Source organism: Azospirillum mesophilum (assembly GCF_053470405.2).
On record NZ_JBPXMQ020000023.1, the window covers coordinates 1 to 56,252 of the forward strand.

The following is a 56,252-nucleotide window of genomic DNA, read 5'->3' on the forward strand; positions in this document are numbered from 1 at the left end:
CTTGACAGGGTCGCCTCAAGCGCCCTCACCCAAGCTTTCGAAACTGAAGTCTCTTACTGCTTGACCAGGATGCTCTACAGACGACCCGCGACGCCAATCCCCCAATCCGGGGAACCGGTCCGCGGCCAACGGCACAAAACACCGCCGCCTGCGCATCCCTTCTCACAACACGGTATCCACAATATCCAAGAACCCGCGATCCGAAGACCGCTGCGCCACCGTTCCGGCCCCGTCGTGGGGCGGCGCGGTGAGGCGCCGTTTCTAGAAGCTTCGACTTGCGCTGTCAAGCCTTTGTTTTCACACCGGCCGGACTTTACTGCGTCTTGACTTCCGTTTCCCTTCCGCCGCGCCGTCTTCGTCAGCGGCGCCGCGTCGGGGAGGCGGGTTATAGGCCGGTGAACCGAACCCGGCAAGCGCTTTTTTCAGTGGTCGGAAAGTTTTCTTCGCAGGCGCATCATGGGCCGAGGAGGACCGTCGTCGCCCCCTCGATCAGCCGCCGTGCATTGGCGAACAGGGTGGCCATTTGCAGCGTCAGCAGGAAGCCGACGCCGTAGACGAGTCCCGGCCACGCGTCCTGCATCCGGCCGAACCAGTGGCGCAGCCAGTCGGGCACGGGCACGGTCAGCGCCAGGGCCATGATCGCGACGCCGACCACCCCGCCGGCCAGAATGTCCGTGGGGAAGTGAAGCCCGAGATAGACGCGCGGCAGGCAGATCACCAGCAAGGTCCAGAGGAAGGCCAATCCCCCGATCAGGCGGCTGGTCCACCAGAGCGCCGTCGCCAGCGCGAAGAACAGCACGGCGTGGTCGCTGGGAAAGGAACTCCACCCGTCCACAGCCCAGGCGTTGACGTCGTAGGGGATGATGAAGTTGAGGTCCGGGTCGTGGACGGGGCGCAGGCGCATCGGCAGGAAATTCTGCAGGCCGCGCCCGACCGCGATGGCGACGAGGGCGCCGACGATGGTGCGCACGGAATAGAGGTCGGGGCCGATCAGCGTTCCGTTGCGCCGCGTCCAGCACCACCAGAGCAGCGCCAGCAGCACGCCGCCCTTCAGCAGATCGCTCTGCGCGATCACATAAATGGTTTTGTCCACCGTCATGCTGTGGCGGCTGTAGGCGTTCAGCCAACTGATGATGGCAAGGTCGAAGCCGGTCGTCACGTCGATCTCCCCGCAAGGCACGCCGGTACGCGGCGCCAATTCGGGGGAACAAGCGTGCAAGCAACTTGGCCTGGGGATGAAACGGCTTATCCCCGTGGAATTGCCCCGTTCGCGCTTTGCCTCTGAAGTTTGGTCAGGGACCGTTGAAATGGACGGTGCCCTGGCCGCTCAGGTCATAGCCCTGAAACTCCTCCGCCCGGCGCGCCGCGAGGGGGGAGCGGACGAAGGCCAGCAGCCGTTGCAGGGGCGGTTCGAAATAGTCGCGGCGGCGCATCACGAGGTCGTAGCGCTCCCAATGCAGAGGCACGAAGTCCAGCCGCAGCTGGTGCGCCACCGCCCGGATGGCCAGCCCCGCGTCGGCTTGGCCGTTCAGCACGGCGAGGCCCACATCCGTCTCCACCCGCACCGGACGGTCGAGCGTCACGAGATCGTCCCAGCGCAGCCCCGCGCGGGCGACGAGCTGGTCGAAGAGGACCTGCGCCCCGGCCTCCGGCTGGCGCCGCACCACGCGGGCGCGGGTGGCGGCGAGGTCGGCGACCAAGTGGATTCCCAGCGGGTTGCCGGCGGCCACCACCAATCCCTGCTCCCGCCGCGCCCATTCCAGCACCACCACGTCGCGGTCACCGAGCCGGCGCTGGACGAAGGGCACATTATAAGTGCCGGTGTCAGCGTCCAGGGCGTGCAGGCCGCAGGCGACCGCCGCCCCCTCGGCGAGCCGCTCGATCCCGCTCAAGCTCCCGCCACCCAGCAGCGCCAGCCCGGACCCGGATTCGTCCACGCACCAGCCGAGCAGCGGGTCGTGGCTGCCGGCGACAACCGGGGGAGCGGCGGCGGGCCAGGGCGCGGTGAGCTGGGGCGCGGTGGGCTCGACCTTGCTGGAGGAGCCGTCCTGTGCGGACAGCCAGCGGTCGATCTGGTCCTTGGGGAACAGCCATTTGCCGCCGACGCGGGTGCAGGGAATGTCCCCCCGCTGCACGAGATCGTAGACCTTGCGCTGCTTCAGGCGCAGGTAATCCGCGATCTCACGCGTGTTCAGCAGTTCGACCACGGTCCCCTCCACCGGCACCTTTTCCCGGATTATGGCCCCGGATTATGGCTGGAGTAGGGGGATTTGCAACGGAAGCGGCGGCCCGCCTCTCAGCGCCGCTCGTACACCGCATTGCCGTCGGCACCACCGAACAGCACCACCGTGTAGGGGTCCTTCACGCCGGTCTCCATGCCCGGCGCCCCCTGCGGCATGCCCGGCACGGCGAGCCCCTTGGCCGCGGGACGCTCGCGCAGCAGGCGGGCGACGCTGTCGGCGGGGACGTGGCCTTCCAGCACATAGCCGCCCACGGTGGCGGTGTGGCAGGACTGGAGCGAGGCCGGCACGCCCAGCCGCGCCTTAATGGGGTCGACGTCGTCCACATCCTGCACGACCACGGCATAGCCGGCGGCCCGCATGTGCCGGACCCAGCCTTCGCAGCAGCCGCAGGTCGGCGACTTCCACACGCTGACCTCCGCCGCGGCGGCCGACGCGATGCCTGTGGCGCCGCGCACCGCGACCGCAAGGGCGCCAACCGACAGGCTGCCGCCCATCGCCATGAGAAACGTACGCCGATTCAACACCTTGATCGTTCCTTCCCGGTATTCGTGCCCAACCCCGACGGGCCACTCTGCCGCGCGCGGGCCGGGTGCGCCTTGATCACGCTCAAAGAACACGCTCAAACCGATTGTGCACAAACAGCGATGAGGACGGAAATCGCCCTTCCAGGACAAAGAACCCGTTGCGCAACAATTGTTGCATCATGTACCGCTAAATGATTGTGGTCAGTACCACGTATCCGTGCAGGGGTCGAGGGCGGAGCTTCCCGCCCGGGCATCCCGGCGCGACAAGCCGGCAGACGCGCGTTATGGGCTCCGATTTCCTGTTCGCCGACGAAGACGCCCTCCCGGCCGCGCCTGTGGTCGAGGCGGAACCGTGGACGGTCCTGATCGCCGACGATGACGCGGAGGTGCACGCGGTCACCCGGCTGGCGCTGAGCAAGCTGCGCTACAAGGGGCGCCGGCTGTCGCTGCTGAGCGCCATGTCCGCCGACGAGGCGGCGGCGATCCTGCGCACGGAGACCAACATCGCCATCATCCTGCTGGACGTGGTGATGGAGACGGAGGACGCCGGCCTGCGGCTGGTCCGCCACATCCGCGAGGATCTCCGCAACCACGCGGTCCGCATCATCCTGCGCACCGGCCAGCCCGGCCAGGCGCCGGAAGAGGACGTGATCGTCGCCTACGACATCAACGACTACAAATCGAAGACCGAGCTGACCGCGCAGAAGCTGTTCACCTCGGTCATCGCGGCGTTGCGCGCCTATGCGGACATCGTGGCGCTGGAGACGAACCGGCGCGGGCTGCAGCAGATCATCCAGTCCACCGACCGGTTGTTCGAGCTGCGCTCCATGCAGCAGTTCGCGGCGGGCGTGCTGACCCAGCTGTCCGCCTTCCTGCACGTCAGGCCCGACGCCATCCTGTGCGCCCAGCGCGGCATGCTCGGATCCGATGCGGGCGGCGACGACTCCCTCTATGTGCTGGCGGGGGCGGGCTGCTACGCCGAGGCGGCCGGCCGGTCGGGCGCCGACATCCCGCCGGACCTCGCCAACCGCATCGCCACGGCCTTCCGCGACCGGCAGAGCCACTACGGCCAGAACGAGACCACCCTGTTCATCCGCGTCCCCGACGGGCACGAGGTCGCCGCCTGGATCCACACCGACCGGCCGCTGGACGATGTGGACCGCGGGCTGGTCGAGGTCTTCGCCTCCAAGATCGCCATCAGCTTCGCCAACGTCAGCCTGTACGAGCGGCTGCGCGAAGCGAACGAGACGCTGGAGGCGCGCGTCGCCGAGCGCACCCGCGCGCTGGAAGAGGCCAACGCCAAGCTGGAGGAGCTGGCCACCATCGACCCGCTGACCGGCGTGTGGAACCGTCGCCACTTCCTGGAATTCGCGGCGGCGGAGCTGGGCCGGGCGCGGCGGCACGGGCGCAGGCTCAGTGTCTTCCTGCTTGACCTCGACCATTTCAAGGCCGTGAACGACGGCTACGGGCACGCGGCCGGCGACGAGGTGCTGCGCACCGCCGTGGCCCGCGCGCGCGGGGCGCTGCGCACCTCCGACCAGATCGCCCGGTTCGGCGGGGAGGAGTTCGTGATCCTGCTGCCGGAGACGGACCTTCCCGGCGCCCACATCGTCGCCGAGCGCGTGCGGGCGGCCATTGCCGGCGCGCCCGTTTCCGTGGACGGGCGCCACGTCACGGTCACCGGCAGTCTGGGCGTGGCCGAGTGGAACGGCGCCGAGCCTTCCATCGAGCAGACCCTGCGCCGCGCCGACGCCGCCCTGTACGAGGCCAAGCAGGCCGGCCGCAATTGCGTGTGCGTTGCCGGTGGGTGAAGCGGGGCGAATGAAACACTGCGTCGCGCGTCCGGCAGGATCGTTTCGCCCTTTTGTTCAGAGTGTGCGAAGCGGTTGGTGAGCACACATAGGCGTTGAACGGCCGGGGTTGCTGGATTACCTCTTACGCGCTCGGCATCCCCTGTGGGACCGTCCCAGGCGAATCATCCAGATCAAGACCCATGTGGAACGAGTACGCCCAGGCACTCTTCACGGCCTTTGCGCTGTCCGGCATGGCCTTCGGCATCGGCAAGCTGGTGGTCGTGCTGGGCGAACGCTCCATCGAGCGGCGGTACGGCACCGGCGGCGTGCGCGAGGTGATCGCCCGCCGGGCCAAGCTGGAAACCGGGCTGGAGGCCCGCAAGGGCCAGCGCGACGCCGAGCTGCGCAAGGTCCAGGACGAAATCCGCGACCTGATGCGCCGCCGCCAGGCGCTGGACCGGCAGATCAAGGACGCGCAGCAGTCGGGCGACCAGATCGTCCGGCTGGTGGGGGAGGAGATCGCCGGCACGCCCTGCTACATCGCGCAGGTCGTCAACAAGTATGTCGGCTCCGGCGCGCAGAAGCATCACGCCTTCATCGACGCCTCCTGGGCGCTGCCCCAGACCATGGAGGTGTGGGCGCGCACCATGCCGGTGGCCCGGGCGGAGATCGAGCGGCGCTACCCGCCGGCCTTCGGCTATGTGGTGCTGCGGCTCCAGGATGTCGCGCACGGGCCGGCGGACGACACCAGCGACGCGGCGCATCCCGTCGCCAAGGCGAGCTGAGGGCGCCATGGCCTATGTCTTCGCGGCCTTGGTCGGTCTGGCGTCGCTGGCCTTCGCGCTGGTCCTCGCGACGCGCCAGCTGCGCACGGCGGAGGAGCGGATCGCCAACGCCGTCGCGCGCAAGGACGCGCAGGTGGACCGCCTCCGCCGCGCCGCCCGCGGCACCCTGCACCAAGCGCGCGAGCTGCGCGACATGCGCCGCCGCAAGACCTCCATCGAGTTCGCATGCGAGGATCTGGAGCAGCGCCTGAAGGCGAGCAACGCGGTGGACCGGCGCATCTATGTGCTGGACGACCGGCACACCCCGGCCGACCTGGGCTGGGTGGTGAAGGTGGCGAACCCCGACTACGCCCGGCGCGTGAACGACAAGCTGGACAAGGACGCGCTGGAACGCTGGAAGCGCGGACGCCGTTTCCTGGTGTGGGGCCTGGACGAGAAGAAGGCACGCGAAAAGATCAACGCGCGCCACCCCGAAAGCAAGGGCTTCACCATTCTGTCGGTCCAGCAGCACCTCGATTGAGGCGCCAAAGAACCGATCTTGACGGTTGGAGCTACCACAGCGGCGGGCTTTTGCCCCCCGGACGGTTGTCATCATCTCTTTTCGCTACCATGTGCCTCTTAGTTGGGTCACACTGGTGACGACAAGCGGAGGAGCCGTGATGGATCTCGATCTGGTTGTGCTGGTTGGCGCGATGGCTGCGGCCCTCGCCGGTATCGCCGCGGCCCGTCCGGCCATGAAGCCGGTGCGCATCCGCAGCCGGGACCGTCGTCGCCAGCGCTGATCCCCAGCGCTGGTTCGTGACGGCAACCGTCCCCACGGGCGGTTGCGAGCCTTGATTCCTAACGGCCCCGATTTTAACGGTCGAGGTCGCGGATCGCGCGGTTGAGTTCGAACTCCTTGGAGGCGACGTAGGCTTCCAGGCTTCCCACGCGCTTCTCGAAGTCGCGAAAGCGTTGCGTCAGGCCGGCCAGGGTCCGGTCGGGCTTGATCGTCACGCCGCGCCAGAAGGCCTCCTCGTCCGCGGTGCGGTAGAGCTGCGGCGGCTTCACCGGCAGCGCCAGCACCGCGATCACATAGGCCAGGACCAGCGGCGGCGCGAAGAAGAACAGGCCGATCGCGAAGGCCAGCCGCACCAGCACGGGCTGCACGCCGAAATAGTCGGCGACCCCCGCGCACACCCCAGCCACCACGCCGTTCTGCGGTTCACGGTAGAGCCGGTGCGGGTTGGGCGAGTCGTAAAGCGACGAGCGGTCCATCGGAACCTCTCCTGTCCGGTTAGATCTTGTTGCGCCAGTTCGGGGCCTCGGCGTCGAGCACCCGTTCCAGCGCATGAATGCGGCCTTCCAGCCGGTTGGCGATCTCCCACAGCTCGGCCAGCAGCCGCTCGTCCTGCGCGGACAGCCCGCGCTGCGAGCGCCATTTGGTGATGTAGTGGAAGATGATCCACAGCGGCGCCACCACGGTCATGAACAGCACCGCGAGCACGAAGCCGAAACCGCTCATCAAGGGTCAGCCCTTTTCTTCGTTGAGAGATACCCTCGCCCAGCCCCGCTGGGAGAGGGAGGGGCCCGCGAAGCGGGAGGGTGAGGGCAAGGTTGTTCCTAGAAACCTGAGACTGCATGCCCTGGATTCTCGGGTAAACCTTGCCCTCACCCTTCCCACGCCTTTGGCGTGGGCCCCTTCCCTCTCCCGCCTCTCGCGCAAGCGAAGCTTGCGCTGACGGCGTCAGGCGAATGCCTTCGGCATTCGCTGAGAGCCGGAGGCGGGCGAGGGGATTAGGACGATCCCGCTCAGCCCGCGCGGCGCTGCGCGATGCGGGCCTTCAGGGCGGCCAGTTCGTCCTGGACCTTCTTGTCGGATTCCAGCTCGGCGATCTCCTCGGTCAGCGACTTGGTGCGGCCGATGTCGAAGGACTCCGCGCGGCCTTCCATCTCGTCGAGGTTGCGTTCCACCTGCTCGAAGCGGGCGAAGGCGTCGTTGATGCGCTCGTCGTGCAGGGTGGTGCGGACGCGCACGCGGTTGGCGGCGGTGTTGGTGCGGGCGACCAGGGCCTTTTCGCGGTTCTTCGCGTCGGTCAGCTTGAGCTGAAGGCGCCCGATGTCGTCGTTGGCCTTGGACAGCGCCTCCTCGACCTGGGCGAGCTGCTGCGCCAGGACGTCCGCCTCCTCGGCGGCCCGGGACTTGGCCTTCAGCGCCTCGCGGGCGAGGTCTTCGCGGTTGTGGGTCAGCGCGGTCTCGGCCTTGCGGTCCCAGTCGTCGCGCTCGCGGTTCAGGTTGGCGGCGCGGCGTTCGATCTCCTTCTTCTCGGCGATGATCTTCACCGTGGAGGAGCGGACCTCGACGAGCGTGTCCTCCATCTCCTGGATGATCAGCCGGATCAGCTTCTCCGGGTCTTCCGCGCGGTCGAGCAGCGCGTTGATGTTGGACTGCACGATGTCGGTCAGGCGCGAAAAGATGCTCATGGGGATTGGTCCCTTATTCGTCAGCCAAGGATCGTCGCGACCAGAAGGCCGGCGGCGAAGAATACCCAGCTCTCGGTCGGGCGGGTGCTGAGGTAGGCGCGGACGCGCTCCACGACGGGGCGGGCCTCGCGGTCGTAGCGGTGGCGGTAGTGGCTGTAGCGTTGGCTCATGCTGGTCTCCATGCCTTGCCCCTCCATTGGCAAGGCGCGTGCCAAACCGACGAAAGGCCGCGAAGCTTTGGCATTCCTGGACTTCCGACAGCGTCGCCGCTCTTGGCGGTTCGCTGCTTTCGCGATACCTTCATGAAATCCGCGAACTGTTCGCCGATTACGCCATGACCGCAACCCCGCCCCCGCTGCTGGGCGAGTCTCCCGCCTTCCACGCCGCCCTCGCCCACGTCTCCCGTGTGGCGCCGCTGGAGCGGCCTTTGCTGATCATCGGGGAGCGCGGCACCGGCAAGGAGCTGATCGCCGCCCGCCTGCATTACCTGTCGCGCCGCTGGGACCGGCCCTTCGTCAAAGTGAACTGCGCCGCCCTGCCCGAAACCCTGCTGGATTCGGAGCTGTTCGGCCACGAGGCCGGGGCCTTCACCGGCGCGGTGCGCCGCCAGATCGGCCGCATCGAGCAGGCCGACAGCGGCACCCTGTTCCTGGACGAGATCGCCACCGCCAGCCCCGCCGTGCAGGAAAAGCTGCTGCGCGCCGTGGAGTATGGGGAGATCGAGCGGGTCGGCGGGCGGACGCAGACGGTGGACGTGCGGGTGATCGGCGCCACCAACGCCGACCTGCCGGCGCTGGCCGAGGCCGGCCGCTTCCGCGCTGACCTGCTGGACCGTCTGGCCTTCGACGTGGTGACCCTGCCCCCCTTGCGCGCCCGGCGGGAGGACATCCCCCTGCTGGCCGAGCATTTCGCGCTGGGCATGGTGCGCGAGCTGGGACGCCCCCTGTTCCCCGGCTTCACGCCGCAGGCGCTCGACCAGCTTCTCGGCCACGACTGGCCGGGCAACGTGCGCGAGCTGCGCAACGCGGTGGAGCGCTCCGTCGCCGCCGCCGACCCGGACGGTCCGGTGGAGGAGATCGCGCTGGATCCCTTCGCCTCGTCCTGGCGCCCCGCCGCGCCAGCGCCGCAGCCGGCCTCACCGCCGCCGGTGACGGAAGCGCCCCCGCCGAACGATTTCCAGGAGGCGGTCCGCGTCTTCGAATCGGGCCTGCTGCGCGACGCGCTGGAACGCCACCGCTTCAACCAGCGCCAGACCGCGCAGGCGCTGGGGCTTGGCTACCATCAGCTTCGCGGTTTTCTGAAGAAGCACGGGCTGATCGGCTCTTAAGGCCCGTAGGTTGGGTTAAGGCGCAGCCGCAACCCAACAGGCTCGCCACCCAAGGTGTGTTGGGTTTCGCTGGCGCTCAACCCAACCTACGCGTCCATCAGCCGGTCACTTCTTCTCCAGCATCAGCGTGCCCTGCTGCTGGAGCCGGTCTTTCACCTTGTTCGCCAACAGGCCAAGCGCCCAGGGCAGCTGGACCTCCACGTTGACGCAATCGTCGCGCACGTCGATGTAGCCGGTGACGGTCTGTGCCATCGCCACGACGCGGAAGTCCATCCGGTCGTCGGTCCAGTGGTCGTCCATGCTGGTCGCCACCGCGCTGAGATAGGACTTGGCCTGCCCCATGCCCTCCGACAGGCGCCTCTTCGCCTCGTCGCGGCCAAGCTGGTGGGGGATGGTCACGGTGAGGGGCTTCGACATCGACAGCAACTCCGCTTCGTCAACGCTTATTCAACAGGACAACAGTTCAGGTGCCGTTTTCTTCCACCCCCGTCATCCATCTGCAACGGTTCTAAGACAAATCTTATCCCTTTCGCAGGCGCTCTTTCGGGACAAGGGGCCGCGGGCGTATAGGACGCAACTGAGGATGTCACTGGGCTATCTTTGGGAGTTGGGACCGCGCCGTGAGCAACGATCGACCGGTTGAACTCTTTCCGGGGCCGCGCCCCGTGCAGACGAGCGGCGAGGAGCCGGCCCTGCGTCCCAAGCTGCCGAAGCTCCCCAAGCTGCCCGAACGCGCGCCGAAACCGCCCAAGGCCGCCAAGCCGCCGAAGCCCCCCAAGCCGGCCAAGCCGCCGCGCCAGCCGTCAAACTCCGGTGGGGGGAAATCCGGCGGGGGCCGGTCGATCCTCGGCCGGCTGGTCAACGCGGCGCTGGTGGCCGGCGTGTGGGCCGGCATCGTCGTCGGGCTGGTGCTGGCGTGGTTCGCGCTGGACCTGCCGGACATCTCCAAGGTCGCGCAGTTCGAGCGCCGCGCCTCCGTCACGGTGCTGGCGGCCGACGGCACGGAGTTCGCGCGCTTCGGCGACCTGTACGGCACGACGCTGAGCGTGAAGGACCTGCCGCCCCATCTGGTGAACGCGGTGCTGGCCATCGAGGACCGGCGCTTCTACTCCCACTTCGGCGTCGATCCCATCGGTCTGGCGCGCGCCTTCTACGTGAACTGGCGCAGCGGCCGGGCGGCGCAGGGCGGGTCCACCATCACCCAGCAGCTCGCCAAGAACCTGTTCCTGACGCCCGAGAAGTCGATGAAGCGCAAGGTGCAGGAGGCCATGCTGGCGCTGTGGCTGGAGCACCGCTTCACCAAGGACCAGATCCTCACCGCCTATCTGAACCGCGTCTATCTGGGCGCCGGAACCTTCGGCGTGGACGCGGCGTCCCGCACCTATTTCGGCAAGCCCGCAACCCAGGTGGACCTGCGCGAGGCGGCGATCATCGCCGGCCTGCTGAAGGCGCCGTCGCGCTATTCCCCGACCTCCAACCCCGACGAGTCGGCGGAGCGTGCCCGCGTGGTGCTGGGCGCCATGGCCGACGCCGGCTTCATCACCACGCAGGACCTGGAGGTGGCGCGCAACACCCCGCCCGCCCCGCGCCGCAAGCCGGGCGGCGACGGCCGCTATTTCGCCGACTGGGTGACGGACCTCGTGGCGGGATTCATCGGCCCGGACCACGGCGACGTGGTCGTCCGCACCACGCTGGACCTGAAGCTGCAACGTTCCGCCGAGCAGCGGCTGGAGGAGATCCTGACCGGTCCCGGCGCCGCCGCCAACGTGCGCCAGGGCGCGGTGGTCGCCATGACCCCCGACGGCGCGGTGCGCGCGCTGGTCGGCGGCCGCGACTACGACAACAGCGAGTTCAACCGGGCCACCAAGGCGCTGCGCCAGCCCGGCTCCTCCTTCAAGCCCTTCGTCTATCTGGCGGCGCTGGAGGCCGGCTGGTCCCCCGACAGCCCGGTGGAGGACGCCCCCGTCCGCATCGGCACCTGGAGCCCCGGCAACTACGACGGCAAGTTCCGCGGCACCATCAGCATGGCGACGGCGCTCGCCCATTCCTCCAACACCGCGACCGTCCGCATCATCGAGCGGGTGGGGGTGGAGCGGGTGCGCAAGGTGGCGGCGGACCTCGGCATCGGGTCGCCGCTGGGCAAGGACCTGTCGCTGGCGCTGGGCACCAGCGAGGTGTCGCTGCTGGAGCTGACCCGCGCCTACGCCGGCATCGCCAACCGCGGCGCGCCGGTCTGGCCCTACGCCATCGCCGAGATCCGCGACCGCGACGGCAACGTGCTGTACCGGCGGCAGGCCGGCGGCTCCTCCCCCGTGGTGGACCCGGCCCATGCGGTGCAGCTCGCCCGCATGATGATGGGCGTCATCGAGTACGGCACCGGCAAGTCCGCCAAGCTCGACCGCCCGGCGGCGGCCAAGTCCGGCACGACGCAGGACTACCACGACGCCTGGTTCGTCGGCTTCACCGCCGATCTGGTGGCCGGCGTGTGGCTGGGCAACGACAACAACGACGAGATGAAGAAGGTGACCGGCGGCACCCTGCCGGCCAAACTGTGGCAGGGCTTCATGATGGACGCCCACGCCGGCAAGCCGCCCCGCCCCCTGCCGGGCCTGGAGGGCGCCCCCGCCTACGTCGCCGCCGGCACCCCCACGGCGGAGCCGACCCGCGCCGCCCAAGCCGCTCCGGCGTCCTCGTCGGGCGGCGGCATCGGGTCGCTGATCGAGAAGCTGACCGGCGGCGGCCCCGTCACCGGCAGCGCGCCGAAGGTCCAATACGACTACGGCAACCACATGCGGTGAAAACGATTGTTTCGTCGCTTGAAAAAGAACCGTTAGACTTCAAACGAACGCTCGAGTGGTAACTGCGACAATATTGACCAACCCTAGAGGTTCCATACGACTTTTTCCTCTCCCATATGCTCTGGTTAGCAGCCATCGTGCAGACCAAAGCGGCGGTAGACATGACTCGAATCTCCAGCACTCCACCACAAGGGCCATTTACTGAAGCACCCCGAACTCGCCATCTCCGGCCAAGGGACGATCTTACGCGCGACCAAGCGAGTCATGTCAGAAGACTAGCCAAGCAAGGACATTCTTCAGAGGATATTGCACGCGCTCTTAATCTTAGGCTGAGAAGTGTTGAACTAGCTATGGCAACACTGCGCACAAATGCTCCTAGGCGTACGCGGTTTACGCTCAACGTCGGTAATGCCGCCCATAGGTTTGTAACTTCCGAACAACGAAACGGCGAAACCATTTGGCAAACCGTTGATCGCCTATTTTCGGAGCTACAATCAAGGCGAGAGAGGGCGCGATAGGTTTTCCCAGAGACGAATCACTAAAGATCAAAGGAGGAGACCCGCGTCAGATACCCCAGCACGCCCTTCCCCACCGTCACCCCCATCGCGAAGCAGCCCTGGAGGAGGTAGCCGCCGGTGGGCGCTTCCCAGTCCAGCATCTCGCCGGCGACGAAGGTGCCCGGCAGGCGGGTCAGCATCAGCGCGCCGTCCACCTCGGCGAATCGGATACCGCCGGCGGTGGAGATGGCGCGGTCGATGGGGCGGATGCCGGTCAGCACCATGGACAGGCCCTTGATCTGCCGGGCCAGCGCCGCCGGGTCGTGCAGGTCGGACGCCGGGGCGAATTCGCGCAGCAGGGCGGCGCGGGGGCCGGTCAGGGAGAAGGTCTTCTTCAGGAAGGTGGACAGCGATTCCGACCCGCGCCGGCGCAGGCGCTTCACCACCTCCGCCTCCGGCACATCGGGCAGCAGGTCGATGGTCAGGGTGGCCCAGCCGTCGCGCTCGACGGCGTCGCGCAGGGGGGCGCTGAGGGCGTAGACGGCGCCGCCCTCGATGCCGGTTTCGGTGATGACGAACTCGCCTTTCAGCCGCCGGTCGCCGAAGGCGAGGCCGACGCTCTTGACCGGCTCACCCGCGAAGCGTTCGCGCAGGTGATCGGACCAGGGCACCTCGAAGCCCATGTTGGACGGGCGCAGCGGCGCGATGTCCACGCCGCGCCCGGCCAGCAGCTCCGTCCAGGCGCCGTCGGAGCCGGTGCGCGGCCAGCTCGCCCCGCCCAGCGCCAGCACGGTGGCGCGCGGGGCAACGACCGTTTCCGTGCCGTCGGCTTGGCGGAAGTGCAAGCGCCCCTCCCCATCCCAGCCGAGCCAGCGGTGCCGGCTGTGCAGCGTCACGCCCAGACCGTCCAGCCGGCGGAGCCACGCGCGCACCAGCGTGGACGCCTTCATCTGCACCGGGAAGACGCGCCCGCTGGAGCCGACGAAGGTCTCGATCCCCAGCCCCGCCGCCCAAGCGCGCAGGTCCGCCGGGGAGAAGCCGGCCAGCAGTTCCGCGAAGCGACCGGCCTGTTCGCCATAGCGGGCGGTGAAGGCGTCCAGCGGTTCGGAGTGGGTGAGGTTCAGCCCGCCGCGCCCGGCCAGCAGCAGCTTGCGCGCGGGGGTCGGCATCTGATCGAAGACGGCAACCGAGCGGCCGGCCGCGGCGATCACCTCCGCCGCCATGAGCCCCGCCGGCCCAGCCCCGATCACGGCAACGTCGATGGGCTTGTCCAGGGAGTCGGTCACGGGCGATTGGCTCGGCAACGGCATCGGGTTCACGGATGTCCTGACTTTTCGCGCAAGAACAGAGGGTTGGAAATTAGGCGCTGCGCGATGATCTTAATGGATGACGTGCGCTTTTGTGCGTCTGAGCGCTTTTCTGCCGATGCGGTTAGGATCATCGTAATGACCCTAACCGCATCGGGGTGACCGGTCGCCGGTCAGTCCTGCTCTTCCTCCTGGGCCACCTCGTCGGCGAGGTCGTTCGCCATGTCGGCGAAGTAGCCCGCGTCCACCTCCAGCCCGTTCTCCTCGCAGATGCGCATGAAGATGCGGTAGGCGTGCAGGATCGCGACGTCGAGCACGGCGAGGTCGCCTTCCTCGCTGTGCTTGTCGGTGACGCCCCGCTCCTGGAGCGTTCCAACGATGTCGTGCGAGGCGGCCTGAAGGACCGCGTCCATGGCTTGCTTGTGGAGAGTCGACATCGTGGGGTCCTCTTTCTCAAGTGGTCGTCGGCACCATGGCCCAGGCCCGATCCGCCCGCGCGGCCGGGTTTGGGTCATGGTGAAAGAACCCTCTTAGCAGCTTCAGGTTCACGCCGCAGCGATCATTCAGACAGCGTCGGCGTGCCGTGGCAGAAATCCGCCATGTGACGGCGCAGCCGGTCCGCTGCGGCGATGGCGCCTTCGGCCTGGGCGCGGGACATCAGTTCGAAGGGGGCGATGCCGTTGAAGCAGCTCTGCCCCACGGTGATGGCGATGTCCTCCATCAGCTCCCGCGCGTCGTCGAACAGCCCGTCCGGAACGCTGCCGCCCTCCTCCCGGAAGCGGGCCAGCAGCATCAGCAGGTTCTGCCCGCCCAGCACCGGCCCGCCGCGCAGGACGAGGGCCGCTTTGATGGCCTTGTCCGCCGCCCCGGCCGCCGCGAGGCAGGCCCAATCGTGCATGCCGCCGTCCAGCGCGTAGCGCGCGTGCACGAGATCGTGTTCGGATTGGCGGAGCCAGGCGGCGGCGCGGTCGGGCATGGCGGTTCCTCCATCGGTTCGGAAACAGGGCAATCCCGCCGGGCACGTTTGTCAAGACCGTCACGAAAAGGCGGCGGGTCGTCCCTGTCTGCCCGTATGATGAAGGCTATCTGTCTGAAGCCATGGGTTTCGAGTTGGAAGGAGCTTTCGCCATGTACATCGCCATGAACCGGTTCAAGGTCCGGCCGGACGCGGAGCAGGATTTCGAGGATCTGTGGCTGAACCGCGAGGTCCACCTGAACACGGTTCCGGGATTCATCGAATTCCACATGCTGCGCGGCCCCCGGCGAGACGACCACCGGCTCTATTCCTCCCACACCGTGTGGGCGTCGGAGCAGCATTTCCTGGACTGGACCCGGTCGGAGGCCTTCCGCATGGCCCACCGCGGGGCCGGCGAGCGCAAGCCGCTGTACCTCGGCCCGCCGGAGTTCGAAGGGTTCGAGGTGATCCAGACCGTCGGACGGGAAGGGTAAGGGAAAAGGGCGGCGGCGTGCCCGCCGCCCTCTCATCGGATCACTCCGCAGCCTTGCCGGCCATCGACTGCGCCGAACCGCCGCGCATGCCGCCCAGCACCTCCTGGGCGGTGGCCTTGTGGTTCTTGACGGAGCTGGTCCACTGGCCCCAGACGGTCGGGTCGATCTTGTCGCCGTTCTTGCCCAGGCTCTTCAGCCGGCGCTGGTCCTCGTCGGTCAGCACCTGCTTGGGCAGCGGCTGAAGGTGCTTCACGTCGTCGGCCGTCATGCCCAGCATCCCGGCGACGCGGCTGCCATAATCGTCGTGGACGAGGAACAGGTGCCAGAGCATCCGTTCCTGCACGTCGCGTTCGCATTGCGACAGCAGGGTGCCGAGGTTCAGCACCAGATCGTCGCGTTCCCAATCCATCATCGTGCAGTAGCGGCCACGCGCCTGGACATAGTCGTTGCGGCGCTCGATCACGCTGCGGGTCAGGCGACCGTGGATGTCCGGCGGGTTGTTCGGCTCCTCGCGCGGGTTCTCGCGCAGGCCGTTGTGGATGGACGGTTCGAAGTTGATGTGCGGGTTCTGGCCGGGTGCCAGGTCGCGGCCGAAGGACATCTGCCCGCCGGACAGGTTGGTGGCGACCTTCGCCCCCTTCGCCTGGTTCACGGGCAGTTGCAGGTAGTTCGTCCCCACCCGGTAACGCTGCGTGTCGGAGTAGGAGAAGGTCCGCCCCACCAGCATCTTGTCGTCGGAGAAGTCGAGCCCGTCCACCAGCACGCCGGTGCCCATGGCGATCTGCTCGTTCTCGTTGAAGAAATCCTCGACGTTGCGGTTCAGCGTCATGACGCCGACGTGTCGCAGGGGGAAATCCTTTTCCGGCCAGATCTTGGTGTCGTCCAGCGGGTCCCAGTCGAGTTCGGGGTGATCGTGGTCCTCCATGATCTGGACGTACATGTCCCACTGCGGGTGGTCGCCGCGCTCGATGGCCTCGAAGAGATCCTTGGAAGCGGAGCCGAGATCCTGCCCCTGCACCTTGGCCGCCTCCTCCGCCGTCAGGCTGGCGATGCCACAGCGCGGGTGGAAGTGGTACTTGACCAGCACGGTGCCGCCTTGCGCGTTCACCATCTTGTAGGTGTTCACGCCGAAGCCTTCCATGTGCCGGTAGCTGGCCGGGATCCCGCGCGGGCTGAACAGGTGCGTCAGCATGTGCATGGATTCCGGCGTCTGGCTCATGAAGTCGAAGATGCGGTTCGGCTCCTGCCGGAAGGTGATGGGGTCCGGCTTCAGGCTGTGGATGACGTCCGGGAACTTGATGGCGTCACGGATGAAGAAGACCGCGAGGTTGTTGCCGACCAGATCCCAGTTGCCCTCCTCCGTGTAGAACTTCACCGCGAAGCCGCGCGGGTCGCGCGCCACCTCCGACGAATCGCGGCCGCCGATGACGGTGGAGAAGCGGATGGCGAGCGGCGTCTTCTTCCCCGCCTGCTGGAACAGCTTGGCGCGCGTGTATGTGGAGGCGGGCTCGTCGCCGATCTTCCCGGTCGCCTCCAACTCGCCGTAACAGACGAAGCCGCGGGCGTGCACGACGCGCTCCGGGATGCGCTCGCGGTCGAAGTGGGTGATCTTCTCCAGGAACTGGTAGTTCTCCAGCGTGGCCGGGCCACGGCTGCCGACGGTGCGCTGCGACTGGTTGTTGGTGATCGGGTGGCCCTGGCGGTTGGTCAGAACGCGCTCCGCATCTCCCGATGATGCGCCCTTGCCCGGATTGGGCTGGTTCGGATTCTTAGCCATCGCGTTTTCCCTGAACGGTGATCAGGCCCGCCCCGGCATGGGGAGCGGGCAGCCAACCGTGCTAACCACGCCTCGGCGGAACCATCGCGACCGAGGTGGCGGGCTATTCCGTCAGGGTGGCACGGGAAACGGCGCCTGGAACGCCTCGGCGATCATGCCGGACAACAGGTCCGCCGGCGCGGACAGACGGCCCTTCACCAGCGCATAGGACACGCCGGGCAACGGCGGCAGCATGCCCGCCGGGATCGCGGCGATCCCCTCGCCGCTCAGCGCCGAGGTCCGGCAGGTGACGCCAAGGCCGGCGCGCACCGCCGCCTTCAAGCCGGACAAGCTGGGGGTGGTGACGGCCATGCGCCACGTCCGCCCGGCAGCCTCCAGCGCGGCCAGCCCAGCGTCGCGGAACCGGCAGGGCGGGTCGAGCAGGACCAGCGGCAGCGGGTCGCGCGCTGCCAGGGCCGGATCGCCGAGCCACAGCATCGGCCGGCGGCCGGGGAACGGCTCCCCGTCGGTACCGGTCGCGTCGGGGCTGACCACGAGCGCAAGGTCAAGCCGGCCGCGCGCCACCGCCTCCTCCAGCGCGCGGGATCCGGCCACCTGCACCTCCAGCGTCGCCTGCGGGTGGCTTCGGGCGAAGCGGGCGAGCACACCGGCCAGCAACGTGTCGGCCACGTCCTGGACCACACCGATCCGCACCGGACCGGTCAGCGGTTCCGCCTCCAGCGCCACCACCATCCCGTCGTGGGTGTCGAGCAGGCGGCGCGCGTGCGCCAGGAACAGCTCCCCCGCCGTGGTCAGGCGCAGCAGGCGCCCGTCGCGCTCCAGCAACGGACGGCCGACCAGATCCTGCAAGCGTTGCAGTTGCAGGCTGACAGCCGGCTGCGTGCGGCCGACGCGATCCGCCGCACGGGTGACGGTGCCGGTATCGGCCACCGCGACGAAGGAGCGGATCAGGTCGAGCGGGATTTCACGCCTCACATCCATAATCCACGCATATGGAACGCAGCCAAATTATTAATTTTTCTTCGGGCCGACGCAACGGCAGTCTCTGAGACACCCCTTCAAAACCGGAGACGACACTATGCCCTTCATCCGCATCACGCTTCGCGACGCCGACCTGACGCCGGACACACGGCATGCACTCGCGCTCGGCGCCACGGATCTCATCGCGACGACGCTCGGCAAGCGGCGGGAGGTCACCGCCGTTCTGGTCGAGCGGCCGGACGGGTGTTGGACCATCGGCGGGGCGGCGGTCGAGGCCGCGGCCCAGTTGGAGGCCTTCATCACCGCCGGCACCAACACACCGTCCGAAAAGGCCGCCTTCGTCGAGGGCGCCATGGCGCTGCTGAAGCGCCATCTTCCGGGCCTGCCGGAGGCGACCTACGTCGTGGTGCGCGAGGTGGCGGCGGGCGATTGGGGATACGACGGCCGCACCCAGGCGGCGCGCGCCGCCGCATGAACCCCGCAAAGGAAAAGGGCGGCCCCGAGGGACCGCCCTTTCCGCAAACGTCCTGAGAGACGTGGACTTCGATTAGAAGCCCATGCCGCCCATGTCGTCCATGCCACCCGGCATGCCGGCCGGAGCAGCCTTCTTCTCCGGCTTCTCGGCGATCATCGCCTCGGTGGTGATCAGCAGGCCGGCGATCGAGGCCGCGTCCTGCAGGGCGGTGCGAACCACCTTCACCGGGTCGATGATGCCGGCCTTCACCAGATCGGTGAACTCGCCCTTCTGGGCGTCGTAGCCGAAGTTGGCGTCGGCCTGGTCCAGCAGCTTGCCGACCACGATCGAACCGTCGGTGCCCGCGTTGTAGGCGATCTGACGGACCGGAGCCTGGAGGGCGCGGCGGATGATCTCGATGCCGACGCGCTGCTCGTCGTTCGACGGCTTCAGGGCGTCCAGGGCCTTGGTGGCGTACAGCAGGGCGGTGCCGCCGCCGGCGACGATGCCCTCTTCCACCGCGGCGCGGGTGGCGTGCATGGCGTCGTCAACGCGGTCCTTGCGCTCCTTCACCTCGACTTCGGTGGCGCCACCGACGCGGATGACGGCCACGCCGCCGGCCAGCTTCGCCAGACGCTCCTGCAGCTTCTCGCGGTCGTAGTCCGAGGTGGTCTCCTCGATCTGCGCCTTGATCTGGGCGATGCGGCCCTGGATGTCGTCGGCCGAGCCGGCGCCGTCGACGATCGTGGTGTTCTCCTTGGAGATCACGACCTTCTTGGCGGTGCCCAGCATCTCGATGGTGACGTTCTCGAGCTTGATGCCGAGGTCTTCGCTGATGACCTGGCCGCCGGTCAGGATGGCCATGTCTTCCAGCATCGCCTTGCGGCGGTCACCGAAGCCCGGGGCCTTCACGGCGGCGACCTTCAGGCCGCCACGCAGCTTGTTCACGACCAGGGTCGCCAGGGCCTCGCCCTCGACGTCCTCGGCGATGATCAGCAGCGGACGCGAGGACTGCACGACGGCCTCCAGGACCGGCAGCAGGGCCTGCAGACCCGACAGCTTCTTCTCGTGCAGCAGGATGTACGGGCTGTCCAGCTCCGCGATCATCTTGTCGGCGTTGGTGATGAAGTACGGCGACAGGTAGCCGCGGTCGAACTGCATGCCCTCGACGACGTCCAGCTCGGTCTCCAGGCTCTTGGCCTCTTCAACCGTGATGACGCCCTCGTTGCCGACCTTCTCCATGGCCTGGGCGATCATCTTGCCGATCTCGGCTTCGCCGTTGGCGGAGATGGTGCCGACCTGGGCGATCTCGTCGTTGGTCGTCACCTTCTTGGCGCGGCCGCGGATGTCGTTCACGACGGTCTCGACGGCGAGGTCGATGCCGCGCTTCAGGTCCATCGGGTTCATGCCGGCGGCGACCGACTTCACGCCCTCGCGGACGATGGCCTGGGCCAGAACGGTCGCGGTGGTGGTGCCGTCACCGGCCAGGTCGTTGGTCTTCGAGGCGACCTCGCGGACCATCTGGGCGCCCATGTTCTCGAACTTGTCGGACAGTTCGATTTCCTTGGCGACCGAGACGCCGTCCTTGGTGATGCGCGGAGCGCCGAAGGACTTCTCGATGACGACGTTGCGGCCCTTCGGACCCAGCGTGACCTTCACGGCGTCGGCCAGAATGTCAACGCCGCGCAGCATCTTCTCGCGCGCCGAAGCGGAGAACTTAACTTCCTTGGCAGCCATTGCTCACTTCCTCTGAATTCGGGTTGATCGATTGCGGCGGGCGGAGACTTAGGCCTCGATAACGCCCATGATGTCGGATTCCTTCATGATCAGGAAATCCTCGCCCTCGATCTTCACCTCGGTGCCCGACCACTTGCCGAACAGGATGCGGTCGCCAGCCTTCACGTCGAGCGCAACGACCTTGCCGCTCTCGTCACGGGAACCCGGACCCACCGCGATCACCTGGCCCTCCTGGGGCTTTTCCTTCGCGGTGTCGGGAATGATGATCCCGCCCTTGGTCTTGGTGTCGGACTCCAGACGCTTGACGACGACGCGGTCGTGCAGCGGACGGAACTTCATGGGGATGCCTCCTCGAAAGGCTTATTAAATGGAATGCAGGTCCGGGTTCGGGTGTTAGCACTCTCCCCCGGTGAGTGCCAGACAGCTAATCGAGCTCTCGATACGATTCAAGAGGGTCGTGCGCGCAATCGGCTCAAATGTCTGGCAGCAGTCGGGGGTGATGGCTGCTAATGCATTGAAAGGAAACAATTTTCTTCGTTGCCCGTTGTTGGAATCGCAGGCACACTTTCGCAAAAGAGTCACGAAGGACGCGCGGGAGAGTGCCACCGGTTCCACCGTTATGGAGGCAGCGCATGGCCAATCTGGGTCTTCAGCTTCGCGACTATCGCCTGACCACGGCGGAGATCCTGTACCACATGCCGGATCACCCCAAGCTGCTGCAGAGCTATCTTTGGCAGGACCTGGATCTGGCACCGGACTACCCGGTTCTGCGCCGCTTCCTGACCTTCTGGCAGGCCAACCTGGACGGCAAGCTGCACTCGGTGAAGCTGGCGACGCAAAAGCTGATCACGCCGGGCGAGACGCGCTTCGTCGCCGCCGAGTTCCGCTGGCAGTGAGGCGTCTGACGTTGGGTTGCGCTGGCGCTTAACCCAACCTACGGCCCCCGACTTATGGCCGGATGCGCGTCGCAGTAGGTTGGGTCAAGCGAAGCGCGACCCAACGTCAGGAACGCCTCGCCCCAACCTGCCGCAGGCAGCGGTCGATCCACTGGGCGGTCAGCTTCTCCTGCACGGCGTTCTGCCGCAGGCGCTGGTTCAGGTTGGCGAAGTCCACACGGTCGAGGGTCTGGTCCTGGTTGAAGCAGGAGAAGACCACCGTTTCCTGCCCCGTCACCGGGTCGGTGTGCCGTTGCAGGCACTGGGCGCAGATCTCCTTCATCATGCATTGCATGGGGGAGTTGATGGAGCCGATGGCGACGTGGTCCGGCTTCAGGAACGGCTTCAGCACGCTGTGGCGGGCGGCTCCCACTGCCGCCATCATCCGGTCGGAGCCGATGGCGACGATGCGGTCCACAGCGCTCAAGGGGATGTCCATGGCGCCGAGGTCCCCGGCGGCGTAGGCGCGCATGGCCTCCACGATGTTGCCGACGAACGTCCGGTCGCCGGGGCGGGTGGGGGTGAAGCCGGGGGCCTCGTCGCAGCACCAGATCACGCGGTCGGCGGCGGCCTCGATCTGTTCGGTCTTGTAACGATCCTCGATCCGCTTGTATCCGGCGAAGTAGACGACCCTGGACCCGCGCGCCCGGCAGGCCTGCCCGATGGAGAACAGCACCGCGTTGCCGAGCCCGCCGCCGACGAGGCAGACCGTTTCGCCCTCCGGAATCTCGGTCGGGGTGCCGGTCGGCCCCATGACGACCACCGGGTCGCCCGGCTTCAGGAAGGCGCAGAGGTCGGACGAGCCGCCCATCTCCAGCACGATCATGGACAGCAGCCCGGCGTCCTTGTCCACCCAGGCGCCGGTCAGGGCCAAGCCCTCCATGGCGAGGGTCGTTCCGTCGAAGCGCTGCGCCAGCGTTTCGAAATTCTGCAGGCGGTAGAACTGTCCGGGTTCGAAACGACGTGCGGCGGCCGGGGCTTTTACCACCACCTCCACGATGGTCGGGGTGAGGCGGGCGACCTGATGGACGACGGGGCGCAGATCGGCGTTCAGGCGCCGGACCAGCTCCGCGGCCGGAACGGCGGAGGGGGCGCGGCGGGCCAGCGCGCGGCTGACCACCGGGTAACCCTGCTTCGCCCCGCCCATCGCCTTCACCACGTTGCCGGCGAAGGACGGGTGCAGGTCACCGAAAAAGCTGAGATAGCGGCCGTCCGGCGCCTTCGCCATCAGCACGCGGGCCTGCGACGGTTTGCACAGGCGTTCCGGCGTCACGGGGGTGCCGTCCTCGTCGATGGCGCGGAAGGTCCGGCCGTCCAGTTCGATCCAGTCCGGCTCCTCGCGGGCGAGCACGGTGTTGGGCTGGGTGCCGGCGGCGACCAGGATGGTGCGGGCGGGGATGCGCGCGTCCACGGCGGCGGGTGCCACCACCCCGTCCGGCCCGGCGGGGTTGATGGCGAGGTGGATGGCTTGGGCGGCCCCGGTCTCGTCGATCTCCACGCCGCGCGGGGTGGCGGATTCCAGGAAGCGGATGCCCTCGGCGAGGCCGTGCGCCACCTCCTCGTGGTTCAGGGTGTAGCTGGGGCTGTCGATCAGGCGGCGGCGGTAGGCGATGGTCGATCCGCCCCAGTGTTGCAGAAGCGGAAGGATGCGCGCCTCCCGGCCTTCCTCCGCCGCCGCGGCGCGTTCCGCGCGGATGGCGCGGGCATGGGCCAGGAACTCGTCGGCCAGCGCGGCTTCCTCGGGCGTCCAGCGGGCGCGGGCGGCGGCCTCGCCCTTCTCGACTGAGAGCGCTTCGTACCGGGACAGGAACTTTTCGACCTGCACGGGGTAGTAGGCCAGCGCCTCCGTTGCCGTGTCGATGGCGGTCAGGCCGCCGCCGATGACGACGATGGGCAGCCGCACCTGAAGGTTCGCGATGCTGTCCGCCTTGGCCGCCCCCGTCAGCTGCAAGGCCATCAGGAAGTCTGACGCCTGCCGCACCCCGCGCGCCAGCCCGTTCGCCATGGGGATGACGGTCGGCTTGCCCGCCCCCATGCACAGGGCGATGTGGTCGAAGCCCATCGCCAGCGCGTCGTCGATGGTCAGCGTGCCACCGAAACGAACCCCGCCGATGATGGACATCGACGCGCGGCGCTCCAGCAGCAGGCGGATGACCTTCAGGAAGTTCTTGTTCCAGCGCACGGTGATGCCGTACTCGGCCACGCCGCCGAATCCGGCCATGACGCGCTCGTCCAGCCGGTCGTAAAGGTCGTGCACGTCGCGGATCGGCCGGAAGGGCACGCGCGTGCCGCTGGGCAGCACGCCTGAGAGATCGGCTGGCAGCGGTTCGATCTTCAGCCCGTCGATGCCGACCACCGTGTGCCCGTCGTTCATCAGATGGTGCGCCAGCGTGAAGCCCGCCGGCCCCAGCCCGACCACCAGCACCTTGTATCCGCTGTCCGGCCGCACCAGCGGGCGCCGCAGGTTCAGCGGGTTCCAGCGCGTCAGCAGGCTGTAAATCTCGAAGCCCCAGGGAAGCTCCAGCACGTCCTTCAGCGTCCGGGTTTCCGACTGCGGGATGTCGACGGGTTCCTGCTTCTGATAGATGCAGGCCTTCATGCAGTCGTTGCAGATGCGGTGGCCGGTGCCGGCGCACATGGGATTGTCCACCACCACCATGGCCAGCGCGCCGATGGGCACGCCCTCCGCTTTCAGGCTGTGCATCTCCGAGATTTTTTCGTCCAGCGGGCAGCCGTTCAGCGTGACACCCAGCGGGCTTTTCTGGAACTCGCCGGTCTTGCGGTCGCGCAGGCCTTTGGAACAGCTGTCCTTGCCCTGGTTGTGGCACCAGATGCAGTAGTTGGCCTCGTCCAGCGCGCCGGTCAGGTCGGTGCCGGGGTCGGTCAGATGAAAACCGTGCCGTTCCCGCTGGGCTTCCTCCGGCAGGCGCATCATGGTGACGCCGTGCATCTCCACCGTCTCGATGGGGACGAGGTGCTGCGGGTCGGTCTTGTGCGGCACCTGGAACAGCACGCCGTCGCCGTGCCGGGCGCGCCCGGCCTCGGTCAGGACGGCCCAGGCAGCGTATTGGGCGGCGGTGTCCAGCTGGGCGGCGTGAGCGGTCTCCTCCTCCATCCAGGCGAGCACCTGGCGGGCGAAGCCGATCTCGGTCAGCGGTGCGCCGAGCCAGTCCTCCAGCCTTGCGGCCAGCTCGGCGCCGTCGAGGTCGGCGACGGCCTCCGGCTTCACCGCCTTGGCGGCGCGGCGCTGCACGAACAGGCGCTTGGCGGTGTAGAGCGGCGCCAGTTCCGTGTGGCGGGCGCGCAGTTCGTCCAGTTCGGCCCGGATGCCGAAGAGGGCGGCGAGGAAGTCGTCCAGATGCGGCCCCAGCGCGATCAGCAGGTCGCTTTCCGCCTTGCCGTCCGGCGGTTCGGCGCGGGCGGCGAGCAGGCGGTTCGTCAAGGGCTGGTCCGCCGCCGCCAACCAATCGAGGAACGCGCGGTCGAGGCGCGCCAGCCCGTCCTGCACGTACAGATCCTGGAACGCAAGGCCGAAGCCGAGGGAAAGATCCGCCATCGCCGCCCCGGTCCCGAAGCTGTTGGATAGACTGACATTTGTAGCACCGCGCCGGGTGTCCTTCATCCGAAACCCGAACCGCGCACCGGGTGGTAATCCGTGTCCGTTTGACGCAGCCCGAAGCGGTCCCCACTTGATCCCCAAGGCACCTGAGCCTTGGCCCGCCCTTTTTCCGGGATACGCCGACCGTGACCGCCATCACCGCCGCAACGGACGACATCCGCTCCCCCGCCTCCACCCGGCCCATCGCCTGCTGGCTGCTGGTCTGCTGCGCCATGGTGCTCGCCATGGCGGTGATCGGCGCCATCACGCGGCTGACCGAATCCGGCCTGTCGATGGTCGAATGGAAGCCGCTGATCGGCATCCTGCCGCCCCTGTCGGAGGCGGAATGGAACCGCGTCTTCGACCTGTACAAGGCCACGCCGGAATACCGTGTCTTCAACCACGGCATGTCGCTGGAGGCCTTCCAGCACATCTTCTGGTGGGAGTGGTTCCACCGGCTGTGGGGCCAGCTGATCGGCTTCGTCTTCCTGATTCCCTTCCTGCGCTTCTGGGCGCAGGGGCGCATCCCCAAGGATCTGTGGCCGAAGCTGGCCGGGCTGTTCCTGCTGGGCGGGCTTCAGGGCGTGATCGGCTGGTACATGGTCAGGAGCGGCCTCGTCGACAGCCCGGAGGTCAGCCACTACCGCCTCGCGCTGCACCTCGGCACGGCGATCGTGATCTACGGGCTGCTGCTGCGGACGGCGCTGGGTATCCTCGACCCGCTGCCGCTGGCCGGCTGGGCGACCGAAGCAAGGCGCCTGCGCAAGCACGCCCGCTGGGCGCTGGGGCTGGCCGGGGCGGCCATCGTCTGGGGCGCCTTCGTGGCCGGGACCGACGCGGGGCTGGCCTACAACACCTTCCCGCTGATGAACGGCCACTGGATCCCGACGGAGGTCGGCAACCTGTCGCCCTGGTGGATCAACCCGCTGGAGAACACGGCGGCGATCCAGTTGACACACCGCACGCTTGCCATCGTCACGGGGGTGGTCGTGCTGGCGCTGGCCCTGCGGGTGTGGTTGGCCCGGCTGCCGGGGCGAGCGACGCGGGCGGCGCTGCTGACCGGAGGGATGGTGCTGGTGCAGATCGGCCTGGGCATCACCACGCTGCTGAGCGTGGTGTGGATCCCCGTCGCCGCCGCCCACCAAGCCGGCGCGATCCTGGTCGTGTCGGGGCTGGTGTGGCTGCTGCACGAGATGCGCCCGGTGACGGCGCGGACGCGGTTCGCGCCAAGGGCGTAGGCTGGGGGTGGGCCGGGAGCAAACAACAGATTTTCCACGGATTTCACGGATTTTGGCACGGATGACACGGATTTTTTGGGCTTGCTCAGCGTTGGCTTCTCGAAAAGCTGGCGCTGAGCAAGTCTTACAAAATCCGTGTCATCCGTGTTTAAATCCGCGAAATCCGTGGAAAATCTGTTGCCCGCGACGGATCGACCATTCCAACCGGATCAGTCGTGCTTGCGGATGAACTCCCGCACGGCCGGCATGATGCTTTCGCGCCAGCGGCGGCCGTTGAAGATGCCGTAGTGGCCGACGCCGTTCTGGTAGTGGCGGCCGCGCATCTCCTCCGGCAGGGAGGAGCAGAGGCGGTGGGCCGCTTCGGTCTGGCCGGGGGCGGAGATGTCGTCCAGCTCGCCTTCCACGGTCATCAGCGCGGTCTTGCGGATGGCCGCCGGCTCGACCGGGCGACCGCGCGATTCCATGGTGCCGTTGGCGAGCGCGTGTTTCTGGAACACCGTCTCGATGGTCTGCAGGTAGAACTCCGCCGACAGGTCCATGACCGACAGGTACTCGTCGTAGAAGCGGCGGTGCTGCTCGGCCGAATCGCCGTCGCCCTGGACGAGGTGGCGGAACAGGCCCAGATGCTCCCCGATGTGGCGGTCCAGATGCATGGACATGAAGCCGGAAAGCTGGATGAAGCCCGGATAGACGCGGCGGAAGCCGCCCGGATAGTAAGCGGGCACCGTGGTGATGACGTTGCGCTCGAACCACTTCAGCGGGCGCGTGGCGGCCAGCTTCACCGGCACGGTCGGGTTCGCCATCGGGTCGATCGGGCCGCCCATCAGCGTCATGGAGCGCGGCTGGATCGCCTCGTCCGCCGCCGCCATCAGCGACACTGCGGCCAGCACCGGCACCGCCGGCTGGCACACCGCGATGACGTGGGTCTGCGGACCCAGGAAGCGGATCATCTCCGCGACCGTCTCGATGTAGTCGTCCAGGTCGAACGGCCCGCGCGCCAGCGGCACCAGACGGGCGTCCACCCAGTCGGTGACGTAGACGTCGTGGTCGGCCAGCAGCGCCTCCACCGTGCCGCGCAGCAGCGTGGCGTGGTGGCCCGACATCGGGGCGACCAGCAGGACGCGCGGCTGGGCCGGCGTGCCTTCGGGCTTGCTGAAGTGCAGCAGGTTGCAGAAGGGCTTCTGGAACGCAAAGCGTTCGGTGATCGCCACGGTCTCGCCGTTGACCTTCGTGGTCTTCAGACCGAAGGCCGGCTTGGGGAAGCGCCGCGTCGTGCGCTCCACCAGCTCGGCGCTGGCCGCCATGGCGCGCCCGAGCTTGGTGTAGGACACCGGGACGAAGGGGTTCTGGAAGGTGTGCTGGGCCGCCTCGGCCAGCAGGCGCATGGGACGCAGGGCCGCGTGCTGCAGGTCGTAGAGATGGTAAAGCAACAGATCCTCGCTAAGGCGGTTGATCCCAGCCCGATGGGGTAGGGTCCTGTCATTGGTCGTATGACCAATAAACAGTTTGGCCAAGCTTTGCCCAAAAGGTCAATAGCCTGACGACCCGGCTCGGGCATGAATTTGCATTAGAAACAAACGGGCGCGGCAAATGGGCAACGCAGCGCTGCGATGCGGAAGAATCATTGCCCTGCGCCAAAGGCGCGCACCGAATGGTGCGCGCGCGTGGCGAAGGTGAAAGAGTCGAACCTTAGAAGGATGGTGGGTTAAGCAGGCAGGACGCATTTTGCCCCCTCCCCAACCCTCCCCCGCTTTCAGCGGTGGAGGGGGCTGCCGCCGCGTCGCCCAAGCCCCCTCCACCTCGAAGAGGGGGAGGGTTGGGGAGGGGGCGTTGGAAGCTTATGACCCCGCTTACGGAACCGCGACGGTCGCGCGCACCGGCAGGTGGTCGGAGGCGCGGCGGGTCAGGACCGTGCGCACCACCTCGTAGGCCGGGATGGTCAGCCCGCCGTTCGCGTAGATGCGGTCGAGCCGCAGGGTGGGCATGCGCGCGTGGAAGCTGCGCGGGTTGGCGCAGTCGGGGAAGGCCTGGGCCAGCCGCTTCAGCCGGGGCGAGCTGGGCGTCCATTCGTTCAGGTCGCCCATGAACAGCGTCGGCAGGCCCGGCTGTTCGGCCACGAGGTCGACGACGGCGCCGACCTGCTTGGCCCGCTCCCACGGGTCGAGGCCGAGATGGGCGACGATGACGCGCACCGGCCGCCCCTGCACCTCCACGATGGCGTCGATGCCGCCGCGCGGCTCCCGCCGGCCGACGCTGAGGTCGATGGAGGAGCATTTCAGCACCGGCAGCCGCGTCAGGATGGCGTTGCCGTAATGGGCGTGGGCGTTGTGCTTGGTCGGGCCGGCGTGGGCCTTCAGGCCGGTGGCCTTTTCCAGGAAGGCGAACTGGTCCAGGCCGGATTCGCCCCGGTGGTGCCAGCCGACCTCCTGAAGCCCGACCAGATCGACGTCCAGCTCCTTGATGACCTCGGCGATGCGGTCGGGGGCGAAGCGCGCGTCCAGCCCGACGCAGCTGTGAATGTTCCAGGTGGCGATGCGCAGCGCCGCCATACCGTTCGGGACCGTACCGAAGCGCCCGTCGGGGCGGCGGCGCGGACGGCGGGCACGCGCGGCGCGTAGCGCGGCGGCGATCCGCTCGACGCGCTCATGGCTGAATCGGATCACCGTCCCTCGTCCCCCTTCTTCTTCGTCTTCCGAACCAGCGCGTGGCCCGCCCAGCCGAGCCCCAGCGCGACCAGGGCCACCAGCGCCAGCAGGATCATGTCCGCCGTGGTCGGCTCCTTCACCGTCCGTTCCAGCTGGTGGCCCAGCAGGTTGAAGGTCAGGATGCCCGGCGCGGTTCCCAGTATCGTCCCGATCAGATAGTCGGGGAAGCGGATCCGGGAAGCCCCCGCGACAAGGTTCACCACCGTGAAGGGCGCCACCGGCACCACCCGCACCGCGGCCATGGCCAGCACGCCGCTGTCGCCCAGCCGTTCGCTGACCCGCCGCACCACCGGCCCGCCGTAGCGTTCCAGCGGGCGCTGCCCGGCCCAGCGGCCGACCCAGAACAGCGCGCTGGCGGACGCCAGAACCCCGGCCATCGCCGTGGGAAAGCCCAGCCACGGTCCCAGCGCGATGGCGGTGGCGGCGACCAGCAGCAGCACCGGCACCATCACGAAGCCGCCCGCCACATAGAGCAGCACCAGCCAGAGCGGCCCCAGCGTCATGTCGCGCAGGTGCTGGATCGCGCCCAGCACGCCGTCCAGCGTCGCCCAATCGCGCAAGGGGGTGTAGTGCCACAGCGCCCACATCCCGCCGGCCACCAGCAGGATCGCCGCCAGCGCCAACCAGTGGTGCCGCGCGGGAATGGCGGAGGGCAGGACGCGCCGCGCGATCTCCACAGCACCAACCGGCCGTTCGGGGTCGAAGACCTTGGCGTCGGCGACGGCGGCGGCCAGCGCGCCGGGGTCGGCGTCCTCCAGCGGTTCCAGCGTGCGCCCGTCGGGCCGGCGCAGCCGCTCGATGCTGCGGACCAGGGAGCCGGTGCGGCGCAGCTCCGCCGCCACGCTTTCCGGGGCGACGCCCAGATGCTCCGCGATCAGGCTGTTGCGCACGTTGGCGATGGCGTGGCGGGCCTGCCGCCCTTCCACACGGCCCGATGGTGCCTCCAGCGCCAAGTCGCATTCGGTGTCCAGCCCCATGGAGCGGTTGTTCAGGTTGGCCGAGCCGATGCGCAGCATCCGGTCGTCCACCACCATCACCTTGGCGTGCACGGTGATGCAGGCTCCGCCGTCGGTCAGCGCGACGTAGAGGCGGAAGCGGCCGTGCCGGTCGGCCTCCCGCAGTTCCTTCACCAGCTGGGCGCGGGCGCCGAGCATGACGGTGTTCTCCAGCCAGCTCGTCGCGCGGGCGGGGTTGACCACCACCACCTCCGGCCCGTCCGGCTCGGCCAGCCGCGCCTTCAGCGCCTCCGCCACCGCCGTCGAGGCGAAATACTGGCTTTCCAGATAGATGGTGTGGCGCGCCGCCGCGATGGCCTCGACATAGAGCGCCTCCACCTCCCGCACCTCGTCGCGGCCGTTGCAGGCGGGGTCGGTTCGGGCAATGCCCACGGGCATGTCGCGCAGCAGCGGGGCCAGCGTCGGCGGCCAGGGGTCGAAGCCGTTGGACAGAAGCCGGTTGCGGCGGGGCGGCTTGGGCGAGGGCGGGCTCAGCGCGCAGCCGGTGGCGCGCTGCCAGCGCTCCCGGAACAGGTCGGCCAGCGCACGGGCGGCGTCGCCGTCCACCGCCATCATCACGTCATGGAAGGGCTCGTAGGGGTTTCCGTCGGGCTGCCGGCGCAGCGGCTCGTGCGCGCGGTGGGCGCGGGTGTCCCAGCGGTTGGCGGTGATGTCCAGCCCGCCGCAGAAGGCCACGCTGTCGTCGATGACCAGCATCTTCTGGTGATGGCAGGCGCCCGCGGGGTGGTCGCCGTCCAGCCGGTAGTGCAGGCGCGGGTGGCTCAGCATGTTGCGGAGGAACAGCGGCTGCGACCAGCGCGCCAGATCGAACAGCTCCGCATAGTCCCACTTCAGCACATGGATGGTCAGGTCGGGACGGGTAGCGGCCAGCCAGTTCAGCAGGTTGCCCAGCCGGTCCGGGCGGCGCGGGTGGCGCATCTGGGGCGTCAGCCGGATGCGCGCGTCGAAGTCCCAGGCGGTCAGGTAGATGCTGCGCCGCGCCCGCCGCATCGCCGTCTTGGCGAGCGCGAAGTAATCCTCCGCGTCGATGATGACGCCGACCCGCGACGCCCGCTCCACCCGCCAGCAGGTGCGGCCCGGCACCAGCAGGGAGTCGTGTGGGGCCGGCTCCGGTCCAAGGCCGGGACGGTGGGGATCGGGGACGGGGGCGAGCATGCGGTCGGGCGGATTCCGGTGGTCGGGTGTGAGGGAAACAACGCTGAAGGCATAACAATGGGCACGGCCAACCCTCCCCCGAACCCGCCGAGTGGCGAAATTTCGTTGCCCGACCGGCACCAACCTGCGTACCGTCGGAGCCACCCCTTTCGTGGCTGCCCGTGGCTTTCCCTCAGAGTTTGTGAGTTTATGGGGACCTTGCAGAGAGAGGCTCGAAGTTCGGGACGCGACACGTTGGAACACACAATGCACGCTTCTCGACCGTCATCCCCGCGAAGGCGGGGATCCAGCCCGTGCAAGCACTTGTGTGCGAAGTTTTCTGGATCCCCGCCTTCGCGGGGATGACGAGCGGAATTTCTCGCCCATAAACTCACAGGCTCTCACCCCATGCTGCCCCCGCCGCACCGCCGATGCTGAGCTTCGCCGTACGCCGGCTTGCCGCCGCGGTGCCCGCCCTTCTTGCGTTCGCGCTGATCGCCGCCGCCGTCAAAGGGTTGGGCAACGGGCTGGGCGTCGTCCTCGCGGCGCTGCCGGTGACCGTCGCGCTGACCCTGCCGGCGCTGGCGCTGGGCAGCGGGTTGGGCGCGCTGTTCGGATTGACCGCCAGCCTGCGCCCGCGCTCCCCCGCCGGGTGGGCGGGCCATCTGCTGGGCTGGGCCGGCCCGGCGCTGCCGGCCTTCCTGCTGGCCGCCCTGTTCGTCACCGCCTTTAAGGACACGCCTGCACCTGTCGCTTTCGCCGCGATGGCGCTCGCCCTGCCGCCGGCCGCGCAGGCGGCGCGGCTGGCGCGCGGGGCTTTCGATGACGCGCTGGACAGCGGGGCGGTGCTGGCGGCGCGAGCCCGGGGGTTGGACGACCGCGCGGTGCTGTGGCGCCACGCCGTGCCGATGGGGCTCGCCCCGGTGGCGGGCGGCCTGCGGAGCGCCGCCGTCGCGACGGTGACCGGGGCGGTGGCGGTCGAAAGCCTGTTCGGCCTGCCCGGCACCGGCCGCCTGTTCCTGGACGCCGTCCGGACCGGCGACGCAGGCGCCTCTCTGGCGGCGCTGGCCGGGCTGTGCGGGCTGGCCGTCCTGCTGAGCGCGCTCGGAGCCGTGCTGCACGGCTGGCTCGACCCGCGCCTGCGGTCGGCGTGAGGAGCGGCGGCGTGAGGATCGCTCCCAGGACCAACAACGTCCCGGCCGGCGCCCCGGCCGCCGGGATCGCCGTGCTGGCGGCGCTGACGCTCGCCGTTCCCACCGCGCCGCTGCTGGGGAACGGGCCGCTGGAGCGGGCGCTGGTCGCCGGTCAGGGCAGTCTTTCCTTCGCGGTGTTCGCCGGGCTGGTCGGTGGCGCGGCCGGGCTTCTGTGGGGGGTGGCGGCTGTGGCGCTGGGCCAGCGGGCCGAGCGGGTGCTGATGTCCCTGGCGAACCGGCTGATGGGGCTGCCGCTGGCGCTGGGCGTTCCGCTCGCCGCCGGGCTGGGCGGGCGCGAGCTGTGGACCCTGGCGCTGTCCGCCGCGCTGACCGGCGCCCCGGCGGTGGCCGTGCTGACCCAGGGGGCGTTGCGCGCCCTGCTCCGCCGCGAGTTCCTGGTTGCCGCGCAGGCGGCGGGCCTGCCGCCGGGGCGCGTCCTGCGCCGCCACTTGCTGCCGAACGCCGCGCTGCCGCTGGCCGCCGCGGCCTGGACGGCGCTGCCCCGCGCCCTGGCGGCGGAGAGCTTCGCCGGCCTGTTCGGCCTCGGCCTGCCGGAGCGGGTGCCGAGCTGGGGCGCCCTGCTGGCCGGCGCCGTGCAGCGCGGCGACCCGCTGGCGCTGGCGGCACCGGCCCTGCTGCTGGCGCTGAGCCTGTGGGCGCTGCACGCCGTCGCCGACGGCCTGCACGCCGCCGCGACCGGAGCCCGCCCGTGAGCGCGCCGATTCTGCGCATGGAGGGCGTGTCGGTCGGCGCCGCGGAGGTGGTGGCGATCACCGGAGCCCCCGGTGCGGGCAAGAGCCTGCTGCTGCGCACGCTCGCCGGCCTACCGGTGCCCGACAAGGGCGGCGCCAACACGGGCGGCGCGGTCCAGATCCAGGGGCGCCGGCTGCTGGTGACCCAGGACGGCGCGCTGACCCCGCACCGGACGCTGGGGGCGCACTTCACTGAACTGCTCGGCCACCATCTCGGTCTGGACGAGCGCGCCGCCCTGCACCGCGCCGTCACGGCGCTGGAGCGCATGCGGGTCCCCGCCGCCGCGCGCCGTCTGCCCCTGTACCCCCACGAACTGTCGGAGGCGATGCGCTGGCGCGCCGTGCTCGCCCTGGCCCTGGCGGCGGAGCCGGCGGTGCTGCTGGCCGACGCGCCGGCCGCGTCGCTCGACCCCACCCAGCGGGCACGGCTGCTCGACGATCTGGCGGGCTGGGCGCGGGAGGCTGGGATAGCCCTGGTCCTCGCCGGGCGTCCGGAGGACGGCGTGACCGCCCCGGCGACCCGCGTGCTGACGCTGGAGGCCGGACGCCTGCGCGCCGCCCTGCCCCCGCCGGCCTTGCCCATCGACGATTCGCCCGCCCCCGCCGGCCCGCCCGCCCTGTCGGTGCGCGACCTGCGCGTCGCCTTCCCGCTGGGCCGGACGTGGCGCGGCGAGGAACGCCGACTGACGGTGGTGGACGGCGTCACCTTCGACCTTGCCGAGGGCGAGTCGCTGGCCCTGCTGGGCGAAACGGGCAGCGGCAAGTCGGTGCTGGCCCGCGCGCTGCTGCGGCTGGTGCCGCCAACCGGCGGGCGCGTCGCCTGGATGGGGCTGGACGTCACCGCCGCCCCGCCGGACGCCATGCGCCGGGCGCGCTGCGACTTGCAAATCCTCTTCCCCGACCCGGCCGCCGCGCTCGACCCTGCCCTGACCGTCGGCACCCAGCTGGCGGAGGTGCTGGAGACGCAGCGCCCCGACCTGCCCGCCGCCGAGCGCCCCGCCCGGATCGCCGACGCGCTGCGCGAGGTCGGCCTGCCGGAAGGCGTCGGGCTGCTCCGCCCCGGAAGCCTCCGCCCGGCCGAGGCGGCGCGCGTGGGGCTCGCCCGCGCCCTGCTGCCGGAGCCGCGCCTGCTGGTCTGCGACGAACCGGCGGCGACGCTGAGCGGGGCGGAGCGGGAGGACTTCCTGGCCCTGCTGCTGGAGGCGCGGCGGACGCGGCGGCTCGCCCTGCTCTACGCCACCCGCGATGCCGGCGAGGGCTTGCGGGTCTGCCAGCGCGCGCTGGTGCTGCTGCTCGGCCGCGTCGTGGAGGCGGCGGACGGCGCCACGCTCGCCACCACCCCCTGTCATCCCTACAGCCGGGGGCTGGTGCAGAATGCGCCGGTCCTGTTCGGGGATCCGCCGTCGGCCCTGCGCCCGCCGTCCGGCTGCCCGCTGCGCCTGCGCTGCCCGAGGGCGCGGGACTATTGCGGCCAAGCCATCCCGCCGCTGGAAGAGGTGGCAACCGGCCACCGCGTCGCCTGCCACTATTGGGACGCGGAGGATGGCGGGAGTGAGGATGGGGGTGCGTCATAGACGCGCAGATCCTGTCCGCACAACATCATAGACTTTGCATAAAATTTAAACACAATCCGCCTACGAACCAAACGCCGCACCGTTGCACGCCTCCCGTGCCGCGCCGGCGCCGTCCTTTCGTGAGGTGAGCCATGATGACCCTGCTGTCACGCCTGTCCGTGCGCGTTCAGATCATGACGATCGCGGCGCTGGGCATCGTGGGGCTGCTGGTCGTCCTGGGGGTGTACTGGAGCAGCTGGTCGGTGCAGGCGCGGCTCGCCGCGGAAGACCAGACGGCCACCGCCGCCTCGGAATCGGCCACGCGGGCGGGCGTCCATCTGAACGCGGCGCGCATCCTGACGAACATCTTCCTCGATTCGCGCGACGCCGCCATTCCCGACCGGCGCGCCCGCGAGACGGCCGCAGCACTGGCCGAGATGGACCGGCTGGCCGGCCTGCTGTCCGACCCCGGCGCCCGTTCCGACGCCACCCGCCTGCAAGCCGCCATCACCGGCTGGGACGCCGATTTCCGGACTCTGCTGGACACGCTTCAGAAGATCGGCCTGACCGAGAAGGACGGCCTGCAAGGCACCTTGCGCAAGGCCGTCCATGAGGTCGAGCAGCGGTTGGACGGGCTGTACAAGCGCGCGCCGGACGAGGCGGCGGTCGTCCGCCTTCAGGTGCTGATGCTGCAGATGCGCCGGCACGAGAAGGATCTGATGCTGCGCGCGGAGGCCGGCTATCGCGACAGCATGGCCCAGCGCCAGAAGGAGTTCGCGCAGCAGCTTGCCGCCGCGCCGATCGAGGAGGCGGAGCGCACGGCCATCGCCGCCCTGATGGCGGAATACCAGCGCGCCTTCGCCGGCTTCGCCGACGCCTTCCTGTCGCTGGTCCCGCAAAAGGACAAGCTGCGCGCCGCCGGGGCCGCGACCGTGCAGCCGCTGGACGCGCTGCTGGCGCGCCTGTCCACCGACGAGGAGACGGCGCGCGCCCACATGGCGGCGAACCGCGACGACACCTTCGCCATGGTGGCCTGGACCATCGCCGCCACGGTGCTGCTGGCCGGGGCGGCCAGCGTCCTGCTGGGCCAGGGCATCGTCGGGCCGCTCGGCCGCATCACGGCGGCCATGCAGGCCATCGCCGGCAACGACCTGTCCACCGCCGTGCCCGCGCTGGATCGCCGGGACGAGATCGGCCGCATGGCCCGCACGCTGGAGGTGTTCAAGGCCGGTGCGGCCGAGAACGCCCGCCTGCGCGCCGACCAGGAGCGCAGCCGCGCCGCCGCCGAACAGGAAAAGCGCCGCATGTTGACGCAACTGGCCGACGACTTCGAGACCAGCGTCAACGCCATCGTGCAGGGCGTCGTCGCCGCCGCCTCGCAGACGCGCAGCTCGGCCGAGCAGATGACCGCCATCGCCGTCAGCGCCAGCGAGCGCGCGGCCACCGTCTCCGCCGCGTCGGCCCAGGCGACCGGCAACGTCCAGACCGTGGCGAGTGCCGCGGAGGAGCTGAGCTCCTCCATCCACGGCATCGCCCAGCAGGTCGCCACCTCCGCCGGCATCGCCCAGCAGGCGGAGCGGGAGGCCGACCGCGTCTCCTCCACCATCCGCGATCTGGCGGAGGCCGCCGGACGCATCGGGGAGGTGGTGCAGCTCATCAACGCCATCGCCGCGCAGACCAACCTGCTGGCGCTGAACGCGACCATCGAGGCCGCCCGCGCCGGGGAGGCCGGGAAGGGCTTCGCCGTCGTCGCCAACGAGGTGAAGAGCCTCGCCAACCAGACCGCCAAGGCCACCGACGACATCGCGACCCAGGTGGGCTCCGTCCAGGCGGCGACGGAGGCGGCGGTCGGGGCCATCGACGGCATCGCCGGCATCATCGCGCGCATCAACGGCATCGCCACCGACATCAGCGGCGCGGTGGAGGAGCAGGGTGCGGCCACGCGGGAGATCGCCCGCAACGTGCAGGAGGCCGCGACCGGCACCCAGGAGGTGTCCACCAACATCGTCCGCGTGCAGGACGCCGCCGGCGAGACCGGCCGCACGGCCGAACTGGTCCTGTCCGCCGCCGACGACCTGATGCGCCAATCCCAGACCCTGCGCGACCGGGTCGACGGCTTCCTGGGCACCGTCCGCGCGGCGTGAGGCGAAAAGCGGGGCGACCCTGTTCACAGGCCGCTTGCGTCTGATAGATTATCGGGCATGTCCGTGACCACACGCCCCCGCCGATGACCGCCGCCCCGCTCGCCGAAGCGGAGCTTGCCGGGCTGGAATTCCTGGAAGGGCTTGCCACGCCGTTGTGGCTTGTTCGTTCTGATGGCGGAACGGTCTGGCTGAACGCCTCCGCCCGCGCGGTGCTGGAGCTTTCGCCCGATGCGCCGGCCTCTCTGGTCCGGCTGGACGAGTCGGCGGAGTCGCGCCGCGCGCTGGAGGCTGCGGCGGCCGGCCAGCGCACCGCCGCCCGGATCGGCCTGGTGTGCGACCACATCCAGGGCAGCACGCCGGTCATGGAACTGGACGCCCTGCTGTCCCCCGCCCCCCGCCTCTCGGGTCTCGTGCTGATCGAGGCGCCGGCCGACAGCGGCGCACGGCACGAGGCGATGCGGCTGAACGAGCAGCTGGTCGCCCTGTCCTATGCCTATCCCGACATCCGGTTCGAGTTGCGGCGCGACGGCACCATCCTGGACTTCGCCGCCGCCAGCCCCGGCGACCTGAACGTTCCGGCGGAGCGCTTCCTGAGCCAGCGCGTGCAGGACGTGCTGCCCGAACCGGCGGCCGGCCTCGTGGCGGAGGCTCTGTGCCGGCTGAACGCGGGCGAAGCGGTCGCCGGCCTGGACTTCACCCTGCCCGCCCTGTCCGGCAACCCCGGCCAAGGAGCAAAGTCCTTCGAGGCGCGGCTTGTCCCGCTGATGGATGGGGAGCGCGTCCTCTGCAACATCCGCAACGTCACCGAACGGGTGCGGGCGGAGGGTCAGGCGCGGCGCGCCCACGACCTGCTGGTGGACGCCATCGAGTGCATCACCGAAGGCTTCGTCCTGTACGACGCCGAGGATCGGCTGGTCCTGTGCAATTCCCGCTACCGCGAGCTGTTTTCCGCCAACGCCGACCTGACCGCCCCCGGCACGCCCTTCGAGACGGTGCTGCGCGAGGGCGTGGCGCGCGGCCTGTATCGCGTTCCGCCCGAGTCGCTGGAAGGCTGGGTCGCCCAGCGCATCGTCCAGCACCGCACCGCCGGCCCGCCGCTGGAGGTGCATCTGACCAACGGGCGCTGGATCCGCATCGAGGAATGGCGCACGCACGAGGGCGGCATCGTCGGCATCCGCGCCGACATCACCGACCTGAAGGCCCGCGAGGTCGAGCTGCGGGCCGCCCGCGACGAGGCGGAACGGGCCAACCGGCGCAAGTCCGACTACGTCCATCACCTGAGCCACGAGCTGCGCACCCCGCTGAACGCCGTGCTGGGCTTCGCGCAGATCATCCGCGACGAGATGATGGGGCGGGGCAGCCCGCGCTATCCCGAATACGCCGGCCAGATCGCGGCGGCCGGCACCTACATGCTGGAGCTGATCAACAACCTGCTCGACCTCGCCAAGATCGAGGCCGGGCGCATGGACCTGCACGAAGAGGCCTGCAACCTCTCCCTGCTGGTGGACCTGACCTTCGGCATGATGCAGCCGCGCGCCGGGGAATCGGCGGTCGCCCTGTGCATGGACATCCCCGACGACCTGCCGGGCGTGCGCGGCGACGCCTCGCTGATCCGGCAGATGCTGACCAACCTCATCAGCAACGCCATAAAGTTCTCCCCGCCGGAAACGGGCCGCGTAGTCGTCCGCGCCGAGCGGACAGCGGACGGCGGCATCGCGCTCAGCGTCGCCGACAACGGCGTCGGCATGCGGCCGGAGCAGATCCCCAAGGCGCTCGACGCCTTCGGCCAAGTGCACGAGCGCGACATGACGACGGAACGCGGCTCCGGCCTCGGCCTGCCGCTGACCCGCGCGCTGATCGCGCTGCACGGCGGCACCTTCCGGATCGACAGCGCGGTCGGGCTGGGCACCACCGTGTTCCTCACCTTCCCGCCGTCGCGGGTGGACGAGGGGCCGTGATCCCCGAGGGGAAGAACTGATTCTTCACGGATTTCACGGATTGAGGCACGGATTACACGGAACAGAATAAAAAATCCGTGGAATCCGCGTCCAAATCCGTGAAATCCGTGAAGATTTGGTACCTCGCGAAAACGCAAAACGGCCGCGCGCACCCTTGGTGCGGCGGCCGTTCACCCGCAGGAAAGACGGGTTTCCTCTTAAGAGGCGCGGTCCGGTCAGGCGGCCTTGCGGACGGCGGCAGCCTCGGAGAAGACCTTCACGACCTGCTCGACGAACTCGGCCAGTTGATCATGGCCCAGCGCGGTGATCGTGACGTTGTCCACCACCAGCGGCTCGTCGCTGGTCTGGCCGCCGGCGGCTTCCAACTCGGCCCGGACGGCCTCGGGAGCGGCCAGCGTGCGGTTCTTCAGCTTGCCGGGAATGGCGAGCAGCTGGATGCCCTGGTCGATCGCGGCGATCGGCTTGCCGGCGTCCAGGAAGTGGCCGACGATGCGGCGGGTGTGCGCGGACTGCTGGAGCTTGGCGACGCTGCGCTCGCCACCCGGCAGCAGCAGCATGTCGTAGTCGGCCCCCAGAACCTCGCCGACCTGCTTGTCCACCGGGAAATAGTGCCCCCAGGACTTGCCATGCCAGCCGTTCACCAGACCCTGTTCGGGAGAAATCGTACGCAGAGTGGCGCCGGTCTTGAGGAGAGCCCGCTGCGGCTCCGTCATCTCCAGTTCCTCAAAGCCGTTGGCCACGAGAATGGCAATGCTCTTTCCTGCGAGGGGTTGATCCATACTGTCTTGTCCTTTCATCGTTCAACCAAAGAGCGCGGGTTTCCGTCGCGAACGCCGTACAGATAAGAAACGGCGCTTGCCGCGCAAAGGCTTGCGCGGCGACGGATCCCGCAGCCGGTCCCCGATTACGGGAAATCCGGCGCTGGGGCGATCACGCCCCTGATCGGTTTGTTGTGAGCATGGAACACAAGTGGCCCCAAAGAGGTCCCAAGTCAATGCCTTATTCCGCAGCGCAACGCGGGGCCGGACGGCTCCGCCCAAGCCGGCCGGAGCGGCGCTTTCGCGATTGCGACCAACACTTAAGAGCCGATTCGCGGACGTGAACGGGCCAGCCGCGCAGGTCAGCCATGCTGTCGTGTCGCAGCTTTGTCATGGACGGAGAGGCCAGTGACAAAAAAGCGGCCGGGGGAAAGCCCCCGGCCGTTCGAAGTCGTATAGCGTCAGCCGTTCGAAGAGATCCGGCTCGCACACCGGATCAGCGAAACCACCGGTCCCCGCGGCGGGCGGGCGGGGCCACCCGCCAGGGGACCGGTTCAACCGATCATTCACTCTGATCGGTACAACCGATCATCTGATTTGATCGGTACAACCGATCAATGGAACTGATCGGCCTCCGTGGAGTCCTTGTAGGCGGTGGTGGAGGACTGGCCGCCCGAGATCGCCGTGGCGACCATGTCGAAGTAGCCGGTGCCGACCTCGCGCTGGTGCTTCGTCGCGGTGTAGCCCTCGGCCTCCGCCGCGAACTCCGCCTGCTGCAGCTCCGAGTAGGCGGCCATGCCGCGGGCGGCGTAGCCCTTGGCCAGCTTGAAGGCCGAGTAGTTCAGGCTGTGGAAGCCGGCCAGCGTGACGAACTGGAACTTGTAGCCCATGGCGCCCAGCTCGCGCTGGTAGTTCGCGATGGTCGCGTCGTCCAGGTTGGCCTTCCAGTTGAAGGACGGCGAGCAGTTGTAGGCCAGCAGCTTGTTCGGGAACTCCTTGCGGATGGCCTCGGCGAACTTGCGGGCGTCGTCGAGGTTCGGCTTGGAGGTCTCCCACCACAGCAGGTCGGAGTACGGCGCGTAGGACAGGCCGCGGGCGATGCAATGCTCGACGCCCATGCCCTTCTTCAGGCGGTAGAAGCCTTCCGAGGTGCGGCCGGCATCGTAGTCGATGAACGGATGATCGCGCTCGTCGATGTCCGAGGTGATGAGCTGCGCCGACTCGGCGTCGGTGCGGGCGATCACCAGGGTCGAGGTGCCGCAGACGTCGGCGCCCATGCGGGCGGCGTTCAGGGTGCGGATGTGCTGCTGGGTCGGGATCAGCACCTTGCCGCCGAGGTGGCCGCACTTCTTTTCAGAAGCGAGCTGGTCTTCCCAGTGCACGCCGGCGGCGCCGGCCTTGATCATGGCCTTCATCAGCTCGAAGGCGTTCAGCGGGCCACCGAAGCCGGCCTCGGCGTCGGCGATGATCGGCGCGAACCAGTAGGTGTCGCCCTTGCCCTCGGCGGTCTGGATCTCGTCGGCGCGCTTGAAGGTGTTGTTGATGCGCTCAACGACGGCCGGGACCGAGTTGGCCGGATACAGCGACTGGTCCGGATACATCTGGCCGGCCAGGTTGGCGTCGCCGGCGACCTGCCAGCCCGACAGGTAGATGGCCTTCAGGCCGGCCTTGACCGCCTGCATGGCCTGGTTGCCGGTGAGCGCACCCAGGGTGTTGATGTACGGCTCGGTGTTCAGCAGCTCCCACAGGCGCTGGGCGCCCAGCTCGGCCAGCGTGTACTCGATCTTGACCGAGCCGCTGAGACGCTTGACGTCGTCCATGGTGTAGTCGCGCTTGATGCCTTCGTAGCGCGAAGCGCGGAGGGCGGCCTTGGTCTTTTCGTCGAGCGACATCGTCGGTTTCCTTCTTGTCGTCACCGGCGCTGCTTTTCAGCGCGTCCATGGCTTGACAGTTAAAACGACGGTCGCCGGGTTGCAATAAGCCCTTGTTTGTAAAAGGGTCCGTTTGTAAACTGCCGTCCGCAAAAAGCTGTAAATCAGTAAATGTTGTAAAGCCGCATTCGTCGACGGTGGAGCGAAGGCCATGGACAAGAAGGCAATGCTGGGGCCGAAGGTGCGGCGCCTGCGCCGCGACCACGGTCTGACCCAGGCCCAGATGGCGGAGCAGCTGGGCATCTCGCCCAGCTATCTGAACCTGATCGAGCACAACCAGCGCCCGGTCACCGTGCCGCTGCTGCTGAAGCTGGGGCAGAATTTCGGCGTGGACCTCCAGGCCTTCGCGGAGGACGAGGAAAGCCGGCTCGTCGCCGGCCTGCGCGAGGTGTTCGCTGATCCGCTGTTCGACGGGTCCGACATCAAGAACCAGGACTTTCGCGAGCTTGCCGCCGTCGCCCCGACGCTGGGGCAGGCCGTGGTGTCGCTCTACCGCGCCTTCCGCACCAGCCGCGACGACGTGCAGGCGCTGGCCGAGAAGATGGCCGACCGCGAGAAACTGCACCTCGTCCAGAACAGTTCCTTCCCGCAGGAGGAGGTGCGCGACCTGTTCCAGGCCAGCTCCAACCACTTCGCCGAGCTGGAGGCCGCCGCCGAGGAGCTGTGGCAGGAGGGCAAGCTGGAGAAGGGCGACCTGTACCGGGGTCTCGCCGACTATCTCCAGAACAACCACAGCGTCCGGGTGCGGCTGCTGCCATCGGACGTGATGGGCTACGCGGTGCGCCGCTTCGACCGGCACAGCCGGCGCATCCTGCTGTCGGAGATGCTGGCCCCGTCCGGGCGCAACTTCCAGCTGGCCTGCCAGATCGCGCTGCTGCGCCACCGGGAGCTGCTGAACCGCATCGTCGAGGGCTCCAGCCTGTCGAACGACGAATCGCGGCGGCTGGCGCGCATCGGGCTCGCCAATTATTTCGCGGCGGCCGTCCTGATGCCCTACGACCGCTTCCTGGACGCGGCCACGCAGGTTCGTTACGACATCGAAATTTTGCGGCGCCGCTTCGACGCCTCCTTCGAGCAGGTGTGCCAGCGCCTGACCACCCTGCAGCGGACCGGCGCGCGCGGCGTGCCCTTCTTCCTGATGCGGGTCGACAGCGCCGGCAACGTGTCGAAGCGCTTTTCCGGCGCCGGCTTCCACCTCGCCCGGTTCGGCGGCGGCTGCCCGCGCTGGATTGTCTACGAGGCGTTCCGCACGCCCGGAAAAATCCACAGCCAGCTTTCGCAAATGCCGGACGGCACCGTCTACTTCTCCATCGCCCGGACGGTGGTGAAGGCCGGCAATGGCTTCCGCAGCCCACCGCAGCAGTTCGCCATCGCGCTGGGCTGCGATGTGCAGCACGCGGCACAAATCACCTACTCCGATGGTTTTGATCTCGAAAACACCGAGGCAGCGACGCCCATCGGCGTGAACTGCCGGCTCTGCCCGCGGCTGGACTGCTCGCAGCGCGCCTTCCCGCCGCTGAACCACCGGCTGATCGTGGACGAGAATCTGCGCGGCCTGTCGCCCTATCTGTTCGCTCCACCGAGCGTGGATGGGCGGTAAACATTTTGCGATAGCGCTTTGTGGTACCGTATAGCCACACCAAAATTGTAGGTATAAATTAGTGGCTTGTTGACTATTTCCTTGTTAATGAGTTCTGCCGCAACGCGGCATGACCAGGCTACGACCAGGCTTCTGCCCCGGCACTCGAAACGGCTCCATCGAAACGGACCTGCGGATCCCATGAGCAATCTGATTCAGGAACGCGTGCTGCGCGTTCACCACTGGACCGACACGCTGTTCAGCTTCACCACCACGCGCGATCCCTCGTTCCGTTTCGATCCCGGACAGTTCACGATGATCGGCCTGGAGGTCAACGGCCGGCCCTTGCTGCGCGCCTACAGCATGGCCAGCGCCGCCTATGAGGAGACGCTGGAGTTCTTCTCCATCAAGGTGCAGGACGGCCCGCTGACCTCGCGCCTGCAGCACCTGAAGGAAGGCGACACGCTGCTGGTCAACCGCAAGGCCACCGGCACGCTGGTCACCGACAACCTGCTTCCGGGCCGCAACCTGTATCTGCTGAGCACCGGCACGGGCCTCGCCCCGTTCCTCAGCATCATCAAGGACCCGGAGATGTACGCCCGCTTCGACAAGGTGGTGCTGACCCACACCACCCGCACGGTGGGCGAGCTGGCCTACGCCGACATCATCTCCAACGTCCTGCCGGAGAACGAGTATTTCGGCGAGGACGTGAAGCAGAAGCTGATCTATTACCCGTCCGTGACGCGCGAGCCCTTCCGCAACCAGGGCCGCATCACCGACCTGATCCGCAACGGCAAGCTGTTCAGCGACATCGGCCTGACGCCGTTCGACCGCGAGGTCGACCGCGTGATGATCTGCGGCAGCCCGGCCATGCTGGACGAGACCAGCGCGATCATGGACGGCATGGACTTCAAGATGGGCCACAACGGCGAGCCCGGTCATTACGTGATCGAAAAGGCCTTCGTGGAGCGGTGATCGTTCCCATAGAGGTGTGATTCCTCTCACCTTTCTATCGTCATCCCCGCGAAGGCGGGGATCCAGGGCACTTCAGGCGCTTGTGTGCGAAGTTTTCTGGATCCCCGCCTTCGCGGGGATGACGTCTAAGAAAAGTGCTCTCGACGACCCACGGTCAGGATGGGCGGAATAATCTCAGTCCGGATTGCGTTGATGGCTGCGTGACGATGGCACGTCATCAAACTTCAGGCCGGCCTTGACCGGACCTTGACGGGCGCGCCTTCCACCGGAGGCGCGCCCGATTTCGTTCCATCACAGGCTTGTTCCGGCACACTCTTGTTTCGGCCCATGCTTGTTGCTGCCCACGCTGTTCCGCCACGCCCGCATTTCGTGTAGACATCCCGCCCATGCGCATTTTCAAGATCCTCGCCGTGCTGCTGCTGGCCGGCCTCGCGAACCTCGCCGTCTGGTCGCTTCCCAACCAGCCGGTGCCGCTTGAACCCCCGCCCGGCGGCAAGCTGAAGAGCGTGTCCTTCGCGCCCTTCCGCGACGGGCAGAGCCCCCTGACCCAGACCTTCCCCACGGCCGAACAGATCGAGGAGGATCTGGTGGCGCTGGCCCCGCAGGTGGCCGGCGTGCGCACCTACACCTCGCTGGAAGGGCTGGAGGTCGTGCCGGAACTGGCCCGCAAGCACGGCCTTCAGGTCACCATGGGCGCCTGGCTGTCGTCCAAGCCGGACAAGAACGAGAAGGAGGTCGCCTCCCTCATCGACCTTGCCAACCGCTATCCGGACGTCATCACCCGCGTGATCGTCGGCAACGAGGTGCTGCTGCGCCGCGAGCTGACGGCGGAGCAGGTCGCCGGCTACATCGACCGCGTGAAGGCGGCGGTGAAGCAGCCCGTGTCCTACGCCGACGTGTGGGAATGGTGGCTGAAGTACCCGCAGATCGCCGACCATGTCGACTACCTGACCATCCATCTGCTGCCCTATTGGGAGGACGTGCCGACCGACGTCGCCGGCGCGCAGGAGCGCATCCGCGCCTCCTACCGCACCATCGCGCAGCGCTTCCCCGGCAAGCCGATCCTGGTCGGCGAGACGGGCTGGCCGACCGCCGGCCGGTCGCGCGGCGCGGCCGTCACGGGCCTCGTGAACAAGGCCAAGTTCGTCAACGGCTTCGTCCGCCTCGCCCAGCAGGAGGGCTTCGACTACAACGTGATCGAGGCCTTCGACCAGGGCTGGAAGGCCAAGCTGGAGGGCACCGTCGGCGGCCACTGGGGCCTCTACAGCGCCGACCGGGAGGCGAAGTTCTCGCTGGCCGGGCCGGTGGTGGAGAACAAGCGCTGGCCGGTGCTGTTCGGCATCTCCTCGGGCCTCGCGCTGCTGCTGGTCGCCGGGCTGACGCTGCGCGGACGCCCGCTGACCGCCGGGGCCTTCGCCGCGCTGGCCGTCCTGGCGCAGGGGCTGTCCAGCCTGTACGTCCACGCCGCCTACGCGGCGATCCACGGCAAGCATTACTGGCAGGACGTGACGCTGGCCGGCGGCATGCTGGCGCTGACCGGCGTGCTGGCCGTGGCCGTGCTGCTGGCCGCGCGCCGGGCGCTCGGCACCGGGGAGCTGGCGCTGGAGCCGCTGGCACCCCTGCGCGGCCGTCCCGCCCTGTCGCGCATGGAATGTGTCGGCCGCGCCGCCACCGTGGCGCTGTCCGTCGCGGCGCTGGTCTGGTCCTTCCTGATCGTGTTCGACGGCCGTTACCGCGACTTCCCCAACCCCTACCTCGCCATGCCGGCCTTCGGCCTGCTGGTGCTGGGGGCCGCCCGCGCGGCGCGCCGTCCGCTGGGCACGGGGGCGATGGCCGCCTTCGGCGTCGGCGCGCTGTTCCGCCCGGCCGTACCGGTCGCCGACATCCCGGCGCGGACCCTGTGCGGCGCCGTCCGCCGCCTGCCGCTGGAAGCCACATTGGCCGGCCTGCTGGTCCTGGGCGCGGTGCTGACCGTGGTGGCGGAGGGCTTCGTGCCGCTCGAATCGCTGATCTACGGCCAGCTTCCCTTTGTGGAGGCCCTGCACGAGGTGGACTGGTCGAAGCCGAACCTGGAAGCGCTGGCCTGGGCCGGCCTGCAAATCCTGCTGGCGGTCCCCTACGGCGCCGCCGTCCTGGCCGCCCGCGTCCGTGAACCGGCCCGCGCCGGCCAGTGGGTGCGCGTGGCCGGGGAGTGACGGTGTAAAACCCTCTCCCAGCGTGGCTGGGAGAGGGGGCACCCGTCCTCAGGCCACCTTGTGGCCCTTCTTCTTGTCGTGATGCTCCGCGGTCCAGCGCTTGGGATCGTGGAGGAAGGCGTGGATCTCGCCCTGGGCCTGGCCGTCCAGGTAGTGGCCCTGGTTCACCACCTCCAGCACGTCCCACCAGGTCGCCAGCGCGTGCATGGTGATGCCGAGCGGGGCGAGATGCTCGTGGATCTCGTCGAAGATCCCGTACTGGAACAGCACGAACAGGTCGCGCAGGTCGCAGCCCGCCTCCTTCAGCGGCAGGGCGAAGCGGGTCTTGCGGTGGCCGTCGGTGGCCAACTGTTCGACCAGCAGCACGCGCCAGCCGGGCTCGACCCGGCCTTCGATGCGGTGCTTGTACTCCTGCTGCCCTTCCGGCGCCTCCTTGCGCACGAAGACGAAGGGCAGGTCGAGCCGGTCGGCGATCAGCGTCGCCCAGGGCACGCCGGCCCCCTCGCCCGCCGCGATGGCGTCCAACTCGCCGGCGCCGACCTCCTGCTCGATCATGCGCACGGCGAAGTCCACGATGTCGTTGCGCGCCGTCGGGTACGACAGAAGGCGCCGGCCTTCCAGATGGATCGGGCTGACCAGACCCGAGCCGTGGCGGCACAGATGGTCGGGGTCATACCGGACGCAGCCGGTTTCGATCAGATGACGGGCCACACCCAAGGCCCGCTCGCGCAGTTCGATGTCCCAGGCATCCGGTATCATGGCATCCCCCCTTGTTCCGCCCTCGACGCCCTCGATTGACTCGCCAATGGACAAATGCCGCAACCCTCCCACCCGCGCCGGACAGCGGGCTTTGGCGGTACCCCGAAGGGAGAGTCCGGTGTTGCGGAAAGTGCTTTCCCGTTGAGCATCCTACGTGTCGCACCCCGGCACGGTTGACAAGGCATGCTTAGCAAGCGGAAAAATGGCCTCGACGCGAATTTATTCATTCTTAACGCGGTTTTGCGGGAGCGGCAGCGATGGTGGGAAGCCATGAGGACGGCGACGACGACGATCTGCTGTTCGCCGACGAAGATCCCACGGACGCTGCGGCCGGCGAATCGGCGACTCCGGCCACGCCCTGGAAAATCCTGATCGTCGACGACGACGACGAGGTGCACGCGATCACCCGCGTGGTGCTGGGCGACGTCACCTTCGACGACCGCCCCCTGCAATTCCTGTCCGCCCATTCCGGGGCGGAGGCGCGGTCGGTCCTGCAGGCCAACCCGGACATCGCCGCCGTCCTGCTGGACGTGGTGATGGAGACCGACGACGCCGGCCTCCAGCTCGTCCATTTCATCCGGGAGGAGCTGGGCAACCGCCAGGTGCGCATCATCCTGCGCACGGGCCAGCCCGGCCAGGCGCCGGAGCGGCAGGTCATCGTCAGCTACGACATCAACGACTACAAGGCGAAGAGCGAGCTGACCGCGCAGAAGCTGTTCACCACCACGGTGGCGGCGCTGCGCTCCTACCAGCACATCTCGACCATCGAGCAGAGCCGGCACGGGCTGGAAAAGATCGTGGACGCCGCGGCGGCCCTGTTCGAGCAGCGCTCGCTCCAGCGCTTCGTCGAGGGCGTGGTGATGCAGATGGGCTCGCTGCTGTCCAGCGCCCACGGGTCCTTCCTGTGCAGCGTGCGCGGGGAGGACGGGGCCGAACCGGAGGTGCTGGCCGGGTCCGGCCCCTACCGGGAGGCCGCCGGCCGGCCCGTGAGCGCGGTCGTCGCCCCCGCCGTGCAGGCCGACATCGAGGCGGCCCTGCGCGAGCGCCGGAGCGTCTACCGCGACGAGCACAGCGTCGTGGTCTTCCGCTCGCGCAACCACGCGGCCAGCGTCATCTGCATCAGCGGCCACGGCCCGCTGTCGGACATCGACCGGCGGCTGGTCGAGATCTTCTGCAGCAAGGTCGCCGTCGGTTTCGACAACGTGTTCCTGTACGAACAGATCCGTCTCGCCCAGGCGGCGACCGTCCAGGCGCTCGGCAAGCTGGCCGAGTACAAGGACGAGGTCACCGGCGACCACGTCAAGCGCGTCGCCCACTGGGCCACGGCCATCGCGCGGGAACTGCAGGCGCGCGGCACCTACGACGGCATCGTGGACGAGCAGTTCTGCGAGTTGATCGGCATGGCCAGCATGCTGCACGACGTGGGCAAGGTCGGCATCCCCGACCATGTGCTGCGCAAGCCCGGCAAGCTGGACGACGACGAGATGCGCCAGATGCGCGAGCACGCCGGCATCGGCGGGCGCATCCTGCGCGAGGCGTCCGGCACCGTCCTCGGGCGCAGCTACCTGACGCTGGGCGCGGAGATCGCGGAGACCCACCACGAGAAGTTCGACGGCACCGGCTATCCCAACCGGCTGTCCAGCGACGCCATCCCGCTGTCCGGCCGCATCGTCGCCGTCGCCGACGTGTACGACGCGCTGCTGCACCGCCGCCCCTACAAGGAGGCGTGGGAGCTGGACGCGGTGGTGGACCTGATCCGGAACGAGTCCGGCAAGCATTTCGACCCCCGCGTGGTCGACGCCTTCATCGCCGCGCTGGGCCGGGAAGGGGTGCTGAAAGCCGGGTGAGCCAGCTTTGCGCCCCCTGTTCCCTTTCCGTCATCCCCGCGAAGACGCTACGGTATGCACGGATGTTGCGTTACGGGAACTCGCCAGACATGCGAAAAGCCCTTCTCCCCTTGGGGGAGAAGGGTTGGGATGAGGGGTCGTTACCGCCGGTAGGCGGGAAGAAGTCCGGCCAGCCTTCGGCCGGCGCCACCCTCACCCCACCCCCTCTCCCCTCAAGGGAGAGGGGCTTTTGAGCGCTCGATCAGCTACTTACCGTGCTTGCGAGATCTGTGAATACCGTAGCGTCTTCGCGGGGATGACGGTGGGAAAGCGCTTGGACGCTTGATCCAACCTTCTGCCCGTCACGATCGGGCGTTTTCGCGGGCCGGTTCGGGTTTGGCCGGCTTGCGCAGGCCGCGTTCGTCGAACTCTTCCTCCACTTCGCGTTCGATCTTGCGGTCGATCTCGCTTTCCAGGCAGTCGGCGGTCTTGGCGGCGATCTTCTCGAAGCCGTTCTTGACCTTTTCCAGCTCCTGCTCGGACTTTTCCTCCAGATTGATCAAGCCGTTGCGCGCCGCGTGGGTGGCGCGGATCAGCTCGTCCAGCTTGAGCTGAACGGCTTGCGTGTCGCGGTTCTGGGCATTCTGGATCAGGAAGACCATCAGGAAGGTGACGATGGTCGTGCCGGTGTTGATGACCAGCTGCCACGTGTCGGAGAAGTTGAAGATGGGACCGGTCACCGCCCAAACGATGACCGTCCCCAACGCCAGCACGAACGCGCCCGGCTTTCCGGTCTGACGCTCCGTCCAGCGGGCGAAGCGGTAGAAAAGGTCGCTGAGCATCCGGCGATGCCTCCGGTGTGTGTCTCACACTGGAAACGTCCGCCGTGGGAGAAAGTCTCCATTAAATTTTTTCAATATCGAGTCCGGATCACGACCCCTGGCTCAGCACCTCGGCCAGCGCGCGGTCGGGCTGGTTGCCGCCGACGATCAGCTGCATGGAGCCGGTCGGCACCTCCACCCCCACCTCGTCAAAGCGCTTCTTCATGCGCCGGTTGAACTCGCGCGAGACGCCCCACTGCTTGGTCGGGCGGGTCTTGAAGCGCGCCGTGATCTGCTGGGTGCTGTCGGGCTGGAACTTGTCCAGGCCCATCACCTCCAGCGGCGCCAGGATGTCGGGCGCGAACTGGGTGTCGGACTGGAGCCCCTGGCCGATCTCCTTCAGCAGGGCGATGACGCGGTCCGGATCCTCGCGGTAGGCGATGCGCACCTCGAACAGGGCGTAGGAGAAGTCCTTCGACATGTTCTTGACGGTGGTGACGGAGTTGAAGGGCACCGAATGCACAGCACCCGAGGCATCGCGCAGCCGGATGGAGCGGATCGACAGCGCCTCCACCGTGCCGGAATGGCCGCCGCCGACGTCCACCACGTCGCCGATGCTGATGCTGTCCTCGAACAGGATGAACAGGCCGGTGATGATGTCCTTGACCAGCGTCTGGGAGCCGAAACCGACCGCCAGACCGACCACACCGGCACCGGCCAGCAGCGGGGCGATGTTGACGCCCAGCTCCGACAGGGTGATCAGCGACACCATGGTCACCAGCACGATCAGGAAGGCGTTCCTCAGTAAGGGCAGCAGGGTGCGCACCCGCGCGCTGCGTTCGATGCGCGTGCCGTTGCGGTCGGTGGAGGCCAGGAAGCGCTCGATCATCGCGCTGACGATCTCCCACGCCGCGACGGAGCCGACCAGCAGAAGGCCGATGGTCACGGTGCTGCGCACGATGCGCTGGCCCAGCGGCGACTCGGTCCAGGCCAGCGTGTCGATGCCCCAGCCGTAGAAGATGATCATCAGCGCGACGATCCAGATCACCGTCTTGGCGACGCGGTAGAGGACCGGGACGTAGAGGTTCGCGCGCTCCTGCAGCTGCGGCAGGGCCTCGCGCGTTTCGGCCTTCATGCGCAGGCCGCGGCGCAGCGTGCGGTTGGTGACGTTGACCAGCAGCCGGGCCAGCGCGGCCACCAGAATGGTGATGCCGGTGGCGCGGGCCAGATACTCGAACCCGCCGTAGACGTTCAGCACCCAGACGCCGAAGGTCACCACGACGTAGACGATGGCCAGGACATGCCAGATGTCGGCGAAGCGGCGGCGGGCGGAGCGCAGGACCGCCCCCTGCCCCTCCGCCTCGCGCGCGGCGGTGGAGGCCGGGTCGCCGTCGCCCGACAGCGGGTTGCCGTGCATCCACTCCGCCACCGTGCGGCGGTTCTGCAGGATCAGCGCGATCAGCATGCCGGCCAGCGCGAGCCCCAGCAGCTTCAGCATCGCGCCGTAGGCGCCGAGCGGCAGGCCCAGCACATAGGCGCCCTCGGCCATGAAATAGCCGTAGATGCCGACGGCGGCGAGGCGGCGGATCCACACGTAGAGCCGAACCGTGTTGGCGTCGCCCATCTGGACCAGCCGCAGGTTCGGGGCGTGAGGCGCGATGACGATGCGGACGGCGACCATCACCACCTGGAGGATGACCGTCGCGTTGATGATGGCCAGCGCCACCAGACGCACGCGCGGCGCCGGCTCGCTGACCGACAGGATGCCGTAGCCGATCACCACGAAGGCGGCGATGGGCGCCAGCTCCAGTAATGCCCGGCCGAACAGCAGCGGCACCCGCACCAGCGTCGTGGTTCCCCGGCGGGCGGCCAGCGCGGCGCGCGGCCGGGCCAGCAGCCAGCCAACGAACTTGCCGATCACCCCGCCCGCGACGAGGATCATGCTGAGCTGGATGCCGATCTGCGCCCAGCGGTCGCGGGCCGACTGCTCGTTGATCTGGCGACGGACCCAGTCGGCGGCCCCCGGCAGATCCTTGAACACGTTGGCGACCTGGACGAGCTGGTGGCTCAGCACATCCATGCGCTGCGCCAGGAAGGACAGGGCGGTGGCGCCGATGGTCTCCGGCAGGGTGTTGGCCGGCGTCTCCGCCGCCTTGGCCTGATCGAGCCCCTTCTGCGCCGCGACCAGCGCCTTCAGCTGCTCCACCAGCCGCGCGCGCGCCGCCGGGTCCTCCAGCGTCACGACCATGGCCTGCAGCTGCTCGGGCGTCGGTTCGGCCGACGCGGCCGGGGCGGCGCCCCCCGAAGCCGCGGGAGCCGCGGCGGTGGGCATGGCCGCGCCCGGCGCTGGGCCGGCGGCGAAGGCCGGCAGAGCGAGGCTGATGACCAGGAGGCCCGTGACCAGGAGAAGGAGAGCGGCAAACCCGCCCGTCCACCGGGTGCATGCGCGAAGCATCCCTGTCCTATCCATTCTTTTGATATTCGCGAGGAGGGGAAGTTAGCCCGCCCCTTCCCGCTTGCCAACCCAAGGCATTTCAAACCTTTTTGGGACGGACCCGCCCATGCATAATCCGTGTCCCCCACAGTTTCCGGCAGCGCGGAGGACCGATCATGACCGACCAGGACGAGAACGACATCGAGAAGGATGGCCAGATCCGCGAGAAGCTCGTCGCCACCAAGGAAAAGTGGGCGCAGGAGGGACGGGGGCTGACCGGGCAGACCGCCGACCCGGCGCGCGACCGGCTGCCGCCCGGCCAGCGGCTGGTGGAGGACTGGCCGGTGCTCGACCTCGGCATCGTGCCGCGCGTGACGACGGAGAACTGGACGCTGGCCGTGGACGGGCTGGTCGAGAATCCGGTCACCTGGCGCTGGGCGGATTTCCAGGCGCAGCCGCAGGAACATTTCGTCAGCGACATCCACTGCGTCACCACATGGTCGCGCTACAACAACCAGTGGGAGGGGGTCGGCACCCGACGCCTTCTGGAGATCGTGCGGCCGAAGCCGGAGGCGCGCTTCGTCGTCTGCCATTCGTCGGACGGCTACACCACCAACCTGCCGCTCGACGCCTTCGCGGCGGAGGACGCGCTGCTGGCGACCAACTGGGAGGGCCAGCCGATCAGCCGCGACCACGGCGGCCCCGTCCGAGTCGTCGTGCCGAAACTGTATTTCTGGAAAAGCGCCAAGTGGGTGAAGCGACTCGAACTGGTCGCGGAGGACCGCCGGGGTTACTGGGAAGTGCGCGGCTACCACAACGACGCCGATCCCTGGAAGGAAGAGCGCTACACGGAGTAGCAGCGGGACATTCCGGGAAAAGAACAATCCGTGTCGTCGCTGGTTGACCGGCGATTTACGATTGGTAACACCAATCATCGGCAACCGCTTGGAAAATTTGCCGTCGGCGCGAGTATTTGCGCCAGATCATTCCCTTGTTCCGACTGGATGACGTAGCCGTAGCAGCGTCGGGCGACTCACATTCGGACGCAAGGGATTAACCATATGACAGTGGACTCGGTCACGATTGCCCTGGTGGGCAGCGGTGGCGCCGGCGCGATGACCGCCGGACAGATGCTGCTGGATGCCGCCGCCAACGTGGGATGGTACGGTTTGATGTCGCGGTCCACCGGCCCGCAGATCCGTGGTGGTGAAGCCGCCGCCCTCGTTCGCCTGTCGCCGACACCCGTTCATGGTCCGGGGGACCGTTTCGACCTGATCATCGCCTTCGACTGGCAGAATGTGGAACGGTTCGCCGCCGAACTTCCCCTGTCGGATAAGAGCGTCATCATCACCGACCCGTCGCAGGGCGAGGTGCCGGCGGTCCTGGCCGCCAGCGGCGCCAAGCAGGTTGAGCTGCCGATCAAGGAGCTGGCCGGCAAGATCCCCGGCGGCCGCGTCAACATGGTTGGCCTGGGCGCCGTCGCGGCGATCATCGGCCTGCCGCGCGCGGGCATCGACGCGGTGATCCAGAAGGCGCTGGGCAAGAAGGGCGACGCCGCCATCCAGGCGTCCAACGCCGGCATCGACGCCGGTTCGAAGGAAGTCGCCGGCTGGGGCCTGGGCCTTGAGCTGGCCGCGCCGAGCCGCAAGGACGGCGAGGTCCGCTGGAACATCTCCGGCAACGAGGCCGCCGGCCTGGGCGCGCTGAAGGGCGGGGTGAAGTTCTGCGCCGCCTACCCGATCACGCCCGCGACCGAAATCCTGGAGTGGCTGGCCCCCAACCTCGCCAAGACCGGCGGCAAGCTGGTGCAGGCTGAGGACGAGCTGGCCTCCATCGCCATGTGCCTGGGCGCCTCCTTCAGCGGCGTTCCGTCGATCACCGCCACCGCCGGCCCCGGCCTGTCGCTGATGACCGAGTGCATCGGCCTGGGCGTGGCGTCCGAAACCCCGGTGGTCATCGTCGACGTGCAGCGCGGCGGCCCGTCCACGGGCATCCCGACCAAGTCCGAGCAGTCGGACCTGAACATCGCCGTCTACGGCCTGCACGGCGACGCCCCGCATCTGGTGGTCGGCCCGACCTCCATCGGCGACTGCCTGTTCACCACCCAGTGGGCGGTGCATCTGGCCGAAGCGCTGCAGACCCCGGCGATCGTGCTGTCCGATCAGGCCATGGGCCAGTCGCGCGCCGTCATCGACAAGCCGGCCGAGGCCCCCTACACGGCCAAGCGCCTGCTGGCGACGGATCTCGGCGGCGAGGCGAAGTACCTGCGCTACGCCAACACCGAGTCGGGCATCTCCCCGGCGGCGATCCCCGGCATGCCGGGCGGCGAGCACACCGCCGACGGCCTGGAGCATGCGGAAAGCGCCCTGCCGTCCTCGCAGGCGTCCGATCACCAGAAGCAGCTCGACAAGCGCCTGCGCAAGCTGACGAGCTATGATTTCGGCGATGCCTGGGCGGACATCGAGGGCGAGGGCGAAATCGCCGTCGTCACCTGGGGGTCCGCCACCGGCCCGTCGCGCGAGGCCGTGCAGCGTCTGGCCGCCAGCGGCACCAAGGCCCGTCTGGTCGCCATCCGCCTGATCTCCCCGGTCCAGCCGGAAAAGCTGGCCGAGGCGCTGAAGGGCGTCACGAAGGTCCTGGTCGTCGAGCAGACGCACGGCGCCCAGTTCCACAAGTTCCTGCGTGGGCATTACGACCTGCCGGGCGAGGTGTCGGTGTTCAGCCGCCCCGGCCCGCTGCCGGTCCGCGCCCGCGAGGTGCTTGAGACGCTTCTTTCCCTGATCTGACCGGCCGGAGCACGAAAACTATGGATACGCATCTGACCGAGGACGTCACGGGCCCGCTGCCCCACGACTACAAGTCCGACGTTAAGCCCATCTGGTGCCCCGGCTGCGGCGACTACTCCGTGCTGGCCGGCATCACCCGCGCCATGGCCAACATGGGGCTGAAGCGCGAGAACACCGTCGTGGTGTCGGGCATCGGCTGCTCGTCGCGCATTCCCGCCTACACCAGCGTCTACGGCTACCACACCGTGCACGGCCGATCGCTGCCCGTGGCAGCGGGCGTGAAGCTGGCGCGGCCGGAACTGGACGTCCTGATCTTCGGCGGCGACGGCGACGGCTTCTCCATCGGCGGCGGCCACTTCCTGCACGCCTGCCGGCGCAACGTGGACATGACCTACATCGTCATGGACAACCAGGTGTACGGCATGACCAAGGGTCAGGCCTCGCCGACCACCGAGTCCGACTGGTGCGAGTCGAAGCTGACGCCGGAAGGCCCGGGCGTGAACCCGATCCAGCCGGTGGCATTGGCGCTGGCCTGCGGTGCGAACTTCGTCGCCCGCGGCTTCTCCAACGACCCGAACGAGGTGGCCCGCCTGATCGTCGAGGGTGTGAAGCACCCCGGCTTCTCGGTGATCCACATCCTCAGCCCGTGCGTGACCTTCCGTCCGGAACAGCGCAACTGGAAGAGCACCGTCCACCCCTACGGCCGCGAGCCGACGGACGATCCGAACGAGGCGATGCGCGCCGTCCTGGAGGACGACGGCTTCGGTCTCGGCATCTTCCTGGCCGGCAACCGCCGTCCGTTCCAGCCGGTGTCGCAGGACAGCCACAGCATCGCCCAGATCGAAGAGAGGTTCGCGGTATGAAGACGAAAGTTGCCAATGGCGCGACCAACGTGGGCTTCTTCCTGGCCCATGCGCTGGAACTGGAGATCGAGGCGGCCGACCGCTACGACGAGCTGGCCGACAGCATGGAGGCCCACAACAACGTGGAAGTCGCCAAGCTGTTCCGCGACCTCGCCACCTACTCGAAGAAGCACGCCGAGGAGGTGAAGGGGCTGGCCCAGGAATACGGCTCGCTGCCGAAGGTCGCCCCCTGGGAGTTCCAGTGGGACGCCACCAACGAGTCGCCGGAGGCCGCGGCCTTCGAGAACGCCCACTATCTGATGAAGCCGCATCACGCGCTGAAGATGGCTCTCGTCAGCGAGAACCAGGGCGCCAAGTACTACGAGTCCGTCGCCGCCGAGACGAAGGACCCGGAGGTCGCCCGCCTCGCCCGTGAGTTCGCGGACGAGGAAGCCGGCCATGTCGCGCTGGTCCGCCAGTGGCTGGAGCGCTTCCCGGCCCCCAAGGCCGGTTGGGACGACGATCCCGATCCGCCGAACATTTCGGATTGAGCGTGATCCGGGGCTGATGGTAAGGACGGGACGGCTTCGGCCGTCCCGTTTCCTTTTGGCCTCCGGAATGACCGTTCAAACCGAAGAGCTTCCCGTTCCGTCCCCCTGCATCAGCGTTTGCAAGCTGACCTCCGACCGCTCCCACTGCACCGGTTGTCTGAGGACGCTCGGCGAGATCCGGGCCTGGAAAAACATGCAGCCCGACGAAAAGCGCGCCCTGCTGGCGGAGCTTGAGGAGCGAAGGGCGACGGCGGGGCTGTAGTCCTCACACCGCGCGCGTGACGGTCAGGCCCAGCCCCTTCAGGCTGGCGGCCAAATCCTGGAATTTGCGGACGTAACGGCCCTTGTAGGTCTCGAAATCGGCGGCGATGGCGGCGTCGGCGTTGCCGCTCTTGCCGAATTCGGCGACCCGGTGCGGATTTTCGGCCTGATAC

The 56,252-nt window shown here is 68.5% G+C and carries 49 protein-coding genes (1 of these 49 running past the window's edge); 24 read left to right on the forward strand and 25 right to left on the reverse strand.

The window, feature by feature from the left end; translation table 11 throughout:
• Window positions 1-454: 454 nt before the first annotated feature.
• The 3 genes from ACSVC7_RS20735 to ACSVC7_RS20745 form a co-directional block, all read right to left on the reverse strand.
• Complete coding sequence (locus ACSVC7_RS20735) at window positions 455-1,159, reverse strand: phosphatase PAP2 family protein (protein ID WP_448206378.1); 705 nt, start codon at window positions 1,157-1,159, stop codon at window positions 455-457.
• Between the two features lie 133 nt (window positions 1,160-1,292).
• Complete coding sequence (locus ACSVC7_RS20740; RefSeq protein WP_448206379.1) at window positions 1,293-2,207, reverse strand: substrate-binding domain-containing protein; 915 nt, start codon at window positions 2,205-2,207, stop codon at window positions 1,293-1,295.
• A gap of 89 nt (window positions 2,208-2,296) precedes the next feature.
• Window positions 2,297-2,764 carry a DUF411 domain-containing protein gene (locus tag ACSVC7_RS20745; protein WP_448206380.1) on the reverse strand — a complete coding sequence of 156 codons (468 nt, stop codon included), beginning with the start codon at window positions 2,762-2,764 and terminating at the stop codon, window positions 2,297-2,299.
• Between the two features lie 287 nt (window positions 2,765-3,051).
• Between ACSVC7_RS20745 and ACSVC7_RS20750 the strand changes: the two genes are divergently transcribed.
• The 4 genes from ACSVC7_RS20750 to ACSVC7_RS20765 all read left to right on the forward strand — a co-directional run bounded on the left by ACSVC7_RS20750 (window position 3,052) and on the right by ACSVC7_RS20765 (window position 6,127).
• The gene (locus ACSVC7_RS20750; RefSeq protein ID WP_448206381.1) at window positions 3,052-4,578 is read left to right on the forward strand and encodes a diguanylate cyclase; all 1,527 of its coding nucleotides are present in this window, start codon (window positions 3,052-3,054) and stop codon (window positions 4,576-4,578) included.
• Window positions 4,579-4,760: 182 nt separating this feature from the next.
• Window positions 4,761-5,345, forward strand: coding sequence for a hypothetical protein (locus ACSVC7_RS20755; RefSeq protein WP_448206382.1), 585 nt, complete (start codon window positions 4,761-4,763; stop codon window positions 5,343-5,345).
• Between the two features lie 7 nt (window positions 5,346-5,352).
• On the forward strand, window positions 5,353-5,865 hold the full coding sequence (locus ACSVC7_RS20760; RefSeq protein ID WP_448206383.1) for a hypothetical protein: 513 nt from the start codon (window positions 5,353-5,355) through the stop codon (window positions 5,863-5,865).
• A gap of 139 nt (window positions 5,866-6,004) precedes the next feature.
• Window positions 6,005-6,127: a hypothetical protein gene (locus tag ACSVC7_RS20765; RefSeq protein WP_448206384.1), complete on the forward strand. Its 123-nt coding sequence runs from the start codon at window positions 6,005-6,007 to the stop codon at window positions 6,125-6,127.
• 73 nt (window positions 6,128-6,200) lie between these two features.
• Here the strand turns inward: ACSVC7_RS20765 and pspC are convergent, their stop codons facing one another.
• From pspC to ACSVC7_RS20785, 4 genes are all read right to left on the reverse strand, one after another.
• The gene (gene pspC, locus ACSVC7_RS20770; RefSeq protein ID WP_448206385.1) at window positions 6,201-6,602 is read right to left on the reverse strand and encodes an envelope stress response membrane protein PspC; all 402 of its coding nucleotides are present in this window, start codon (window positions 6,600-6,602) and stop codon (window positions 6,201-6,203) included.
• 19 nt (window positions 6,603-6,621) lie between these two features.
• On the reverse strand, window positions 6,622-6,849 hold the full coding sequence (gene pspB, locus ACSVC7_RS20775) for an envelope stress response membrane protein PspB (protein ID WP_264654362.1): 228 nt from the start codon (window positions 6,847-6,849) through the stop codon (window positions 6,622-6,624).
• A gap of 287 nt (window positions 6,850-7,136) precedes the next feature.
• The gene (pspA, locus tag ACSVC7_RS20780) at window positions 7,137-7,808 is read right to left on the reverse strand and encodes a phage shock protein PspA (RefSeq protein ID WP_448206386.1); all 672 of its coding nucleotides are present in this window, start codon (window positions 7,806-7,808) and stop codon (window positions 7,137-7,139) included.
• Window positions 7,809-7,828: 20 nt separating this feature from the next.
• Window positions 7,829-7,990, reverse strand: coding sequence for a hypothetical protein (locus tag ACSVC7_RS20785; protein ID WP_448206387.1), 162 nt, complete (start codon window positions 7,988-7,990; stop codon window positions 7,829-7,831).
• A 152-nt stretch (window positions 7,991-8,142) separates the two neighbouring features.
• Here ACSVC7_RS20785 and pspF point away from each other — a divergent pair, with 152 nt between their 5' ends.
• A complete protein-coding gene (pspF, locus tag ACSVC7_RS20790) occupies window positions 8,143-9,135 on the forward strand; it encodes a phage shock protein operon transcriptional activator (protein WP_448206388.1) in 993 nt (330 codons plus the stop codon).
• 105 nt (window positions 9,136-9,240) lie between these two features.
• Here the strand turns inward: pspF and ACSVC7_RS20795 are convergent, their stop codons facing one another.
• Complete coding sequence (locus ACSVC7_RS20795; protein WP_448206389.1) at window positions 9,241-9,552, reverse strand: polyhydroxyalkanoic acid system family protein; 312 nt, start codon at window positions 9,550-9,552, stop codon at window positions 9,241-9,243.
• 203 nt (window positions 9,553-9,755) lie between these two features.
• Here ACSVC7_RS20795 and ACSVC7_RS20800 point away from each other — a divergent pair, with 203 nt between their 5' ends.
• The gene (locus ACSVC7_RS20800) at window positions 9,756-11,933 is read left to right on the forward strand and encodes a transglycosylase domain-containing protein (protein WP_448206390.1); all 2,178 of its coding nucleotides are present in this window, start codon (window positions 9,756-9,758) and stop codon (window positions 11,931-11,933) included.
• A 538-nt stretch (window positions 11,934-12,471) separates the two neighbouring features.
• On the opposite strand, the gene ACSVC7_RS20805 is transcribed toward ACSVC7_RS20800, so the two are convergent.
• The 3 genes from ACSVC7_RS20805 to ACSVC7_RS20815 all read right to left on the reverse strand — a co-directional run bounded on the left by ACSVC7_RS20805 (window position 12,472) and on the right by ACSVC7_RS20815 (window position 14,713).
• Window positions 12,472-13,740 carry a BaiN/RdsA family NAD(P)/FAD-dependent oxidoreductase gene (locus ACSVC7_RS20805; RefSeq protein WP_448206391.1) on the reverse strand — a complete coding sequence of 423 codons (1,269 nt, stop codon included), beginning with the start codon at window positions 13,738-13,740 and terminating at the stop codon, window positions 12,472-12,474.
• A 170-nt stretch (window positions 13,741-13,910) separates the two neighbouring features.
• Window positions 13,911-14,174, reverse strand: coding sequence for a hypothetical protein (locus ACSVC7_RS20810; RefSeq protein WP_448206392.1), 264 nt, complete (start codon window positions 14,172-14,174; stop codon window positions 13,911-13,913).
• A gap of 122 nt (window positions 14,175-14,296) precedes the next feature.
• Window positions 14,297-14,713 carry a HEPN domain-containing protein gene (locus ACSVC7_RS20815; RefSeq protein ID WP_448206393.1) on the reverse strand — a complete coding sequence of 139 codons (417 nt, stop codon included), beginning with the start codon at window positions 14,711-14,713 and terminating at the stop codon, window positions 14,297-14,299.
• A gap of 152 nt (window positions 14,714-14,865) precedes the next feature.
• On the opposite strand from ACSVC7_RS20815, the gene hmuQ reads away from it, so the two are divergent.
• The gene (gene hmuQ / locus ACSVC7_RS20820; RefSeq protein ID WP_448206394.1) at window positions 14,866-15,186 is read left to right on the forward strand and encodes a heme-degrading protein HmuQ; all 321 of its coding nucleotides are present in this window, start codon (window positions 14,866-14,868) and stop codon (window positions 15,184-15,186) included.
• A gap of 40 nt (window positions 15,187-15,226) precedes the next feature.
• On the opposite strand, the gene ACSVC7_RS20825 is transcribed toward hmuQ, so the two are convergent.
• Window positions 15,227-16,963, reverse strand: a complete 1,737-nt coding sequence (locus ACSVC7_RS20825; protein ID WP_448206395.1) for a catalase — start codon at window positions 16,961-16,963, stop codon at window positions 15,227-15,229.
• 111 nt (window positions 16,964-17,074) lie between these two features.
• Entirely contained in the window at window positions 17,075-17,938 is an 864-nt protein-coding gene (locus tag ACSVC7_RS20830; protein ID WP_448206396.1) for a LysR substrate-binding domain-containing protein, read from the reverse strand.
• Between the two features lie 103 nt (window positions 17,939-18,041).
• Between ACSVC7_RS20830 and ACSVC7_RS20835 the strand changes: the two genes are divergently transcribed.
• Entirely contained in the window at window positions 18,042-18,419 is a 378-nt protein-coding gene (locus ACSVC7_RS20835) for a tautomerase family protein (RefSeq protein ID WP_448206397.1), read from the forward strand.
• Window positions 18,420-18,491: 72 nt separating this feature from the next.
• Here the strand turns inward: ACSVC7_RS20835 and groL are convergent, their stop codons facing one another.
• Together groL and groES are read right to left on the reverse strand one after the other, a co-directional pair.
• Window positions 18,492-20,135: a chaperonin GroEL gene (groL, locus tag ACSVC7_RS20840; protein ID WP_448206398.1), complete on the reverse strand. Its 1,644-nt coding sequence runs from the start codon at window positions 20,133-20,135 to the stop codon at window positions 18,492-18,494.
• A gap of 48 nt (window positions 20,136-20,183) precedes the next feature.
• Complete coding sequence (groES, locus tag ACSVC7_RS20845; RefSeq protein WP_448206399.1) at window positions 20,184-20,474, reverse strand: co-chaperone GroES; 291 nt, start codon at window positions 20,472-20,474, stop codon at window positions 20,184-20,186.
• Window positions 20,475-20,767: 293 nt separating this feature from the next.
• On the opposite strand from groES, the gene ACSVC7_RS20850 reads away from it, so the two are divergent.
• Window positions 20,768-21,031, forward strand: coding sequence for an usg protein (locus ACSVC7_RS20850; protein WP_448206400.1), 264 nt, complete (start codon window positions 20,768-20,770; stop codon window positions 21,029-21,031).
• Window positions 21,032-21,137: 106 nt separating this feature from the next.
• On the opposite strand, the gene ACSVC7_RS20855 is transcribed toward ACSVC7_RS20850, so the two are convergent.
• The gene (locus ACSVC7_RS20855) at window positions 21,138-24,626 is read right to left on the reverse strand and encodes an FAD-dependent oxidoreductase (RefSeq protein ID WP_448206401.1); all 3,489 of its coding nucleotides are present in this window, start codon (window positions 24,624-24,626) and stop codon (window positions 21,138-21,140) included.
• A gap of 188 nt (window positions 24,627-24,814) precedes the next feature.
• Between ACSVC7_RS20855 and ACSVC7_RS20860 the strand changes: the two genes are divergently transcribed.
• Complete coding sequence (locus ACSVC7_RS20860; RefSeq protein WP_448206402.1) at window positions 24,815-25,906, forward strand: COX15/CtaA family protein; 1,092 nt, start codon at window positions 24,815-24,817, stop codon at window positions 25,904-25,906.
• 209 nt (window positions 25,907-26,115) lie between these two features.
• On the opposite strand, the gene ACSVC7_RS20865 is transcribed toward ACSVC7_RS20860, so the two are convergent.
• The 3 genes from ACSVC7_RS20865 to ACSVC7_RS20875 form a co-directional block, all read right to left on the reverse strand.
• The gene (locus ACSVC7_RS20865; protein WP_448206403.1) at window positions 26,116-27,336 is read right to left on the reverse strand and encodes a polyhydroxyalkanoate depolymerase; all 1,221 of its coding nucleotides are present in this window, start codon (window positions 27,334-27,336) and stop codon (window positions 26,116-26,118) included.
• A 420-nt stretch (window positions 27,337-27,756) separates the two neighbouring features.
• Entirely contained in the window at window positions 27,757-28,569 is an 813-nt protein-coding gene (locus ACSVC7_RS20870) for an endonuclease/exonuclease/phosphatase family protein (RefSeq protein ID WP_448206404.1), read from the reverse strand.
• Window positions 28,566-30,782: a VTT domain-containing protein gene (locus tag ACSVC7_RS20875; RefSeq protein WP_448206405.1), complete on the reverse strand. Its 2,217-nt coding sequence runs from the start codon at window positions 30,780-30,782 to the stop codon at window positions 28,566-28,568. Before ACSVC7_RS20875 ends, ACSVC7_RS20870 begins: the two co-directional genes overlap by 4 nt.
• A 410-nt stretch (window positions 30,783-31,192) precedes the next feature.
• Between ACSVC7_RS20875 and ACSVC7_RS20880 the strand changes: the two genes are divergently transcribed.
• The 5 genes from ACSVC7_RS20880 (at window position 31,193) to ACSVC7_RS20900 (ending at window position 38,361) form a co-directional block, all read left to right on the forward strand.
• Window positions 31,193-31,915: an ABC transporter permease subunit gene (locus ACSVC7_RS20880; protein ID WP_448206406.1), complete on the forward strand. Its 723-nt coding sequence runs from the start codon at window positions 31,193-31,195 to the stop codon at window positions 31,913-31,915.
• An 11-nt stretch (window positions 31,916-31,926) separates the two neighbouring features.
• A complete protein-coding gene (locus ACSVC7_RS20885) occupies window positions 31,927-32,667 on the forward strand; it encodes an ABC transporter permease subunit (RefSeq protein WP_448206407.1) in 741 nt (246 codons plus the stop codon).
• Window positions 32,664-34,280, forward strand: coding sequence for an oligopeptide/dipeptide ABC transporter ATP-binding protein (locus ACSVC7_RS20890; protein ID WP_448206408.1), 1,617 nt, complete (start codon window positions 32,664-32,666; stop codon window positions 34,278-34,280). The genes ACSVC7_RS20885 and ACSVC7_RS20890 overlap by 4 nt, the downstream gene beginning before the upstream one ends.
• Window positions 34,281-34,411: 131 nt before the next feature.
• Window positions 34,412-36,403, forward strand: a complete 1,992-nt coding sequence (locus tag ACSVC7_RS20895; protein ID WP_448206409.1) for a methyl-accepting chemotaxis protein — start codon at window positions 34,412-34,414, stop codon at window positions 36,401-36,403.
• Between the two features lie 83 nt (window positions 36,404-36,486).
• Complete coding sequence (locus tag ACSVC7_RS20900) at window positions 36,487-38,361, forward strand: sensor histidine kinase (RefSeq protein WP_448206410.1); 1,875 nt, start codon at window positions 36,487-36,489, stop codon at window positions 38,359-38,361.
• A gap of 215 nt (window positions 38,362-38,576) precedes the next feature.
• Here the strand turns inward: ACSVC7_RS20900 and ACSVC7_RS20905 are convergent, their stop codons facing one another.
• Together ACSVC7_RS20905 and aceA are read right to left on the reverse strand one after the other, a co-directional pair.
• On the reverse strand, window positions 38,577-39,140 hold the full coding sequence (locus tag ACSVC7_RS20905; RefSeq protein ID WP_448206411.1) for a DJ-1/PfpI family protein: 564 nt from the start codon (window positions 39,138-39,140) through the stop codon (window positions 38,577-38,579).
• Between the two features lie 593 nt (window positions 39,141-39,733).
• On the reverse strand, window positions 39,734-41,011 hold the full coding sequence (gene aceA / locus ACSVC7_RS20910) for an isocitrate lyase (protein ID WP_448206412.1): 1,278 nt from the start codon (window positions 41,009-41,011) through the stop codon (window positions 39,734-39,736).
• A 190-nt stretch (window positions 41,012-41,201) separates the two neighbouring features.
• On the opposite strand from aceA, the gene ACSVC7_RS20915 reads away from it, so the two are divergent.
• The 3 genes from ACSVC7_RS20915 to ACSVC7_RS20925 all read left to right on the forward strand — a co-directional run bounded on the left by ACSVC7_RS20915 (window position 41,202) and on the right by ACSVC7_RS20925 (window position 45,799).
• Entirely contained in the window at window positions 41,202-42,650 is a 1,449-nt protein-coding gene (locus tag ACSVC7_RS20915; protein WP_448206413.1) for a helix-turn-helix domain-containing protein, read from the forward strand.
• 180 nt (window positions 42,651-42,830) lie between these two features.
• Window positions 42,831-43,604 carry a ferredoxin--NADP reductase gene (locus ACSVC7_RS20920; protein WP_448206414.1) on the forward strand — a complete coding sequence of 258 codons (774 nt, stop codon included), beginning with the start codon at window positions 42,831-42,833 and terminating at the stop codon, window positions 43,602-43,604.
• Window positions 43,605-43,990: 386 nt separating this feature from the next.
• Window positions 43,991-45,799 carry a glycoside hydrolase family 17 protein gene (locus ACSVC7_RS20925; RefSeq protein ID WP_448206415.1) on the forward strand — a complete coding sequence of 603 codons (1,809 nt, stop codon included), beginning with the start codon at window positions 43,991-43,993 and terminating at the stop codon, window positions 45,797-45,799.
• Between the two features lie 48 nt (window positions 45,800-45,847).
• On the opposite strand, the gene ACSVC7_RS20930 is transcribed toward ACSVC7_RS20925, so the two are convergent.
• Window positions 45,848-46,558 (reverse strand): orotate phosphoribosyltransferase, encoded by a 711-nt coding sequence (locus ACSVC7_RS20930; protein ID WP_448206416.1) that lies wholly within the window; start codon window positions 46,556-46,558, stop codon window positions 45,848-45,850.
• Between the two features lie 257 nt (window positions 46,559-46,815).
• Between ACSVC7_RS20930 and ACSVC7_RS20935 the strand changes: the two genes are divergently transcribed.
• Window positions 46,816-48,405, forward strand: coding sequence for a DUF3369 domain-containing protein (locus ACSVC7_RS20935; protein WP_448206417.1), 1,590 nt, complete (start codon window positions 46,816-46,818; stop codon window positions 48,403-48,405).
• A 341-nt stretch (window positions 48,406-48,746) separates the two neighbouring features.
• Here ACSVC7_RS20935 and ACSVC7_RS20940 read toward each other — a convergent pair whose 3' ends face one another.
• Both ACSVC7_RS20940 and ACSVC7_RS20945 read right to left on the reverse strand, forming a co-directional pair.
• Window positions 48,747-49,226: a low affinity iron permease family protein gene (locus ACSVC7_RS20940; RefSeq protein ID WP_448206418.1), complete on the reverse strand. Its 480-nt coding sequence runs from the start codon at window positions 49,224-49,226 to the stop codon at window positions 48,747-48,749.
• Between the two features lie 88 nt (window positions 49,227-49,314).
• Window positions 49,315-51,660 (reverse strand): mechanosensitive ion channel domain-containing protein, encoded by a 2,346-nt coding sequence (locus ACSVC7_RS20945; protein WP_448206419.1) that lies wholly within the window; start codon window positions 51,658-51,660, stop codon window positions 49,315-49,317.
• A 155-nt stretch (window positions 51,661-51,815) separates the two neighbouring features.
• Between ACSVC7_RS20945 and ACSVC7_RS20950 the strand changes: the two genes are divergently transcribed.
• From ACSVC7_RS20950 to ACSVC7_RS20970, 5 genes are all read left to right on the forward strand, one after another.
• Complete coding sequence (locus ACSVC7_RS20950) at window positions 51,816-52,496, forward strand: sulfite oxidase-like oxidoreductase (RefSeq protein WP_448206420.1); 681 nt, start codon at window positions 51,816-51,818, stop codon at window positions 52,494-52,496.
• A 204-nt stretch (window positions 52,497-52,700) separates the two neighbouring features.
• Entirely contained in the window at window positions 52,701-54,425 is a 1,725-nt protein-coding gene (locus tag ACSVC7_RS20955; protein WP_448206421.1) for a 2-oxoacid:acceptor oxidoreductase subunit alpha, read from the forward strand.
• A gap of 20 nt (window positions 54,426-54,445) precedes the next feature.
• Window positions 54,446-55,288: a 2-oxoacid:ferredoxin oxidoreductase subunit beta gene (locus tag ACSVC7_RS20960; protein ID WP_448206422.1), complete on the forward strand. Its 843-nt coding sequence runs from the start codon at window positions 54,446-54,448 to the stop codon at window positions 55,286-55,288.
• Window positions 55,285-55,818 (forward strand): ferritin-like domain-containing protein, encoded by a 534-nt coding sequence (locus ACSVC7_RS20965; protein WP_448206423.1) that lies wholly within the window; start codon window positions 55,285-55,287, stop codon window positions 55,816-55,818. The genes ACSVC7_RS20960 and ACSVC7_RS20965 overlap by 4 nt, the downstream gene beginning before the upstream one ends.
• A gap of 67 nt (window positions 55,819-55,885) precedes the next feature.
• Window positions 55,886-56,080, forward strand: a complete 195-nt coding sequence (locus ACSVC7_RS20970) for a DUF1289 domain-containing protein (RefSeq protein ID WP_448206424.1) — start codon at window positions 55,886-55,888, stop codon at window positions 56,078-56,080.
• A 3-nt stretch (window positions 56,081-56,083) separates the two neighbouring features.
• Here the strand turns inward: ACSVC7_RS20970 and ACSVC7_RS20975 are convergent, their stop codons facing one another.
• On the reverse strand, window positions 56,084-56,252 hold the 3' portion of the coding sequence (locus ACSVC7_RS20975) for a hypothetical protein (protein ID WP_448206425.1). Its footprint extends 41 nt past the window's final position; only the last 169 of its 210 coding nucleotides appear in the window; its start codon lies beyond the right edge, outside the window; it ends in the stop codon at window positions 56,084-56,086.

Bases quoted from the DNA above. Each gene is read 5' to 3' on its own strand.
- ACSVC7_RS20750 (WP_448206381.1), top strand. From the start codon at position 3,052: ATGGGCTCCGATTTCCTGTTCGCCGACGAAGACGCCCTCCCGGCCGCG.
- ACSVC7_RS20755 (WP_448206382.1), top strand. From the start codon at position 4,761: ATGTGGAACGAGTACGCCCAGGCACTCTTCACGGCCTTTGCGCTGTCC.
- ACSVC7_RS20760 (WP_448206383.1), top strand. From the start codon at position 5,353: ATGGCCTATGTCTTCGCGGCCTTGGTCGGTCTGGCGTCGCTGGCCTTC.
- ACSVC7_RS20765 (WP_448206384.1), top strand. From the start codon at position 6,005: ATGGATCTCGATCTGGTTGTGCTGGTTGGCGCGATGGCTGCGGCCCTC.
- pspC (WP_448206385.1), bottom strand. From the start codon at position 6,602: ATGGACCGCTCGTCGCTTTACGACTCGCCCAACCCGCACCGGCTCTAC.
- pspB (WP_264654362.1), bottom strand. From the start codon at position 6,849: ATGAGCGGTTTCGGCTTCGTGCTCGCGGTGCTGTTCATGACCGTGGTG.
- pspA (WP_448206386.1), bottom strand. From the start codon at position 7,808: ATGAGCATCTTTTCGCGCCTGACCGACATCGTGCAGTCCAACATCAAC.
- ACSVC7_RS20785 (WP_448206387.1), bottom strand. From the start codon at position 7,990: ATGGAGACCAGCATGAGCCAACGCTACAGCCACTACCGCCACCGCTAC.
- pspF (WP_448206388.1), top strand. From the start codon at position 8,143: ATGACCGCAACCCCGCCCCCGCTGCTGGGCGAGTCTCCCGCCTTCCAC.
- ACSVC7_RS20795 (WP_448206389.1), bottom strand. From the start codon at position 9,552: ATGTCGAAGCCCCTCACCGTGACCATCCCCCACCAGCTTGGCCGCGAC.
- ACSVC7_RS20805 (WP_448206391.1), bottom strand. From the start codon at position 13,740: ATGCCGTTGCCGAGCCAATCGCCCGTGACCGACTCCCTGGACAAGCCC.
- ACSVC7_RS20810 (WP_448206392.1), bottom strand. From the start codon at position 14,174: ATGTCGACTCTCCACAAGCAAGCCATGGACGCGGTCCTTCAGGCCGCC.
- ACSVC7_RS20815 (WP_448206393.1), bottom strand. From the start codon at position 14,713: ATGCCCGACCGCGCCGCCGCCTGGCTCCGCCAATCCGAACACGATCTC.
- hmuQ (WP_448206394.1), top strand. From the start codon at position 14,866: ATGTACATCGCCATGAACCGGTTCAAGGTCCGGCCGGACGCGGAGCAG.
- ACSVC7_RS20825 (WP_448206395.1), bottom strand. From the start codon at position 16,963: ATGGCTAAGAATCCGAACCAGCCCAATCCGGGCAAGGGCGCATCATCG.
- ACSVC7_RS20835 (WP_448206397.1), top strand. From the start codon at position 18,042: ATGCCCTTCATCCGCATCACGCTTCGCGACGCCGACCTGACGCCGGAC.
- groL (WP_448206398.1), bottom strand. From the start codon at position 20,135: ATGGCTGCCAAGGAAGTTAAGTTCTCCGCTTCGGCGCGCGAGAAGATG.
- groES (WP_448206399.1), bottom strand. From the start codon at position 20,474: ATGAAGTTCCGTCCGCTGCACGACCGCGTCGTCGTCAAGCGTCTGGAG.
- ACSVC7_RS20850 (WP_448206400.1), top strand. From the start codon at position 20,768: ATGGCCAATCTGGGTCTTCAGCTTCGCGACTATCGCCTGACCACGGCG.
- ACSVC7_RS20855 (WP_448206401.1), bottom strand. From the start codon at position 24,626: ATGGCGGATCTTTCCCTCGGCTTCGGCCTTGCGTTCCAGGATCTGTAC.
- ACSVC7_RS20875 (WP_448206405.1), bottom strand. From the start codon at position 30,782: ATGCTCGCCCCCGTCCCCGATCCCCACCGTCCCGGCCTTGGACCGGAG.
- ACSVC7_RS20880 (WP_448206406.1), top strand. From the start codon at position 31,193: ATGCTGAGCTTCGCCGTACGCCGGCTTGCCGCCGCGGTGCCCGCCCTT.
- ACSVC7_RS20895 (WP_448206409.1), top strand. From the start codon at position 34,412: ATGATGACCCTGCTGTCACGCCTGTCCGTGCGCGTTCAGATCATGACG.
- ACSVC7_RS20900 (WP_448206410.1), top strand. From the start codon at position 36,487: ATGACCGCCGCCCCGCTCGCCGAAGCGGAGCTTGCCGGGCTGGAATTC.
- ACSVC7_RS20905 (WP_448206411.1), bottom strand. From the start codon at position 39,140: ATGGATCAACCCCTCGCAGGAAAGAGCATTGCCATTCTCGTGGCCAAC.
- aceA (WP_448206412.1), bottom strand. From the start codon at position 41,011: ATGTCGCTCGACGAAAAGACCAAGGCCGCCCTCCGCGCTTCGCGCTAC.
- ACSVC7_RS20915 (WP_448206413.1), top strand. From the start codon at position 41,202: ATGGACAAGAAGGCAATGCTGGGGCCGAAGGTGCGGCGCCTGCGCCGC.
- ACSVC7_RS20920 (WP_448206414.1), top strand. From the start codon at position 42,831: ATGAGCAATCTGATTCAGGAACGCGTGCTGCGCGTTCACCACTGGACC.
- ACSVC7_RS20925 (WP_448206415.1), top strand. From the start codon at position 43,991: ATGCGCATTTTCAAGATCCTCGCCGTGCTGCTGCTGGCCGGCCTCGCG.
- ACSVC7_RS20930 (WP_448206416.1), bottom strand. From the start codon at position 46,558: ATGATACCGGATGCCTGGGACATCGAACTGCGCGAGCGGGCCTTGGGT.
- ACSVC7_RS20935 (WP_448206417.1), top strand. From the start codon at position 46,816: ATGGTGGGAAGCCATGAGGACGGCGACGACGACGATCTGCTGTTCGCC.
- ACSVC7_RS20940 (WP_448206418.1), bottom strand. From the start codon at position 49,226: ATGCTCAGCGACCTTTTCTACCGCTTCGCCCGCTGGACGGAGCGTCAG.
- ACSVC7_RS20945 (WP_448206419.1), bottom strand. From the start codon at position 51,660: ATGCTTCGCGCATGCACCCGGTGGACGGGCGGGTTTGCCGCTCTCCTT.
- ACSVC7_RS20950 (WP_448206420.1), top strand. From the start codon at position 51,816: ATGACCGACCAGGACGAGAACGACATCGAGAAGGATGGCCAGATCCGC.
- ACSVC7_RS20955 (WP_448206421.1), top strand. From the start codon at position 52,701: ATGACAGTGGACTCGGTCACGATTGCCCTGGTGGGCAGCGGTGGCGCC.
- ACSVC7_RS20960 (WP_448206422.1), top strand. From the start codon at position 54,446: ATGGATACGCATCTGACCGAGGACGTCACGGGCCCGCTGCCCCACGAC.
- ACSVC7_RS20965 (WP_448206423.1), top strand. From the start codon at position 55,285: ATGAAGACGAAAGTTGCCAATGGCGCGACCAACGTGGGCTTCTTCCTG.
- ACSVC7_RS20970 (WP_448206424.1), top strand. From the start codon at position 55,886: ATGACCGTTCAAACCGAAGAGCTTCCCGTTCCGTCCCCCTGCATCAGC.